Raw genomic sequence first — 56038 nt, forward strand, 5'->3', positions numbered from 1 at the left:
ACGTGATACTCTGCGATAAGCCATGGGGAGCTGAGAATAAGCTTTGATCCATGGATCTCCGAATGGGGAAACCCACCTGACAGTTTGTTATTGTTGCTTCGGCAATCAATAACGGGCTGAAACAGGTACTTTTAACCTGAATACATAGGGTTTTAAGAGCGAACCCGGGGAACTGAAACATCTAAGTACCCGGAGGAAAGGAAATCAATAGAGACTCCGCTAGTAGTGGCGAGCGAACGCGGACCAGCCGAGCCATGAGAATGACCAGAAGGATCTGGAAAGATCCGCCATAGTGGGTGACAGCCCCGTATGGGAAGTTCAATTGGACGTATTAAGTAGGGCGGGACACGTGAAATCCTGTCTGAAGATCGGGGGACCACCCCCGAAGGCTAAGTACTCCTTACTGACCGATAGCGAACCAGTACCGTGAGGGAAAGGTGAAAAGCACCCCGACGAGGGGAGTGAAACAGTTTCTGAAACCGGACGCCTACAAGCAGTCGGAGGGGCCTTGAGCCCTGACGGCGTACCTTTTGTATAATGGGTCAACGACTTGGTCTTACGAGCAAGCTTAAGCCGATAGGTGTAGGCGCAGCGAAAGCGAGTCTTAAATGGGCGAATTAGTTCGTGGGATCAGACCCGAAACCAGATGATCTAGCCATGTGCAGGATGAAGGTAAGGTAACACTTACTGGAGGTCCGAACCGACACCCGTTGAAAAGGGTCCGGATGACGTGTGGCTAGGGGTGAAAGGCCAATCAAATCTGGAGATAGCTGGTTCTCCGCGAAAGCTATTTAGGTAGCGCCTCGGACGAATACCATCGGGGGTAGAGCACTACATGGATGATGGGGGCCCACAGCCTTACTGAGTCTAAGTAAACTCCGAATACCGATGAGTACTATCCGGGAGACACACGGCGGGTGCTAACGTCCGTCGTGAAGAGGGAAACAACCCTGACCTACAGCTAAGGCCCCCAATTCGTGGCTAAGTGGGAAAGCATGTGAGACGACCAAAACAACCAGGAGGTTGGCTTAGAAGCAGCCATCCTTTAAAGATAGCGTAACAGCTCACTGGTCTAAATAAGTTGTCTTGCGGCGAAGATGTAACGGGGCTCAAGCCACGAGCCGAAGCTTAGGATGCATAGCAATATGCGTGGTAGCGGAGCGTTCTGTGATATAGCACCGTCCGATTTTAGCCTTCTCTCGGGAAGGTTCCGATCGGAAAGGTGCTTACTGTGAAGCCGGGCTGTAAGGCATCCGGTGGAGTGATCAGAAGCGAGAATGTTGACATGAGTAGCGACAAACAGGGTGAGAGACCCTGTCGCCGAAAGTCCAAGGGTTCCTGCTTAAAGCTAATCTGAGCAGGGTAAGCCGACCCCTAAGGCGAGGCCGAAAGGCGTAGTCGATGGGAACCAGGTTAATATTCCTGGGCCAGGAGGATGTGACGGATCTCGAGGGTAGTTTCTTCTTATCGGATTGAAGAGGCTGCTTAGAGGTTCCTGGAAATAGCCCTCCATTAGATCGTACCCTAAACCGACACAGGTGGACTGGTAGAGAATACCAAGGCGCTTGAGAGAACCACATTTAAGGAACTCGGCAAAATGCTCCCGTAAGTTCGCGAGAAGGGAGCCCCGTCTGTAGGCAACTATGGGCGGGGGGCACAAACCAGGGGGTGGCGACTGTTTACTTAAAACACAGGGCTGTGCGAAGCCGTAAGGCGACGTATACAGTCTGACGCCTGCCCGGTGCTGGAAGGTTAAAAGGAGGGGTGCAAGCTCCGAATTGAAGCCCCAGTAAACGGCGGCCGTAACTATAACGGTCCTAAGGTAGCGAAATTCCTTGTCGGGTAAGTTCCGACCTGCACGAATGGCGTAACGATCTCCCCGCTGTCTCAAATGTGGACTCAGCGAAATTGAACTGTGTGTCAAGATGCACACTTCCCGCGGTTAGACGGAAAGACCCCATGCACCTTTACTATAGCTTCGCACTGGCATCAGGATTGTGATGTGCAGGATAGGTGGTAGGCTTTGAAGCGGGAACGCCAGTTTCCGTGGAGCCTCCCTTGAGATACCACCCTTCGCACTCTTGATGTCTAACCGCGGCCCGTTATCCGGGTCCGGGACCCTGCGTGGTGGGTAGTTTGACTGGGGCGGTCGCCTCCTAAAGAGTAACGGAGGCGCGCGAAGGTTGGCTCAGAGCGGTCGGAAATCGCTCGTTGAGTGCAATGGCAGAAGCCAGCCTGACTGCGAGACTGACAAGTCGAGCAGAGTCGAAAGACGGCCATAGTGATCCGGTGGTCCCAAGTGGGAGGGCCATCGCTCAACGGATAAAAGGTACGCTGGGGATAACAGGCTGATGATGCCCAAGAGTCCATATCGACGGCATCGTTTGGCACCTCGATGTCGGCTCATCTCATCCTGGGGCTGGAGCAGGTCCCAAGGGTATGGCTGTTCGCCATTTAAAGAGGTACGTGAGCTGGGTTTAGAACGTCGTGAGACAGTTCGGTCCCTATCTGCCGTGGGTGTAGGATACTTGAGAGGAGTTGCCCCTAGTACGAGAGGACCGGGGTGAACGTTCCACTGGTGGACCAGTTGTCGTGCCAACGGCAGTGCTGGGTAGCTATGAACGGACAGGATAACCGCTGAAGGCATCTAAGCGGGAAGCCCCCCTCAAAACCAGGTATCCCTTGAGAGCCGTGGAAGACCACCACGTCGATAGGCCGGAGATGTAAGCGCTGTGAGGCGTTCAGTTGACCGGTACTAATTGCTCGATAGGCTTGATTTGATCCAGCAGAAGTCAGACTTCACTGGTCAAAGCGATCTTGGACAACGCGTTGATTGTTGTGCTTCTTTCTCGGTTTGGTGGTCATAGCACGAGCAAAACACCCGATCCCATCCCGAACTCGGCCGTTAAGTGCCGTTGCGCCAATGGTACTGCGTCTTAAGACGTGGGAGAGTAGGTCACCGCCAAACCTAGTAAGAAGCACAAACATATCTCTCTACGATGCGATTTCCAGAATGCCTTCAGCCGCCCGATGGGCGGTTTTTTCATTTGCACTGCAGAATTCCTGCTTGCGACCCGCGGGTGTCGTGGACCGCACAGACGCCAAAGCCAATATCGCCTGCATTGGGAGAAAGGCAGCGAGGAAACGTGCGTGTCATCCACAGCGGAAGTGAAATCCGGCGAGCCTGAGGTCTCGGTCGAACGACCCTTGGCGGGCATTCTCTATCTTCTTGGCGCCACGACGATTTTTCCGGTTCAGGATGTCATCATCAAGATGCTGAGCGGCGAATACGCCGTGCATCAGGTGGTGTTTCTGCGCAGCGCCTTCGCGCTTCCGATCGTGCTGGTGATCTCGCGGTTCGAAGGTCAGTTATGGCCACTCAAGATCGGTTCCTGGCGGTTGCAACTGTTGCGGGGCCTCTCAGCATTTGCGTCCTACATGGTTTACTACATGGCGTTGGCAACAATTGGGCTCGCAGAGACCGCCGCCATTACGTTCACGACACCGATTTTTGTAACACTTCTGGCAGTAGCGTTTCTGGGTGAACGGATCGGATTGTTCCGCTGGCTGGCGGTCGTCACAGGCCTCATAGGGGTTGCTATAATCGTTCAGCCCGGGCGCGGAGTGTTTGAACCCGCAGCGGTCCTTGCGCTTCTTGCAGCGGTTACTTACGCGGCTTCAATCATTGCCACGCGGAAGCTCGGGCACCGGACAAACGGCGGAACCATGACCGTAGTCACATTGTTGATCTACCTCGCGGCGGGTGGCGGACTGGGTTTGGCGTTTTCTTTTGTCGATATACAATCGCCGCATCCAAGCTTTGCATTCCTGTTTCGCGAATGGAAATGGCCCGACCCCGGCGATTGGTTGTTATTGCTGGCAATTGGCGTGACTTCCGCACTTGGCTTTTTTGCCCTGTCGCAAGCCTATCGTTTGGCCGAGGCGAGCGTCGTTACACCCTTTGAATACACTTACATGCTGTGGGCAGTGCTTTGGGGATGGGTGTTCTTTGGCACGCTGCCCGCATTCTCGACCTGGGCCGGGCTCTTCCTGATCGTCGGCGCCGGACTGCTCATCGTATTTCGTGAAGTCGTACGCGGCCGAAGGATCGTCCGCCGACGGGGTCTTGGCGTGTTGCGACAACGCTGAACGCTTCACCGAGGTGGGAGGAAATTTCAAAAGAATTCATCATTTTGCCATTGCGCCCGCCGCCGGTGGGAACTACATAGACCCCGAATTGGCGCGGGGTGGAGCAGCCCGGTAGCTCGTCAGGCTCATAACCTGAAGGTCGTAGGTTCAAATCCTACCCCCGCAACCAAAAATACCAGCAATAACAGCTAGTTAAGCGGCCCCTCCGAGGGGCTGTTTTGCTTTGCGGCTGCTGAAACAGCACCAAAGCAGCCGCTGCACAGCGACTCGCGGCGCTGGTCAACAAAAACCATAGACGAAGACTTCAACGACGAACGGTACAATTTCTGGGGATCGGGCCATAAGAAAACAGGACTGTGGTCGCGGCTCAATGAAAGTTCCGTGGCAGGTCAACCAGATCCGGGCAGGCGATCAGTCGCCATTCCGTCCGTCCCGTGCAGATGTCAGAAAATCATAGCCAAGCAGCACTACCGTCAGGCTAATGACCAGCGCGAGGTCGATCTCTGCCACATACCACGCAAGGATGCCGAGGAAGGCCGCGACGACGAGAAAGGCCAAAAGTGCCATTGCCTTATCCATTTCGTATTCCCTTCCTAATCCGCCACCGGATCGAGCCTGTCCATCAGCCAGGCGGCCGTCCTCAGCAACCGTCCGTCGCTTCCGCGCGGTCCGACAAGTTGTGCGCCCATTGGCATCCCGTTTCCCGCGGTGAATACCGGCACCGTCACCGCAGGCGTGCCGGTAAAGGTCCAGAGTCCGTTGAAGATCGGATCGCCCGTGGTCGTCAGGTCCGCAGGCGCGGGTCCCGGTGCAGCCGGGGTCAGAATAGCATCGGCATGCGAGAAAATCTCGGCCAGCCCGGCATATAGCACCTCGCGCCAGTCCAGAGCCGCAAGATAGTCTTTGGCCAGAGTTGAGCTGCCCTCCTGCAACGCCTCCCGCAGGACCGGAGACAGGTGATCGGGACCTGCCTTGGCAAAGCGGTGATAGTTCCGCGCCATCTCGGCGAAGTTGATACGTCGGCGCAGGTCGCCGGCGTCTGCAAAGGGCGCGGGCAGCGGCAGTTCGAAACACTGCGCCTCGCCCAAGGCAGTCGCGAGTTCTTCGAACGCTTCGCGGGTTTCGGCGTCCGCCGTGTCCCAGCCCGGCGGTTTGACCAGCGCAAAGACGGGCGGCAGCGGAGGCGCCTCTGATGCGGTGACGAAGAGCTGCGGGTGCGGCGCCGGGGCGGTCGCGGGGTCGGCCTCATCATGGCCGAAGAGAACCTCGGCCAGCAAAGCCGCATCGCGGGGCTCGCGGCCAAAGACACCGACCGTATCGAGCGTCTGTGACTGTCTCAGGACACCCGTGCGCGGGATCGCCCCGAAGGTGGGCTTGAACCCGGTCACGCCGCAGAAGGCGGCAGGCCGGATCACAGATCCGCCGGTCTGGGTGCCGATCGCCAAGGGCACCATACCCGCCGCTACCGCCGCCGCCGAGCCGGAAGATGAGCCGCCCGGCGTATGGTTGGTCCGGTGCGGATTGCGCGTGGCGGGCGGGTTCATATAGGCCAGCTCTGTCGTCACGGTCTTACCCATGATCACCGCGCCCTCGGCCTTCAGCCGCTCAACCACGAAAGCGTCCTTTTCGGGCACCCTGCCCTTGTCGATCCCGGTGCCGTTTTCCGTCGGGATGCGGGCGGTGTCGATGATGTCTTTCAGCGCAACCGGCAGCCCATGCAGCCGTCCGATGGGGCGTCCCGTCGCACGGTGCCGGTCCAGCGCCTCGGCCTGATGCATCACGAAGTCAGGATCGAGCCAGACGAAGGCGCCGATCTCTGGCTCCAGCGCCTTGGTCCGCGCCAGACAGTCGCGCGCAAGGTCTACTGCCTTCAGCGATCCGGCCGCCAGCCGGTCGCGCAGCGCCACCGCCGACAGATCGCTTGGCCGGATGCGCCCGTCAGTTGCCATAGAACAGCTCCGGCAGGACAAAGACGATATCGGGGAAGATGTACATCAGTGCCATCGCGATGAAGACGCAGAAGAGGAAGGGCATCACGCCCGAGAAGATCTGCGTCAGCCGCACTTCCGGCGGCGCGATGCCCTTCAGGTAATAGGCCGACATCGCCATCGGTGGCGTCAGGAACGAGGTTTGCAGGTTCAAGGCCACGAGAATACCGAAGAACAGGGGATCGATCCCGAAATGCGGCAGAAGCGGCAGGAAGATCGGCACGAAGATGATGATGATCTCGGACCATTCCAGCGGCCATCCCAGAAGGAAGATGATGAACTGCGCCAACAGGAGGAACATCAGCGGCGACATGTTCAGCCCGGTGACGAATTCCGAGATCACCTGCTCGCCACCCAGATAGGAAAAGACTGACGAGAAGGTGTAGGAACCGACGAAAAGCCAGCAGACCATCGCCGTTGTCCGGACCGTCAGATAGACGCTTTCCCGCATCCGTTGCCAAGTCATCGCCCTGTAGGCGAATGCCAGAAGGATGCCCCCAAGCGCACCTATCGAGGCGGCTTCCGTCGGAGTGGCAAGGCCGAAGAGGATGGAACCCAGAACCGCGAGGATCAGGAAGGCAAGCGGGAAGAACGACGTCATGATCATGACGACGAGCCGTCCGAAGGGCACGTCAGGCACCTCCTCTGCCGTCGGGCGCGGGGCGATCGAGGGCTGAAGGATCGACCGGCCGACGACATAGATCAGGTAAAGCCCGACCAGCGTGAAGCCGGGCAGCAGGGCCCCGGCATAAAGCCGGACGATCGAGACACCCGATGCGGCGGCATAGACGATCAGCATGATCGAGGGCGGAATGAGGATGCCGAGCGTGCCGCCCGCACAGATGATGCCGGACGCAAAGGCCGTATCGTACCGCGCCTTCAGCATCGCGGGCAGCGCCAGAAGCCCCATCAACGTGACGACCGCGCCAACGATCCCGGTCGCGGTGGCGAACAGGGCGCAGGTGATTAGCGCCGCGACCCCCATCGACCCGGGCACGTTCTTGGACGCGATGTTCAGCGTCGAGAAGAGCCGGTCGACGATGTTGGCGCGTTCGACGATATAGCCCATGAACAGGAACAGCGGCACCGCCGTCAGCACCTCATTCGACATCACCGTATAGGTCTGGTTGATGAACAGATCGAAGATGCGGTTGTTGAAGAGCCCCTCGATCCAGAGAGAGGTGCTGTCCCACCAGCTTGCTGTCTCATCCAGACGGTTGAAGCTGCGCCACATTCTGCCTGCGTCGAAATAGGCGTAATAGCCAAAGCCGATCCCCATCGCCATCAGCGTGAAGGCGATCGGGAAGCCCAGGAAGACGATCATGATAAACAGGCCCAGCATCATCAGGGCCACCTGCGGATCGGTCATACATGGCCCCCGGTTTCGGCTTCATGCGCCTTTTTGAGAAGGATATCCTCGGTTTCCAGCACGTCTTCTTCGGCCTGGATCCATTCATTGGTCCGGATGCAGTGAACGCAGCGGAAGACCTGCGCGATGCCCTGGATGAACAGAAGAATGCCCGCCGCGACCATCACCGTCTTGAACTGGAAGATCGGCACGCCAGCGGGGCTGTTGATCGACACCTCGCCGTATCCCCAGCTGCGCGAGGCGTATTTCCAGCCGGTGAAGATCAAGGCCAGCACGCCGGGGAAAAAGAAGATGAGGTAAAGGACAAGATCGACCTTGGCCTGTGTCCTCGGCTGCCACAGCCGGTAAAGGAAATCGCCGCGCACATGGCCGCCGCGCGACAATGTATAGGCCCCACCCATCATGAAGAGCGTGCCATACATGATGAACGACACATCGAGCGCCCACGATGTGGGATCGTTCAACACATAGCGGACGAAGACTTCATAGCCGGTCCCTACCGCCATCATTACAATCAGCCAGGCAAAGGCCTTGCCGAACCAGGCCGACAGGCTGTCGGCAATACGTATATAGGCAAGCATCTGTTGGCGGCCCGTCCTGTCCTGGTTGATAAACCCGGCGGCTCCGGCCGCCGGGTTTCGTGTCCATTGACCTCGAAACTCAGAGCGAGAGCTTGCCGGGGAAGAAATGCTCGTACGCCAGGGCGTAGTCCGGCGCATTCATCAACTCGTAGAATGCCACCTGCTCTGCCCAGGCTCTTTGGCTGTCGGTGATCCTCTTGAACATCGGATCGGTTTCCAGTTCCGGCAAGATCGCCGACCAGGCCTTGATCTGACCGTCCAGGATCTCGCTTGGCGTACGACGGACGGTGACGCCGGCCTCTTCCTGAAGCCATTTCAGGTCGGCCGAGTATCGGCGCATGGCCTTGTTCGTGTTGGCGGTCGCCGAAGCTTCGACACCATATTTCAGGATCGCCTGAAGATCCGGCTCAAGGTCGTCGTAGAAGTCCTTGTTGAAGAGGAATTCGAACTGCTCAGACGCTTGGTGGTAGGACGACAGGTAGTAATTCTTCGCCACGTCCTGCGCGCCGAAATCCTTATCTGACGAGGGATTGTTGAATTCAAACGCGTCGATAACACCGCGCTCCATGGCGGGCACGATTTCTCCGCCCGGAAGCTGCGCCACGGACATGCCCATGGATTGCAGCAGGTCGGCAGCAAGACCGACGGTGCGGTATTTGAAGCCCTGCAGATCGGCGACGGTGTTGACCTCGCCCTTGAACCAGCCGAACGGCTGGGCGAACATCGGGAAGCCGAGGAAGCCCACGACGTTGAGGCCAAGCTGATCCTGCGTCAATTCGCGGTACAGCTCGGCGCCGCCACCCTCGTAGAACCAGCCCAACATCGCCGGCGAGGATGCGCCGAAGACGGGTCCCGTGCCGAAGAGCGACGCTGCCTTGCTCTTTCCATACCAGTAGGCACAAACAGTATGCGCTGCGTCGAGCACGCCATCATGTACGGCGTCCATAACCTGGAATGCCGCCACCACCGCGCCGGCCGGCAGAACGTCAACTTTGAGCCGCCCGCCCGACATTGCCTCCACCCGGTCGGCATAGTCCTGAGCAAATTCCTGCCATATGTTCGACGCCCCCCATGAGGTCTGCATTTTCAGGACAAGCGGCGCTTGCGCCAATACAGCCGGGGCCGCAAGAACTCCGGCCGAAGCGCCCCCTGCAAGTGCCGTCTTCCTCAGAAAGGACCGGCGGTTTAACCTTTGGTCTGTCATTCTTTCCTCCCTTGATGCCCCACCTTGAATGGTCTTGTACGGTTTCCCCGGGGCCGTATTGCCCCCGCCGCGCGTCTCGTATTGGCAGGTGGCTTCAGCTTAGATTCGCGTCTCCTCATTTCAATTGTTTGTTTTTGCGGCGGCCGTGTAGCGCCCGTCTGCCTGCCGCAAGTCGCTCGAAACAAAGCAAAAGATCGGTAAATTATTTTTACCAAAATGTCCATTTTGGCGGGAAATTTGGGCTGCTTCACCGCCAATACCGGGATTCTGACAATGAAACCCGGGCCATAGGGTGATTCGCCGCGTCGCATCCCGGCCATCATCACGCATGTCGCGCTTCAAAAATCGCTTCGGATGGTCGTTCAGATTGAAGCTCAAATTCGAGCCCGCTCCCATGCAACTACACCGTTGCCCAAGAAATAGCCGAAAAGGTCCGGGCATCTTTGAACGCGCAAACTTGCAAATCCGATCAGATGCATTCGATATGATCGGGCGTGGCCTATCCCTGCCCTTCGTCTTGTCCAATGTCAGTGCTTACTGGACCGGGCAAGGAAAACCTCAATGGACGGCTGCCCAACTAACGCCACGCGAGCTTGAATTCGCTCGTTTCTATACGGTCTCTGGCTAAAATTATTGGAACGCATTCAGAAGAATGCGTTCCAACGTGCGGCATCAAGGTTTTTCGACCGGGATGTCAGAGCCCTTCGATCTTCCAGAAGAAGGTCTCGCCCGAACTGTCATCAACGCCGTCATTGTCGGTGACAACCCAGGCATCGCCCGCAGCATCAAAGGTCAGGCCTTCGATCTTGTCGGTGACGTAGCCGCCCTGTGCAGTAAGAACGGGGATGAAATCATGGACGACTTCCTTGTTCACAACGGGGAGTTCAGCTCCGAGTGGGGCCGGTTCGAGGTCTGACAGCGGGATCCGTGCGATCTTTTTGATCGCTGTCGCCGCGCCGATCTGATTATCGCGTTCGATGACGTAAACAGAGTCGCCCTTGATCGCGATTTCCGAGAGGCCGATCCAGCCGGTTTCCACGGTGTCGAGCGGGTAGTGGACGGCACCCCATTCCTTGCTCTCGATATCGTAGGAAACGAGCTTGACCATGCCTTTGGGGTCGTCGCCCCACTCGCGCTGTACTGCCATCCACAGGCGGTTGCCGATCTTGGCGATGCCTTCGAAGCCAAAACGCTGTTCCTGGGCAAGCAGTTCCGCAGGCGGAGCGATCTCTTCCTCGATCTCGCCCTCGCCGTTCACATGGTAGATTGCATGGGGGACAAGCCGGTCGGTGCGACCTTCTGAAGCCAGCCAGAAGCCGCCGTCACCATCGGCAGCGATGCCTTCCAGATCGAGTTTCTGCGCAGGCTGACCGGCACGGGTGACCGGGATTGCGCGGGTGATGCGGGCCGGGGTCTGGGTCGGGTCGACCTCGAAGATCGTCGGCTGGTAACCATAGAAGCCGTCGTTGACAGCGTAGAGCTTGCCATCTGCTTCCGTCAGGCCGGACAGCGCGCCCCAGCCGATCAGGCCATCCGACCCGGCCGATGTCAGCTGCGGATAGGCGGCAGGTGCGTCCTGATATTCGTAGATCATGACGTGGGCGCGGGCGCCGCCGTCCTCGATCAGGTCGGCCTCGTTCGCCGTAACAAGCAGGTTGCGGGCCGGGATCGCCACCACGCCTTCCGGTGCGATGCCCGAGGGCAGAAGTTGCTTCAGTTTCGGCGATGCCGGATTGGAGACATCATAGACCGCTGCGACCGAGCCACGTTCGGAAAGGATGAAGGCATAGGTCATGTCGCCGAAACGGGCGACCTCCATCCCTTCCGGTTCTGCGCCCTTGGCGTCAGAGCGCTTGTCGGGATAGTGGCCGATCTGGACGATTTCGTATTCCAGCGACGTCCCGCTTTCGTAGACGACCGTGCCGTCCTTGGCGAAGACCGTGAAACCGCGCGAGCCGCCGTCCATGTCGCCTTCATTGGCAGTGATGAAGTGATCGGCGTCGATCCAGCCGAGCCCGTCGGGTTCACGCAACCGGCCCTGCTGGGTTTCGGTGAAGATCAGCGCGCCGCGTTCGTCGGTGGCGTCGATTCCGGTCAGGTCGACGGCTCCGGCGGAGAAATGCGTGGACACGGTGCCGTCGGCGCCGACAACCACGATGTGGTTGTTCTCCTGAAGCGTCACGGCGATTTCGCCCGCAGCGTTCACATCGACGAATTCCGGTTCCGGGTCTTCCGGCGCAATTTCCGCAAGGCCGGTCATCGCGATCTTTTGCATCGCGCCGCAATCCGGCATACCGTCCACGAGTGGCATCTTCACCAGCCAGCCTTCTGGGGCCTGACCAACGCGTCCGTCACCTGCATCCTCGTCACGCTCATTCTCGATGGCAATGGCAAGGAACGAGCCGTCCGGCGCGGCGGCGGTGGAATCCGGTTGGCCGCCGAAGTCGCATTCGCCCTTGATCATGCCTGATGCAAGATCAACCGCCGCAAGCTTACCGGAGGGTGCTGTGTAGCTTTCCGATGTGTTTACCGCGACGAGCGCGTTCGAACCAACGACCGATACCGCCGTCGGCTCACCACCCATATCGACATTGCCCAAGGGCTTCGGCGCACGGGGATCGGAAATGTCGATCCGCCCGATCACACCCAGGGGGCTGTCAGTATAGACGAGCGTCATGCCGTCGCCCGACGCCGCGATGATCTCAGCCGAGCTCTCGCGGACCAGGTCCTCGCCATCGGCCATGTTGAGGACGGTGGCGAAACTGGCGATGCGGTTGAAGTTCATCTCGGCTGCGGCGGCATGCGCGGACAGCGCAAGGGCCGATGTCAGGCACAGGCGGGTCAGGATCATCTCTGGGTCTCCCGGGGTGGGTTGAAATCGTCCTTCCCGTGAGCGTCGTTTGTCGCAGCCGAATGACACCGTTACGAACAATATGTGACAATCGTTACCCCGCAGCGCCCGCGCCCGCGACTGTCATCCGGGGGTTACGGGGCCGATACACAAACTTCACAGTTCCTAAGGCTGACCGTCACAAAGCGGGTCTAAACGGCCCCCAATGGAACTGGGGGCTGCATGAAAATCGACATCGTCAATGTCAGCAAGATCTACGGCACCAAGGCCGCGGTCGACAATGTGAGCCTGTCGCTGGGCGGTTCAGGCTTTGTTGGCATTATCGGACGCTCGGGCGCTGGCAAATCCACGCTGCTGCGGATGCTCAACCGTTTGTCGGATGCGACCAAAGGTCAGATTCTTGTCGATGGCACCGATATTCTGGCGCTCAAAGGCGTAGAGAAACGTGCCTGGCAAAGCCGCTGCGCGATGGTCTTCCAGCAGTTCAATCTGGTACCGCGCATGGATGTCGCATCAAACGTGCTGCATGGGTTGCTGGGGCGCCGCTCGACGTTGACCACGCTCTTCAACCTCTGGTCCGAGGCCGATATCCGACAGGCGCTCGACATACTCGACCGGCTTGGCGTTGCCGAACAGGCGGCGAAACGGGCTGAAGCCCTGTCCGGCGGCCAGCAGCAGCGCGTTGCTATCGCGCGCGCGCTGATGCAGGACCCGGCGATCATTCTTGCCGATGAGCCCATCGCCTCGCTCGACCCGATGAACGCTCAGGTCGTCATGGATACTCTGAAACGCATCCAGACCGAGGATGGTCGGATGGTGATCGCGAACCTCCATACGCTCGACACCGCGCGGCGCTATTGCGACCGGGTGATCGGGATGCGCGATGGGCGGGTCGTCTTTGACGGCACGCCTGAAAAACTGACCACCGGCGTCGCACGCGACATCTACGGCGCGGATGGCACGTTTTCCGAGGCCGCGACATCGACAGCCATCGAAACGCTTCAACCCGACACGGATTACGCCGTCGCCATGCTCGGCGACTGAGTAGAACCGGGCCTATGCCATTCGGGCAGGCCCATCATAAGGAAGACTGCCATGAAAAATCTGCTTGCCATCCTGGCCGCCACAACCGCGCTTTCCGGCGCTGTTAACGCTCAGGACATCACCGGCTTCAACATCGGCATCCTTGGCGGCGAAAACGCGCAGGACCGCCTGAATTCGAACGAATGCCTTCGCAAGTACACCGAGGAAGAGCTTGGCGTGCCGGTCAAGCTGTTTGCCCCGGCCGACTACGACGGCGTGATCCAGGGCCTTCTCGGCGGCACGATCGACATGGCCTGGCTCGGCGCGTCGGGTTATGCCAAGACCTATCTGACCGACCCCGAAGCGGTTGAGCCGGTTCTGGTCAAGGCCAATCTCGACGGCTCCTACACCTACTATTCCATCGGCTTCGCACGCAAGGACAGCGGCATCGCCAAACTGGAAGACGTGAAGGGCAAGTCCTTCGGCTTCGGCGATCCGAACTCGACCTCTGGTTACCTGATTCCGTCCGTTGAAATCCCGATGGCTACGGGTCATTCCATGAATTCCGGCGACTATTTCGGCGAAGTGAAGTTCACCGGCGGGCACGAACAGACCATCGTCGCGGTCAACAACGGCGATATCGACGCGGGCGTGACCTGGGCCGATGGTCAGGGCAACTGGGAAGACGGCTACAATTCGGGTGCGCTGCGCAAAGCGGTCGATGCCGGTTTGGTCGACATGAACGACATGGTCGAGATCTGGCGCTCGAGGCCGATCCCGGAAGGCCCCGTGGTCCTGCGCAAGGCACTGCCGACGGATGTAAAGGAAAAGATGACCGCGCTGGTAGCGGGTCTGAAAGCGAAGGATGCCGATTGCGCCTATGGCGTGGCCGCAGGCGACACCGCGGGCTTCGTTCCGATCACGCATGACTACTACGACACCATCATCGAAGTGCGCCGCCAGAAGATCGAATCCGGGTCGTAAGCGACCCTTCGGCCGGGACTTTCGGGTCCCGGCCGTTCCAAATCCGGAATTCCCATGAGCCTTGCCCCCCATCCCGATCCCGCGGACTATCTCGCCATGGTTCGCCGAAAGCGCCTTTACGGGGGCGTTCTGCTCGTCCTGTTTGTCGTCCTTATGGTCAGCGGATTTCGCGTCGCCGATGCCCGCAATGCGGGCGGTTTTTTTGACGGATTGCACCGCGTTCTCGATTTCCCGGCCGAAATCTTCACTGAAGCCTTCGCGAACTGGCAGAACCTGCCCGGTCTGTTCGTTCAGTTCATCCCTTCGCTGATCGAAACCCTGAACATCGCTGCGGTCTCGACTATGTTTGGCGCTCTTCTGGCGATGGTTCTGGCGTTTCTGTCCACGCGGGGTCTCGCGCTTTGGCCGCGCATGACGCCGGTGTTCCGGCGGATGATGGATATCATGCGCGCGGTGCCAGAGATCGTCATCGCGCTGGTCCTGATCTTCCTTCTTGGCGGCGGGCCTGTCCCGGCGATGATCGCCATTGCCTTCCACACAACCGGCGCTCTGGGTAAACTTTTCTCCGAAGCAGCCGAAAACGCTGATCTGAAGCCGGTTGAGGGGTTGGCTTCCACCGGTGCAGGTTGGATTCAGCGTATGTGGCTTGGTATTCTGCCGCAGGTTGCACCGAACTGGTCGAGCTATGCGCTCCTGCGCTTCGAGATCAACATCCGAGCCTCCGCCATTCTTGGTTTCGTCGGTTCGGGCGGGATCGGGTATGACCTGAAGACCGCTTTGCAATGGGGTCAGGGCAAATACGATCAGGTCGTCGCGATCTTCGCGCTTCTGCTTCTGACAATCATCGTCGTCGACCACTTCTCGGACCGCGCCCGCGCGCGGCTTGTCAAAGGGGGGCTGGAGGCATGAGCCTTGCCGCGACCAATATCGACGCCGTGCGCACCGGGGTTGTGCAGCGTTTCCGGGTACGCAAGCGGCTGTCGCTGGCGGTGCCCGGGCTGATATTGCTTTATCTTGCCTATATCTTCTTCGCCTTCGACATCCCCGGTGTCGCCTCTCGCGCCAAACCGGAGAACGCGGCGATCCTTCTGGGCGATTTCTGGTCTTACAAGACTCACGTTACGCGCGACAACCGGTCCGGCGTGGTCACGACGGCCATCGAAGGTGAGCGCAAGGGCGAGTATCCGGCGGGCGCCGGGCCGGATTGGCTGACCCTAGGCGACGTGACCCGCATCGACCTGCCAGGCGGGGCCGAAGTGCGCTACATGGCCGATGGCGGGGCCGAACTTGCGATCCCCGATTTCGGTGAAATGTCCGTCGCGCTTGACGGCCGCAAGATTGCCGTGACTCTGCCAGATGACACGGATCAGCCCAACTGGATGAGCCTGTCGAAGAACCGCATCAGCCTCAACCGTGGTGACTGGCGTTTTGCCATGACGCCCGCCAAGACCGAAACCTTCCGCTATCAGGCGGGGTGGGAGCTTTTTTTCTTCACCCTCGACAGCCCGTTTCACGGCAAGTCGGTGGGCGATTTGATCGCCCTGGTAGCCAGTGGCGAGCGGGTCGTGCCGGACCGTTCCAACCTGTCCGCCATGGCCCACGACATCTGGACCAACAAGATGTGGCGGCATTCGGATGTCTTCTGGGCGATGGGCGAGACCGTGCTGATGGCATTCCTCGGCACGATGGGTGCGGGCCTGATCGCGCTGCCGCTTGCCTTTTTCGCCGCATCGAACTTTACCCCTGCGCGCTGGCTGAGGCTGGGCCTGCGCCGGGTCTTCGACCTTTTCCGGGGCATCGACGGGCTGATCTGGACGGTGATCCTGTCGCGCGCCTTCGGGCCCGGGCCGATGACGGGTGCTCTGGCGATCCTGATGACCGATACCGGGACGTTCGGAAAGACCTTCTCGGAAGCCCTGGAGAATATCGACGGCAAGCAGGTGGAAGGCGTGCAATCGACAGGCGCGAATGCGCCGCAGCGGATGCGCTTTGGCGTCATTCCCCAGATCGCGCCGGTGATCCTGTCGCAGCTGCTCTACTACCTCGAATCCAACACCCGCTCGGCCACGGTAATCGGTGCGCTGGTGGGTGGCGGCATCGGTCTCTTGCTGACGCAGGCGATCATCACGCAGAAGGACTGGGAAGAGGTCTGCTATTACATGGTGTTGATCGTCCTCACGGTTATGCTGCTCGACAGCCTCTCCGGTTGGGTCCGGCGACGGATCATCAAGGGCTGAAGGCATGGCGAGGCTACGGGCGGATGCGCCCCTGATCCATCCCGACTGCACCGTCGTGAATGCGACCTTTGGCGCCTATACCGAGGTCGGGCAGGGGTCGCGCATCCAGAACACCAACTTTGGCGACTACGCCTATTGCGACCGCTTTGCCGATATCGCAAATGCCGAGGTCGGCCGCTTTGCCAATATCGCGGCGATGACCCGAATTGGCCCGTCCGACCATCCCTGGCGGAACGCCGCACAGCATCATTTCCTCTATCGCTCGGCGTCCTATTTCGACGATGTCGAGGATGATGCGGAGTTCTTCGCCCACCGGGCATCACGGCGGACGGTGCTTGGCGCCGATTGCTGGATCGGCCATGGCGCGATCGTCAAGCCCGAGGTGACGGTCGGCATCGGGGCCGTGGTCGCTGCCGGGGCGGTTGTGACGAAGGATGTCGCTCCGTTCATGATCGTCGCCGGAATACCCGCCCGGCCTCTGCGCCAACGGTGCCCCGACGGCATCGCCGAGCGCCTTCTGGCGCTTGCCTGGTGGGATTGGGACCATGCCAGGCTGCGTTCGGCGCTTGACGACTTCCGCCGTCTGCCCGCCGAGGCATTTCTGGACGCATATGAGTGCTAGTTTTCGTCCGGTGCCACCGTCAGGGCCACCCGGTCCCCTGCGAACCAGCTAATCCCGTATTCTACCGGTTGCCCGTCGCTATCCACATTGACCGCTTCGGTCCTGAGGATCGGCGCGCCTTCGGCTACCTTCAGAAGTCCCGCCCTTGGTCCGCGCGCGATCTTCGCGGCAATCCGCGTGGATGCGCGGGTATAGTCTGCGACCCCCATTTCGGCCAAGGCGGCGGTGACCGATTTCAACCGGCCAAGCGCCTCGGGCAAGGCCGGAAACCGTTTGGCCGGAAAGACCGAACGGAAGAGGCTGAGCGGCAGCGCATCGCCAAGCGAGATGCCTTCGAAGACATGCACCTGGTCGGTTCCCAGAACACCCGCCTCCGTCTTGGTGGCAGGACGCGTTTCGATCCGGATCACCTCGCGCGAGGGGGTTCGACCGCTTGCACTCACGTTCTGCTGGAACCGCACCCTACGGCCAAGCGCATAGTCCGCAGGCGGCGCGGCAGCGACAAAGACCCCGGCGCCGCGGCGCGACACAGTCAGCCCCGCCCCGGCGAGGTCCGACAGCGCATGGCGCACCGTATGGCGGTTGACCCCGAAACGGGCGGAAAGCCCTGCCTCGGTCGGGAGTTTTGCACCCTCCGGATAAAGCCCTGCACCGATCTCGGAGCGGAGTGTTTCGGCGATCATGCGCCAGACGGGTGCGGACTTTGTCATAGAAACTTCATTTGTCTTCGCGACCGGGATCGGCAATTATTTGTCTAGTTGTATAGAAAACTAGACAAGTTCGCAAGATGTCGACACAGATGACCAAGACGAATGACAGACAGGCGCGCATGGGCCTTCTGGCCCGCGCCGAACCGGCCCGGCTGGCTGCCCTGATGCCCGACCTGCCGCCCCATGACTGGCTGCGCGCGCCCGAAACCGGCGCGGTGATGGTGCAGGGGCGGGTTGGTGCCACCGGCGGGGCCTTCAACCTCGGAGAGATGTCGGTCACGCGCTGCGCGCTCCGGCTCAAATCCGGCGCGGTGGGTCATGCCTATGTGCAGGGCCGGGACCGCGATCATGCGGCGCGCGCGGCGGCCATCGACGCGCTGATGCAGGGGCCTTCGGCCGAGCGGATCGAGGCCGATATTCTTTCACCCCTTCGGCGGGATGAAGCGGGCCACCGCCGTGTCCGGGCCGAGAAAGCCGCCGCAACCAAGGTCGAGTTTTTCACCATGGTCAGAGGGGAGGATTGACGATGCCGGAGGATTTCCTGATGGGCGCATTCGCGCAGCCTGCTGAAGAGGCCGCCTTTGCGTTCCGTGCCTGTCTTGAGGCAATGGCGCGACCCGGCCGGGTCCAGACTATCAGCGGGGCCATCCCACCCGCCCCATTGTCAGTAGCATCGGGCACGCTCCTCCTGACGCTGGCCAATGCATCGACGCCGATCTACCTCGCGCCGTCGCACGATACGGCCGCCATTCGTGACTGGATCGCCTTCCATTGCGGCGCGCCCATCGTGCCCGCCGAGCGGGCAACCTTCGCGCTGGGAACCTGGGAGGCACTGCACCCGGTCTCGCGGTTCGACATCGGCACTTCGGACTACCCCGACCGTTCCGCCACGCTGATCGTCGAGATGGATGCGCTGTCGGAGCCCAATGCCCGGCTGACCGGCCCCGGCATTGAGACCTTGCATGAGGCGCGATTGCCCGAAATCGCTGCATTCCGTGAAAATCGCGCGCGCTTCCCGCTGGGCTTCGACTGTATTTTCACCAGCGATACCAGCGTATCGGCCCTGCCGCGGTCGACCTATGTGACGGCGCTATAGGATGTATGTCGCGACAAAAGGCGGCGAGCGCGCCATTGACGCCGCACATGACTGGCTGGCCGAGGAACGACGGGGCGATCCCGCCGTTCCCGAACTCACCATCGCGCAAATCCGCGAACAGATGCGGCTCGCGGTCAACCGGGTCATGGCGGAAGGCTCGCTCTACGATCCCGACCTTGCTGCATTGGCGATCAAGCAGGCGCGGGGCGATCTGATCGAGGCGATTTTTCTCGTTCGGGCCTACCGTACCACGCTGCCGCGCTTCGGGTCGTCCCACCCGGTGGAAACCTGTGACATGGCGATCACCCGGCGCATCTCGGCCACGTTCAAGGACGTGCCGGGTGGGCAGGTTCTTGGCCCCACCTTCGACTACACGCACCGCCTGCTCGACTTCAAATTGATGGCCGACGGCGAGGCCCCAACAGCCGCCCGCAAGCCCGCCGATCCGGAGCCCGCGCCACATATCCTCGCCTTACTGGACCGTGACGGGCTGATGGAGCCGCTGGCCCACGACGGTGCCACGCCGCGCGACCTGACGCGCGAGCCGCTGGAACTGCCCGCCGACCGTCCTCTGCGCCTTCAGGCCCTGACGCGCGGCGATGAGGGGTTCCTCCTCTCGCTCGCTTATTCCACCCAGCGCGGCTATGGGCGCACGCATGCCTTCGTCGGCGAGCTGCGCATTGGCACCTGCGCGGTCGAGATGGAGATCCCAGAACTCGGCTTCGCGGTCGAGATCGGCGAGATCGAACTGACAGAATGCGAGACGGTGAACCAGTTCACCGGATCAAAGACCGAGCCGCCGCAATTCACGCGCGGCTACGGCCTTGTCATGGGGCAATCCGAGCGCAAGGCGATTTCCATGAGCCTCGTCGAGCGTGCATTGCGGTGGGAGGAACTGGGCGAGGAAAATACCGGCGCGCCTGCGCAGGATACGGAGTTTGTCCTCTACCACTCCGACAACATCCAGGCGACCGGGTTCCTCGAACATATCAAGCTGCCCCACTACGTCGATTTCCAGTCGGAACTGGAGCTTATCCGCAAACTGCGTCGCGCCGTCGCTCCTGAAAGACTGGAGGCCGCGGAATGACCGAACACGCCTACAACTTCGCCTATCTTGATGAGGCGACCAAACAGATGATCCGCCGCGCAATCCTGAAGGGGCTTGCCATTCCCGGATATCAGGTTCCCTTCGCCAGCCGCGAAATGCCGATGCCTTACGGCTGGGGTACAGGCGGCGTTCAGGTAACGGCCGCCTGCCTTACGCCCTCCGATACGCTGAAGGTCATCGATCAGGGGGCGGATGACGCCACGAATGCTGTGTCGATCCGCAAGTTCTTCGAACGCACTGCCCGTGTCGCAACCACGACCGCGACGGCGGAGGCGAGCGTCATTCAGACCCGGCACCGCATACCCGAGGAAAGGCTCAGTGAAGGCCAGATCCTCGTCTATCAGGTGCCGATCCCCGAACCGCTACGTTTTCTCGAACCGCGCGAAAGCGAGACCCGGCGCATGCATGCGCTGGAGGAATACGGGCTGATGCATGTGAAACTTTACGAAGATATCGCGCGGCATGGCGAGATCGCGACTTCTTACGCCTATCCGGTGAAGGTCGAGGAGCGATATGTCATGGACCCTTCCCCGATCCCGAAATTCGACAATCCGAAACTGTCGGGCATGGCCGCGATCCAGTTGTTCGGCGCAGGACGCGAACAGCGCATCTATGCTCTGCCGCCCTATACCGAGGTGGTGAGTCTCGATTTCGAGGACCACCCGTTCGAACCGATGAAGGCCGATCACGACTGCGACCTTTGCGGTGCGGGGGAGAGTTACCTTGACGAGCTCATCACCGACGATGCGGGCGGGCGGATGTTTGTCTGCTCCGACACCGATTTTTGCGCCGCCCGCCGGGCCGGGGGTCATCGCGGGCGTCTGGTCCCGGAAGGAGACGCCGCATGACTGCGCATGATCCCCACATCGGCGCGATGACTGCCGCAATCGATATGCCATTGTTGAGCGTCGGCGGACTGACCAAGACTTACGGCTCCGGGCGCGGCTGCGCCAATGTCAGCTTCGACCTGTGGCCCGGTGAAGTACTGGGAATCGTCGGCGAAAGCGGTTCGGGCAAGTCAACGCTGCTTGGCTGCCTTGCCGGGCACATACGACCCGATGCGGGCCGCGTGGTTTACGACCTTGATGGTCACGCCCGTGACACTGTCTCGATGGCGGAACCGGATCGACGGCGGCTGTCGCGCACAGAATGGACGTTTGTACACCAGAACCCCCGGGACGGGCTGCGCATGGGGGTTTCGGCGGGCGGCAATGTCGGCGAAAGGCTGATGGCCGTAGGTGCCCGGAATTACGGCGCGATCCGCGAGACAGCGACCGATTGGCTGGAACGGGTGGAGATCGCGGCCGACCGCATCGATGACCGTCCGCGCGCCTTTTCCGGCGGCATGCAGCAGCGCCTCCAGATCGCGCGCAATCTGGTGACCGGCCCCCGGCTGGTCTTCATGGACGAACCCACGGGCGGGCTCGATGTCAGCGTGCAGGCCCGGCTTCTCGACCTTCTGCGCGGCCTTGTCCGCGATATGGGCCTGTCGGTGATCATCGTCACCCATGACCTTGCCGTCGTCCGGCTTCTGGCCGACCGGCTAATGGTGATGAAGGACGGCCGCGTGATCGAAGAGGGGCTGACCGATCAGGTCCTCGACGATCCGCAGGCCGCCTATACCCAGCTCCTCGTCTCCTCCGTCCTGCAGGTGTGACCCATGATCGAGATCGAGAACCTGTCGAAGCATTTCACCCTGCACAATCAGGGCGGTGCAGTCATACCGGTAATGGCGGGGGCGGAACTCCAGGTCAGCCCTGGCGAATGTGTTGCGCTGACCGGCCAGTCGGGGGCGGGCAAGTCTACACTGATGCGGATGATCTATGGCAACTACCTTTCCGCGGGCGGGACGATCCGGGTGAACGGGACCGACATCACCCGCGCCACTCCACGCGAGATCATCCGGCTCAGGCGCGAGGCGCTCGGCTATGTCAGCCAGTTCCTGCGCGTCGTGCCCCGCGTACCGACCCGCGCGGTGGTGGCTGAGCCCCTGCTGGCCCTCGGAACTGATACCGCTACAGCCTATGCCCGCGCCGAGGAATTGCTAGCGATGCTCAACATCCCCGAACCACTCTGGTCGCTCTCACCCACGACCTTTTCGGGCGGCGAGCAGCAGCGCGTGAACATCGCCCGTGGCTTTGCCCATCAATACCCGGCGATGCTGCTGGATGAACCCACTGCTTCGCTCGACGTGAATAACCGTGAGGTCGTGCTGACGCTTATCCAAAAGGCAAAGGCGCAGGGTGCCGCGATCATCGGCATCTTTCATGACGAAGCCGCGCGGGCGCGGGTCTGCGACCGCGAGGTCGATGTGACCCGCTTCACCCCCGCGCAGGCTGCGTGAGATGGCGCGCTTTGGTCAGCTTGTCGCTCTTGTCGGTCCCTCGGGCTCAGGCAAGGATACGTTGCTGGCCGGTCTCGCCCGCGCCTGCCCCGACCTCCATGTCGCCCGCCGCACCATCTCGCGCCCGGCCTCGGCGGAAACCGAGCCCTATGAGAGTGTCATCCCCGAACAATTCGCAGCCCTCCGCGCGGACGGGGCCTTTGCGCTCCACTGGCAGGCGCATGGGCTTTTCTACGGAATCCGCCACCGGGAACTCGTCCCGCTTCAGGATGGACGGGTCGTCATTTTCAATGGCTCGCGCAGAGCGCTTCCCGGAATCATCGCCTATCAACCCGACGTCCGGGTCATCACGGTAACCGTGCCGCCCGACCTTCTCGCGGCCCGCCTTGCCGCGCGCGGGCGCGAGGATGCCGACGAGATCGCCGCGCGGCTGAAACGCACGGACCTTGCACTGGCGGGCCATCTCACCTCGGGCGTGGTGTGGAATGACGGCACGCCGGAGGAAGGCATCGCCCGGCTGGTCGAATTGCTTCAGCCGGTCAACGCGTGACGGGACATCAGATGGAACTGCCCCGCCTCATCCTCACCGAAAAGGCAGATATCCTCAATCCGGAAAGGCCCGGACAGATGAGGGCCGAACCAGGCGCGCGCGGTGGATTCGATTTCCGCCAAATCTCCGGTGACGGGTCCGGTCAGTGTCAGATGAAAGCGAAATTCTTCCAGCACGTAGGGATAGCCATAGGTGTCGAGCAGGGCCCGTTGCCGTGTCGTCAGGCTGTCCGGGCAGCGGCGTGCATACTCGGCCGCAGTCAGGGGGGCGCGGAAGGGCTCGAAGGCATCGATGATCCGGGCGGCCAGCGCAGCGATACCTTCGACAGGCTCGTCCGGAACCAGCGCAAGAAACCGGCCGATCCGGGCGACCGACAGCCCGCCCGCCGTGACCGGCGCGAGGGTCGCGGCGAGATCCGAAACTGCGGTGTTGAGTGCATCCGCGTCCGCCCCCTTCAACCGGAACGGTGGCTTCAGCGTGCCGTGAAATCCGTAACGGCGCGGCTCTGCAGTCAGCGCAGGCAAGTCGAGGCCGACGAAAGCCGGTTGCGCCGCGGCCCGGTCTTGCAAAGCGTCCCGGCCCAGCCAGGAAGCCGCCGCATCGGCAAAGGCGCCGTCCCTGGGCGCATAGTAGATCGCATAGCGTGTCATCACTCTCATTCAGCTCCAGTCGCACAGACATGTCACCGCCATGTGACATTCTCCTGCCACAGAAACGCTGACCAGACCGAACGGAGCCAGCAGTGACCGAAACCGTCCTTGCCAATGCCAAGATCGTCCTTCCGACGGAGGTCATCTCCGGTTCGCTTGCCCTGCGGGACGGGGTGATCACCGACATCGCCCAAGGCGCAACGGTCCTGCCCGGCGCGATCGATTGCGAAGGCGATCTGGTGATGCCCGGTCTGATCGAACTGCATACCGATAACCTGGAACGCCACATCCAACCCCGGCCGGGCGTTGACTGGCCGCATGCCACGGCAATCCTTGCCCACGATGCCGAGCTTTGCTCGGTTGGCATCACGACGGTCTTTGACGCGCTTCGCGTGGGTTCTGTCTTTTCCAACGACCGGTCGCATTATGGGGAATATGCCCGGCAGGTCGCCAGTGAACTTTTGGACCTGCGCGACCGCGAGGCGCTGAGGATCAGCCACTTCATCCATCTGCGCGCTGAGGTCTGTTCCGAAACGCTGATTGACGAGCTGGAAAAGTTTGGCCCGGATGACCGGGTTGGTATCGTCAGTCTCATGGACCATACGCCGGGCGAGCGCCAGTTCCGAGATGTGGAAAAACTGCGCGACTATATCTGCGGCAAACACGGGCTGTCGGCGGATGAGTTCTCGGCCCACGTCGCCAGCCAGATCGCTTTGAAGGAAGAGGTTGGCGCACGTCACGAAGCGGCTGCTGTCGCGGCTGCGCGCCGTTACGGCGCTGTACTCGCGTCACACGACGACACGACCTCCGATCAGGTTGCCTGTTCGGCCGCGCATGGCGTTCATTTTGCCGAATTCCCGACCACGGTCGAGGCAGCGGACGCCTGCCGCCAACAGGGTATCGCAGTGATGATGGGCGCGCCCAACCTGATCCGGGGCGGTTCGCATTCCGGCAATGTCGCAGCGCATGTCCTGGCAGAGGCGAACCTGCTCGACATCGTCTCATCCGACTACGTTCCCTCGTCGCTTCTGGGCTCGGCTTTGTTCCTGGGTGACCTCTGGGGCGACGTAGCGCGCGGCATCCGTACCGTTACCGCCCATCCGGCCGAGGCCGTCGGCCTGAGTGACCGTGGGCGACTGGAACCCGGTGCGCGCGCCGATTTGATCCGGGTGCGGCGCACAGCCGGATCTGGCGCGGTACATGGCGTCTGGGTGTGGGGTGTACGAGTCGGGTAAACCGGGCGGACCTCAGAACTGAGCCCCGATTTCGCGCCGCCGCATAAGAACCCCTGACTGGGCATAACCGCGATAGAGACTTTCTGTTTGTGCCGTGCTGCCGGTTTCGTCGGCGACGCAGGTCAATACGCTGCCAAAATCATCTCGCGGCGTGACGTGGAACTTGCGTAACCAGGCCCGAAGGCCGGTGCGGAACCAGTTGGGCAGGCCAGACTGTGTGCCAAAATCGACAATGTGCAACTCCCCTCCTGACGCAAGATGCCGCGCCGCCTCAGCCAGTGCGCCGTGCCAGTCAGGTATCATCGACAGGCTGTAGGACAGGACGATGCGGTCGAAACCTGCGACACCGAACAGCCGCGCTGAATCGAACCGGCAGGCATCTGCTTGCGCCAGAGCCGCCGTGCCATCGAGCTTCGTTCGCGCCGAGCGTAGCATCTCCTCCGAGATGTCGAGCCCGTAAAGTCGGCATTCGGGATAGGTCCGGCCGATCCGGTCGAGGTTGCGCCCGGTACCGCAGGCAATCTCCAGTATCCGCGATCCGGGTGGTGGCGCGAGACGGGCAATGAGGCGGTCGCGGCCCAGAAGGTAGTAGCGGCGCGTCAGATCATAAAACAGCCTCTGGTGCCGGTAGGTGGCATCCATTAGCGCTGCGTGGGCAAGCGAGTTCTCCATTCCGTTCATGCCTTCAGCCGGTAGAGGTGAACGCCGCCATAGATCGCCGACCGGTCGGTCGCCAGCGCCGCCTTCGACCGTTCAACGTCGTAGTCCCAGCGGGCAAGGGTCGCTGCTGAAACCCGGCCGGGCAGGATGTCGGCCGCTCCTCCAGTCCTGAACAGGACCCGCGCACCTGGCGCGGCTGTCCGGGTGATCTGTTCCCAAAGTGCGTTCAACTGGGCGTCCGTCATCCAGTCCTGCGCATCGAGCAGGACATAGCAATCCCGTGAGGCCGCCTTTTCCGCGGCCAACAGATCGGTCAGCGAGCGGTTCGTTACCCGCACCCGAGAGGCAGCGTCGCGAAGTCCCGCGAAGTTCTCAGGCGAGAGATAGGGAGGGACGGCGCGGTTTTCGGCCTCGGCATAGCCGCGGTGGAAGGCCTGCCAGGCGAAGTAGTTGTCCGAGATCGGAAAATCGCAGATGAGCTTGCGGGTGCGTTCGCGCAGGACGGGTATCACATCGCCCCCGGCATCGGCGGCAAGTTTTTCGTACTGCGCTGGAGGGATGCCGAGGCCAAAGAGCGACGCCCGGCGGCGGGCGAGGAAACGGATGAGCGGCTTGTCGTACAAAGGTGCGATGCGGGTATCGAAAAAGGTTCGCTGCTCGTCCAGCGTCCGCGCGGACAAGAGCGGTCGGAAATCGACACCGCCAAGACGCGCGATCAGATGCACCGCCGCGATGAACCGGCCCAGCAGGCCGAAACGATAAAAGCCGCGTTCGAACATCGCGATGCGGCGGCGCCCATAGGGGCGCGCCTCCCAATAGCGCCGGGTTTCGGCATCGAGTGCGGGCGCAATCAGGCGGTCATAGACGGCGGCGTTGCCCTTGCAGTCGGCCCGACCAAAGAATGCATAGAAACTGGAATGGTCGGGCAGTGTGAAGGCAGCCGCGATCTTGAGCTTCAGGAGCGCGACATGGGCGGGCGAGAGATCGACGGCGGTGATAGAACGGGGATGCGCAGTCAGATAAGACATCACGTTGCAGCCGCCCGACGCGATGCAGACCATGCGGTCTTCCGGGCAAAGATCCAGCGCGACCATATCGGCGACCGGGTCTTCCCATATCTGGGGATAGACGAGGCCCTCGAATAGCCGCGCAAAGATCCGCTCCAGCAAACCGGTCGTGCTCAGCGCGGAATTCTGGTGAACGGCCGAACCGATCTGGTCGGTGAATGCCGGGGAATAACTAATCTCGCTCATGCGGCCTCGCGTTTTTTCCGGCGCTGCGCGCGCCGATTGACGAATGATGGATTGAGGATGTTCCGGGGGGCGAACTGTGTACCAGCACGCGTCTCGGAGGCCCAGTCGATCAGGTGCAGTGTCCCGTCGTCCCGCTCGACGACGGCAGTGCAGCTTTCGACCCAATCGCCCGTATTGACATAGTCCAGATCGCCGATCCGGCGCATATTTGCGCTGTGGATATGCCCGCATATGATGCCGTCATAGCCACCCCGGCGGGCCTCGTCCGTCAGGACCTGTTCATACTCGCTGATGTAGTTGACCGCGCGCTTGACCTGCTGCTTGGCCCAGTTCGACAATGACCAGTATTGCCCACCCCAAAGCCGCCGCGCCCGATTGAACCAGATATTCAGCCACAGAGCGAATTCATAGGCGCGGTCACCCACATGCGCGAGCCATCTGGCGTTCACGACGATCGAGTCGAACTGGTCCCCGTGTGTTACGAGGAAACGCCGACCATCGGCCGTGACGTGTTCGGCCTCTGCCACAACCTCCACCCCGCCGAAGTGCGTACCGAGATAAGATCGCATGACCTCGTCGTGATTGCCCGGAATGAAGATGATCGAGGCACCGTCATGCGCTCTGGCCAAAAGAGATTGTACCACGTCGTTGTGTGACTGTGGCCAGTGCCAACCACGGCGCAATTGCCAGCCATCGACGATGTCACCGACAAGGTAGTAGGCTTCGGCTTCATTCTGTTTCAGGAAGTCGAAAAGAAGCTCCGCCTGGCAGCCCCGCGTGCCTAGATGCGTGTCAGAAATAAATATGGTACGGAATTTCATATTCACCCCAACCTGTGGCGTTGTTGCGCCAAGATATGCTGGCGGCGCTACAGGATTGTGACGGACGCAGAACAGCGTGCACTAATTCCACCATGTTAAGTTTGTGGAACAAGCCCCCGGCGGTTCAAGTGGCCATGCTTCATCCACTGTGGGACCCGTTATCCGGCTCGGACGCTTGGATTGATGCTTTAAATCGGCGCGTCTATCAAAGGCCACAGTTCCTCGATCATATCCGCGAGATGCTTGGCGTGTGAGATGTCGGAGTCCTGAGACGTCACTGACAGCCTCAGGACGGTCCGCCCCTTCCACTCAGCCGTTTTGACGAACTGGGACTGCTGGGCGTTCAATCGTTCGGCAATCCCGAGGATTTTCCGGTGCTCGTTCTTTCGGTCGTGGCAACCGATAACGATTTGATTGAGTTCGACCTTGTTCAGGATCGAAAGTCCTTCGACCCGAATGATGCGTTCGGCCAGGTATGCGGCTGCATCACAATGACGATCGACCAGCGCGGCAACACCTTTGCGCCCAAGGCTTCGTATCACTGCCCAAACCGCAAATCCCATTGCTCGGCGCGACAAACCTGGCGTGTAGTCAGAAGGGTTGCGTCCGTCCTCATCATCCACGTTCAAGTAGCCTGCAGTTTTCTGCATCGCTCCTCGGTGGGTGTTCTGGTTCCGGACAATAGCGAAACCGGACCCATACGGAACCTGAAGCCATTTGTGTCCGTCCACGGACCAGCTGTCGGCAAGCTCTGCCCCTACCGTCAACCCCTTCTTGCTTTCAGTGGCCCTGGCCCAAAGACCAAATGCTCCGTCGACGTGCATCCATGCATCGTGCATACGAGCGATGGCCGCAATCCGTTCCAGGGGCTCGAATCCGCCCGAGTTTATGTGCCCGGCCTGCGCTACGATGATCTTCGGACCTTCGTACCGGGCAACAGCGTCTGCCAGATCCTCCGGTCGCATCAGCCCGTCGTCGTTTGACGGCAACCTGTGGATATTGGTGTCTCCAAAACCGAGCTGGCGTAGCGCCATGAAGTTTGTCACATGCGCGTCATCGCTGAGGAAGATGTGCACGACCGGCGCGCCCTGAAGTCCCAGTGCCGCGAAATCATGACCGCAACGCCGGAGTACCTCGCCACGTGCAGCGGCGAGACCGACGAATGCGGCCGTGGTTGCGCCACTGACAAAGCCGACCGAACTGTCGCGCGGCAGGTCGAGCAATTCCAGCAGCCACGCTTCAACCGCTTCCTCTGCAATCGCAGCGGCAGGTGAGGATTGGTAGATCGCCGCATTCTGCCCCCAGGCGGCGGTGATCCAGTCGGCGGCAACACCGACCAGGTTCGACCCGCCCATGACCCAGGCATAGAAGTTTGGGTCAGTATTGCCGACCAGACCCGGCTCCGCCGCCGCGATCAGTTCGTCGATCACCCGGGCGCCGGGATACCCGTCATCGGCGAGGGGCAGGCAGAAGCGTTCCCTGAGTGCGGTTGCTGACGCGGAGGCGCTGATCGGGTGGATTTCGTTCCGATAGTCCCGCGCGTAAGTCGCCGCGCGGATCAGAACATCGGCCGGGATAAGATGGGCAAGTGCCTGTGCCATGTCGGTCTCCGATCTACCGGGGATGCATCCATCCGGGCAGAAACCCGTAGGGATTAGCCGTCTTGCTGTCGTCGAAACTGAGGCCGATAGCGTTCAGCCTTTTAGCCATAGAGCCATCCTTGAACCCGTCGAAGGTTTCCTTCGCCCCGCCGACATGCGTACCGCCCACAAAAATTTGCGGAATGGTTGGTACGCCGGTCCTGACCCCCAGCGCGGCCCTGAGATCGCCGCCCAAGTTGTCCGTCTGCATCGCGGCGGCATCGAGTTCTACTGCGTGATAGGGCACACCCGCTGCTGCAAAGAGCTTGCGCACCGACCAGCTGAATTCACACCATTCCAGGACGAACATCACGACAGGATGCTGCGCGACGATCTCGTCAACCATCTCTGCGGCCTCAGGCTTGCAGGTCGGTGCGGCCGCAGAGGCCACGGGCGCGGAGGCTGCGTTGTCGAACCGGGCGCCGGGTGTGGACCGCGACAGCGCAATCTCATCGTCGCTCATTTCCTCCTCGATGCCATCGAACAGGACCGTGGACATGTAGCGTTCGCCGGTATCGGGCAGCATCGCAACGATGCGTGCGCCTTTGGGGGCGGTCTTCGCCACCTCCAGCGCGGCGGCGAAGGTTGCACCGGCGCTGATGCCGCAGAAGATGCCCTCCTGCGCTGCAAGATCGCGTGCCGCTTGCAGCGCGGCATTGCCGGCGACCGGCTGGAATGCGTCAATCGCGCCCGCGCTGACGGCGTCTTCGGCGAGTTTGGCGATGAAGTCCGGCGACCAGCCCTGCATAAGGTGGGGGCGAAACATCGGGTGACTGGCCGGGCGGCCGTCTGCATCCCGCTCCTGCGCGATTCCGCTCTGTATCAGCGGGACGTTGTCCGGCTCTGCCACGACGATCCGCGTCTTTGGGCATTCGGCGCGCAGGACCCGAGAGACGCCTTTCAGGGTGCCGCCGGTCCCGAAGCCCGTCACCCAGTAATCCGGGCCCTGCCCGCCAAAGGCGTCGACGATTTCCCGCGCGGTGGTGCGGGAATGCATGTCGGCATTGGCCTCGTTCTCGAATTGCCTTGCAAGGAACCAGCCGTGTTCGCGGGCCAGTTCTTCGGCCTTGGCGAGCATGCCCGTGCCCTTCTGCGCGGCGGGCGTCAACACGACCTTCGCGCCAAGAAACCGCATCAGCTTGCGCCGCTCGACGCTGAAGCTTTCTGCCATTGTGACGACCAGCGGATAGCCCTTGGCTGCGCAGACCAGCGCAAGGCCAATGCCGGTATTTCCCGACGTCGCTTCGACCACAGTTTGGCCGGGTTTCAATGCGCCCGATGCCTCTGCCGCCTCGATGGCCGCCAAAGCGAAGCGGTCCTTCACCGATCCGCCGGGATTGAAAGCCTCGACCTTGACGTAAAGCTCCACACCTTCGGGTGCGAGCCGGTTGATCCGGACGATCGGCGTATTCCCGATCGTGTCGAGGATGGAGCCGTAAAGCGCCGGGGCGGTTTGGAGAACGGGTTTCATCTGCATCTCTCTTATCCTTTTGATATAGCGTGTTCGGTCATGCAGCCGGGGCCGCACCCGCATCCGCGGCCATGTGGATTTCGTGGTGAACGACCTGCGCGTCGCGGAGCGCGAGGTACCAGGGGTCTACTGACAAGGCACGGTCAACGAGGTTCTGGACCGTGGCGCGGTCCTCGTCGGTGTCGATTTCGATCCGTATCCGAGATTCCAGCGGTGCAGCGGTGCGCGGGCTCAGCCCCATCAGCGCGGCATCGTCGAAATCGCATTCGATCGTTACATCGACCGACCGGAAGACGAGCCCTTCGCGCGCGGCCATCATCTTCACGCCGATAGCGACGCAACCGACGACACCGGCACGGGCAAAAAATCCCGGGCTTGGCCCGGCAGCGTCGCCACCCATGGCCCGCCCCATATCCATGGTCGCGTGATACTTGCCCTGCGCGGCGTGGCAGGTCAGGCCATCTTCGACCCGCCCACGTGTCACGATGGTATTGCAGGCGGCATCGAGGTCTTTGCGCATCCGGTCGATCACGACGGTCTGCGCCTGCCGGATCACCTCATCCCGCGCGGGCATCAGTGTCGTATCGTTATCGGGGTTCATCATGGTCATAGGTATCTCCTTTCAGGCCGCAGAGCGGCCGCGTGTGCAAAGAATGTGATCGGCAAGGGCGGTCGCATCGGCGCCGACGCCATCGATGAGGGCAGAGTTGCGCTGTCGCATGAACGGCAGGCCGAGGACGTAGAGTCCCGGAGCGACCAACCCTTCCCGGTGCATCAGCGCGCCCTTGCGGTCAAAGACCGGCAGGTGCAGCCAGCTGTAGTCAGGCCGGAACCCGGTCGCCCAAAGAATTGTGCGGATGTGGCCCCTGCCGAGATAAAGCGAAAGGCGCGATGAGGCGGGGCAGGGCGTTGCGGCAAAGCGTTCGACGGGGCCGACACCACTGAGGCCGGTGTCCTCGGCCCAGGCATCCAGCGTGTCGAGCAACCGGTTCATCTTCAGATCCGAGAGCGCGCAGTGATTGTGCAGCGCACCGGAAAAGAGCGCAGTGCCGTCGCGGACAGCGCTGAGACGACCGACGATCTCGACGCCTTGCGCTGCGAGGCTGCTCAGATCGCAAAAGCGCTGGGCATGAGAGCCGATGAGTTGCAAGGATGGCACCCGGCGGGCCCGGTCGATGTCATCGACCTCGTCGACCTGCATGGTTTGAATGCCTGCGCGATCCATCCACCACTGGATGTCCCGTCCGCGATAGTGGCGCGGCATGCGGATATGTTCACCGGCGGAAAGAATGACCTCATGTCCGGCGGCGCGGATTTCGGCGGCAAGCTGGACACCGGTTGCCGAGGCACCGACCACCAGAACGCCACCCGGCGCGAGTTGGTCGGGGTTGCGGTAGTCGAGCGCGGTGATCTGGTCGACCCGCGACGGGATATCCGCCGCCAGTGCAGGCACCGAAGCCACGTTGCAGGCCCCGGTGGCCAATATGAGCGTGCCACAGTTCCAGTCGCCCCGGTCGGTCGCAACACGGTAGCCGTTGTCGAGCCGCGTGACCGAGAGCACACGGGTGCGGTCCTCGACCGTTGCCCGGCTTGCGGTGGCGTAGTCGTTCAGGAAACGAGTAACCTCAGGCATCGACATGAAGCCGTCCGGGTCGTCGCCCTGATAGGCGAAGCCGGGCAGGCGGCTTTGCCAGTTGGGGGTCAAGAGCCGCAGGCTATCCCACCGCTCATGCCGCCATGAATTCGCGATCTCGCCACGCTCCAAGACGACATGGGGAATGTTGCGGTCCGACAGGCAGCGGCTCATCGCGAGGCCGGCCTGACCGGCGCCGATGATGAGGGTTCCAATGCGTTTCATGGGTCTTGCTCCTGTCGGACCGGCGGGGTCAGGCTACCGTCACGTTGACGGAAGTCGGGTTGGTGATGAGGTCGAAGACGGCCGAGCGCTTCTGCGATTGGGCAACGAGTGCGCGGATTTCATCGGCAGTCGCATCGGCGTCGATCTCAAAGCTGACGCGGATCGCGGAAAAGCCGTTGCGGATGTCCGGGTCCATGCCGAGGATGCCGCGCACGTCGATGTCGCCCTCGACGATCGCCCGCATGTGGTGCAGCTGGATGCCACGATGCTGGGCAACGGCGGCAACGCCACCCGACAGGCAGCTCGCCAGCGCGGCCAGAACGATCTCCGGTGGGGTCGGAGCTCGGTCTGCAGCGGCAAAGACTTCCGGATGGTCGCTGTCGATGCGAAAGGTTTCCTTGCGCTCATGGTTCTGGCCGAGGCCGAAGTAACCGTTGATCGCGTTGGTGCTGTGGGTGCCGTCCTTCCAGTCGCAGGTGCTGCGGAAAGTGAAAGCGGCGGCCTCGGGCATTTCGGCGAACGCGCCGCGCGCGCCGAGCAGGGCTTCGGTGTTGACGCCGTTCGATACGGGCTTGGTCATCGTGGAGGTTTGCATTTTCGTTCCTTTCGGGGGTCTTGTGTCTGTTCTTCTTAGGTTGAGGGGATGGCCGGATGCTCCGGCCGGAGATGGCGGGCCTTCTGGCCCGACGCATTCAGTGATGCCGTCCACCCAGTCGGGGCTTAGCAAATTGCTGGCTGCGTTCTGCGTACCAGCGGCGGGATGTGTCGTTCGGGATCAATCCCGAAAGCCCGTCAAAGCCGCTGCCATAGCCGGGCCTGCGGTCTTTCTTCATCATGTCGTCCATTTCACTTTCCTTCGTCGTTCCGTGCCCTTCCGGGCTGATGGGAAAGTAATACAGGCAGCTTTTGCTTGTGGTCTTGAGCAGGGGGTGGGTAATTTGTGGGGAAAGTCTGAGTTTCGGTGGGGAAGGTTTTGTGCACTACGCGTTCGACGGCTTCGCGCTAGACCTGAACCGTGGCGATCTTCGCCGTGGCGATGAGGTTCAGCCGGTCGAACCGATGGCCTATGCGGTGCTGAGCCATCTGGTGCAGAACGCCGAACGTCTGGTTGCAAAGGACGAATTGGTCGAAAAGGTCTGGGACGGGCGATTCATCTCGGACGCGGCCGTCTCGACAGTGATCAAGTCGCTGCGCCGGGTTCTTGGGGACGATGGCAAGCAGCAACGATACATCCGTACAGTGCATGGCCGGGGATTCCGCTTTGTCGCGGATGTCCGGATCGTTGCGCCTGTGGCCGTCGCCGAGCCGCAACCGCAAGAAACTGCGCAACCGTTCGAGACGGTTCCGGCGGAGCAAAAACCCTCGATCGCGGTCTTGCCCTTCACTCTGATCGGCAGTTCCGAGGTCTATTCTGCCATCGCCGACGCAATCCCGGGCGAACTGATCTCCACCCTCTCCCGCCTGCGCTGGCTAAAAGTCGTCGCGCGCGGGTCGAGCTTCCGGTTTCGCCCACCCTTGCAGGACTATGACGCGATCCGCTCCGCGCTCGGCGTGACTTATGTCTTGTCGGGTGAGGTGGAGATCCTTGGACCCGCGCTGGGCATCGCGGTCGAGCTTGTCGATGCGCGAACCTCGCAGGTCGTCTGGGGCGAGCGGCTTTCAGGTAAAATCCACGATGTACATGACATGCGCGAACAGATCGTTGCGCTGATCATTTCGGCAATGGAACTGCACATCCCGCAACACGAGGCGCAGCTTGCACGGCTCAGGGCACCATCGGGACTCGATGCATGGTCGCTCTATCACATCGGCCTTCAGCACGCTTTCCGGTTCAACCGGGGGGACAATGCCCGTGCCGCTGACTATTTCCAGCGCGCGAACGAACTCGATCCACACTTCGCACGCGCCCATGCGGCCCAGTCCTTCGTCAGCTTCCAGGCTGCATTCCTGCGTTACTCGGCGGACCATGCCGCGGCAATCGACGATGCCAGGCGCCATGCGGAGCGGGCCGTAGAACTTGATCCCATGGACCCGTTTGCGAATTTCAACTTCGGTCGCGCCCACTGGCTCAGGGGCGATCCGGCGGCGGGGCAATCCTGGCTGGAACGGTCCTGCAGTCTTAGCCCGAGCTTTGCGCAGGGATATTATGCGCATGGCTGGGCCGATATCATGGCGGGCGACGGCCATGCTGCGCTTGAAAATCTCGAAAAGTCGATCAGCCTCAGCCCGCTCGACCCGTTCCGCTATGCAATGCTTTCGGCAAAGGGTATGGCGCACTTTCATATGGATGAGATGGACGAAGCGGCCCGTTGGGCGGATCAGGGCGCCCGAACCCCGGGGGCACATTACCTGATCAATGCATTCGCCGCTGTGATCAATGAGGCCACCGGTCGTCACGATCAGGCACGGTACTGGGCGCAGGAGGCGAAGGCGCGCCGCAAGGATGTGTCTGTCGAGGCATTCTTTACGGCGTTTCCCTTCAGGCACGCGGCCAAGCGAAAGGAATTGTCAGACGCTCTGGCCGCACTGAAATTTCCCGAAAGGTAGCCGATTCGGAAAAACGTCGCCGATGTGATGGCGTCATAATGCACAGTTGCTTTGGATGAGTTGGGTGCTGGACTTCGTGCAGCCCAAACACGTCAAGAGCCATTGTTTTCCCGACCAGTGCCCAATCGACGCGGCTTCATCGCACAAGTTCCTACGGCCGACCCTGAGCAATCGCTGTGCAGCGGTCTTCAGCGCGGTGGGTGTGCACCAAGCGCGAGTGTGGTTTCCCTGAGCCAGGCCAGCAGGCCGCGTGTGTCACTGGCGCGCGACTTCAGCTCTTCCGGAGTGATAGGCTGGCCAATGACCGGCGTTTGCGGCTTGTACAGCGCCTTGCGGATTTCGTGCAGCAGAAGTCCCTGACGGACGGTCGCCGAGATCTTGTCGGCCGCGTGGTAGAGCCGCGTATTGCGGCCCGGAAAGAAGATAGGCAGCACCGTCGCGCCCGAACGCAATACCATCTTCGCGGTGAAGGGGTTCCACTCAGGCTCTATCACTGGGCCGAACATGGTCTTGCTGGTCGCCACCTTACCCGCCGGGAAGAGGATGATAACGCCACCGTTTTTCAGATGCGCCATGCAGGTGTTCCGCATTTCAAGGCTCTGCTCGCGGGCGTTTTCCTCATGCGGGAACGGCACCGGTAGCATGAAATCCTCGATCTCGGGAATGCCGGTTAAAAGCGAGCGGGTCAGGATCTTGTAGTCCGTCCGTACCCTGCCGACGAGTTCGCCCATGATCAGCCCGTCAACCAGCCCGTGGGGGTGGTTTGCGACAACGACCAGCGGCCCCTCTTTGGGGATTAGCGCGACCTGTTCTTCGGGGGTCAGAACATCGATCCCCATGGCCTGCATCGCCTTGGTGAAGAAGGGCTGACCGAATGGTACGCCGGATCGCTCAAATTCCCGGATCTTGCGGATCAGGTGCAGTTTGCCCGTCATCCACTCTATCACGCGGATGGCACCCGCCTTGTACGGGTTGGTGAACGTGCCCGCATAGGAAAGACGCCGCATCTCATAGGGCTTCGAGGCGGCTTCGCGGCGTTCGTGCTGGGGCGTTTTGTGCAGTATTCCGGGGTCCTCCGATTGCGGGCCCGGTTGGCTCAGTAATCTTCCCCGAAGCGGTTGGCAACCAGCGCTTCCAGCGCCTCGGCGAGTTCCGCCGCGTCATTGCCGCTTGTCCGGACTTCGATCACCGTGCCCCTTGAAGCTGCCAACATCAAGAGCCCCATGATCGAATCGCCCGAAACGCTCATCCCGTCCTTGCTGACCTCGGCGCTGGCATCATGCGCTTCAACAACCTCAACGAACTTGGCCGAGGCGCGGGCATGCAGGCCCTTTTCGTTGACGATCTTCAGATTTCTCGCCGTCGCAGTGCCTGTTGTCATTGGCTGGCCTGTCCCGAACCCACATAGCAGTTGATGTACTTGCGCCCGGCATCCAGTGCCGAGGCGGCCGCCTGCGGCACTGTCAGGTGGCGCGACTTTGCAAGCTTGATCAGCATTGGCAGGTTAGCGCCATAAAGAATCTGGCGGTCATCACTGACGCAGGCGCAGAGGCTGAGATTGGAGGGTGAGCCGCCGAACATGTCGGTAACGACAACAACCCCCTCGCCGGTATCAACGGCGTCGGCGGCGGAACAGATCTCTGCCTGTTTGGCGGCGCGGTCATGATCTTCCTCGATCGAGATCGCGCGGATGCCCTGCTGCTTGCCCACGACATGCTCAACCGCGGAAAGATATTCCCGCGCCAAGCCGCCATGTGCGACGATCACGATCCCGATCACGCCTTCTCACCTTGTACAGAATCCGGAGCCCCACCGCCCCGCCGTTCCAATTCACGGTGCCTCTTAGACACCCGCCAACCAGCCTCCGCAAGCGCTTTGGCCATTTTTTCCGCAACGGCAACCGACCTGTGTTGCCCTCCGGTACATCCAAAACCGACCGCAAGGTGGCTTTTGCCCTCATCGACCTGCGCCGGCAGGAGCAGCAGGAGCAGGTCACGGACCTGATCGAAAAAGGCCGAAAAGCGTTGATCCGATTCGACGTAGTGCACAACGGCTGGATCACGACCGTCCAGTGAGCGCAATGCGCCTTCCCAATGCGGGTTCTTCAGAAACCGGCAGTCGAACATCATGTCGAGCCCGCGCGGCACGCCGCGCTTGTACGAAAAGGAATGAACAGAGACAGCGATCTGGCTTGTCTGCCCCTTCCCGAAGATCCGGGCGATCTCGGCCTTAAGGTCGTGGGGTGATTGATCGGTTGTGTCGATCAGAATCTCGGCCCGTGCCCGGATCGGAACCAATAGGTCGATCTCACGCGCCACCCCTGCGGCGGGAGTTTCGGCGTCAGCTAACGGATGGCGACGCCGGGTTTCGCCGTAACGGCGGACGAGTTCATCGGGCTGACAGTCGAGATAGAGAACCTCCGGCGCGGCATCGGGCAACCGGGTCAGCCGGTCGATCAACTCGATCAAAGCGGTTGCCGAAAAATCGCGGTTGCGAACGTCAATGCCCAGCGCGACTGGCCGTCCGAGCGGCGGGCCGTCCATGAGGCGGGGAATGAGGCTGAAAGGAAGGTTATCGATCACCTCGTAGCCCAGATCCTCCAACGCGTGAATCGCGGTCGAACGACCGGCCCCCGAAGGACCCGTGACCAGCACGATCCGCTGACCACCATTTGCACCCGTACCGTCCGTCAATCCCGCCATCTCTGTCATGCTGCGCGCCCTGCCTTAAGATATTGCAGGATTGCGGCGGGAAAATGGGGGCTCTCGACCCTGTGAAGTAGGGGCAGCTCGACACCAAGCACGGAATGGGTGCGCAACGGCGGCAGACGTTCACTCTCCAGATGGGCAAGATCGACGGTAAGGGCGAGCCGGGCCACGGCAAGTGTTTCGGCTCGCAATAGACCGACACCGCGTGCCTCGATCTTTCCGCGGATCACCTCGGGCGCGGTTGCGACGGCGACGCCGTCGCGCGTTGCGACCGCAGTCCGGTCATCCGCCACGAGTTCGCAGCCCAGAGCCATCAGTTGAAGTGCAAGACCTGACTTCCCGCTGCCCGAAGGGCCAAAAATCAGCACGCCACGCCCGGCCAGGGCAACGCAGCTTGCATGCAGGATCATCGCCCGGGTCTCTTTGTCGCTCACACCGGAAGGCCCACGACGAAACGGGCGCCTAGCGGTTCAGAGGTGATATCGGCGTCCGTGGGCCGGATATTCTCAGCCCAGATCACCCCGCCATGCGCCTCGACGATCTGTTTGGAGATAGCAAGGCCAAGCCCGGAATGTTCTCCGAACTGACCCGGCGGACGTTCCGAATAGAACCGCTTGAAGATTTTGGTCAGCGCCTGATCGGGGATACCGGGGCCGGTATCCTCGACGACAATCAGCACCCGGTTCTCCCGTTTGCGGGTCCAGACGCGCACCGCGTCCCCTTCCTGACAGAAGGAAATCGCGTTCGAGATAAGATTGACGAAGACCTGCGCAAGACGACCTTCAAGCCCGGTGATCATGATGGGCTTGCTTGGCAGGTCCGAAATAAAGTCCACACCTTTTTCGTGGGCCTCATTCCCAAGGTAGTCGGTGATGCTGCCCAGCATCTTGAGGAGGTTGAATTCTTCCTCTTCTTCCTTGACCAGTTCACTGTCGAGCCGCGACGCGTTGGAAATATCGCTGACAAGACGGTCGAGCCGACGGATATCGTGGTCGATCACGTCGAGAAGTTTGCCGCGCTGATCCTCGCGCTTGGCGACACGCATCGTTCCAACGGCCGAGCGGAGCGAGGCGAGTGGGTTCTTGATCTCGTGCGCAACGTCGGCGGCGAACTGTTCATTTGATTCAATGCGCTCGTAAAGCGCGGTCACCATCCCGCGCATTGCCCCGGACAAGCGTCCAATCTCGTCCGGCCGGGCCGTCAGGTCGGGGATGCGGACGCGCGACGGCGACATTTTTCGGGCGTTCTTGTCGCGGCCAATCTCGGCGGCGGCTGCCAGGTCGGACAGGGGGTTGGCGATGGTCGAGGCAAGCACCAGACTAAGGCCGATAGAAACGATGATCGCGATGACGAACATCTGCAGCACCTGCTCGCGCTCCACCCGGACAAGTTGGTCGATCTCGCCCGCGACGGACGTGATGGCGACGACACCGACGATCTTGCCGTCATGACGGATCGGGGTGGCGGCGGTAAAGATTGCCTCGCCTGCCTTGTCGCGACCGGTACGAATCTGGGTCTGCCCCGCGAGGGCAGCCGGTACCAGTTCCCTCGCCAACTCTTCGCCGCCCCGAATCGGATCAAGCTCATGCTTGGGGGCGAGAATGCCGGCAATGCCTTCCCAGATCGAATTGAGGATATCTGTAATCAGCGTCGAACGGTGATCGCGGCGCAATCCTTCCACGATCTCGGCGTCGGGTCGCTCCATTCCTACCGAGGTTACGACCAGATGCTCCAGCGGATCGAAGACGAACAGTTCCGCACCATCCGACAATTCAATTCTGCGAACGGTGCGCAGAGGGTCGATGCCGGCCCCGGCCGAAAGGCTTACTTCCCCTCGATCCGGAAGCTGGGCTTCAAACACATTCGCGATAAGCTGCGCCTCGGCCACGAGCCCGCTTTCGCGCTGCAACACCAGACTGTCGCGAAACGGGTTGAGATAGAGGACGCCCGCCACCAGAACGATCATCGCCATCAGGTTGAAGGTGATGATCTTGCGTGCCAGCGGTGAGCGGTTGAGCGAGATAAAACCGCGCCGCTCCCTGCCTTCGCGGAGTTCGGATTCGACAATCCCGTCGGGCGCGGTCCAGTCCTCTCCAAGGACGACATCCGCGCGACGTGACTCAGGTTGATCGCGCAAGCCGATCCTCGACATCCGGGTCATTCTTCGTTGTAGCGATACCCGATTCCGTAGAGCGTTTCGATGGCGCTGAAATCGTCATCCACGGTGCGCATCTTTTTTCTGAGCCGCTTGATATGGCTGTCGATCGTGCGGTCATCGACATAGACCTGATCGTCGTAGGCCACATCCATCAACTGGTCGCGGCTTTTCACAAAGCCGGGCCGCTGGGCCAAAGCCTGCAGCAACAGGAACTCAGTCACGGTCAACGCCACATCACGGCCCTTCCAGGTCACCGAATGGCGCAGCGGGTCCATCGTCAGGGCCCCGCGCGTCATGATCTTGGTTTCCTCGGTCGTCGCGACTTCGCCCGACTCGATGGCTTCCTGACGGCGCAGAAGCGCACGGATGCGTTCGACCAGAAGGCGCTGCGAGAACGGTTTTTTCACATAGTCATCCGCGCCCATGCGCAGACCCAGAACCTCGTCGATCTCATCGTCCTTTGAGGTCAGGAAGATGACCGGCATCGACGTCTTTTGCCGGAGCCGTTGCAGCAGATCCATGCCGTCCATGCGGGGCATCTTGATGTCCAGAACGGCCATATCCGGCAGACGCTTGTTGAACGCGTCTAGCGCAGATTGACCATCGTTGTAGGTTTCAACCTCGAAACCTTCGGCTTCGAGTGTCATGGCGACCGATGTCAGGATGTTCCTGTCATCGTCGACCAGCGCGATCCTCGACATGTCCATATCCTTGTACTGCTCACGAATGTCTTTGTTTTCCTGTCATATTCCATCTTACGCATCGCAGAAGCAACCGATATGTGCGAATCGGGCCCCTGCATCGAATCAGGCCCACCGAAAAAACTGCGACGTTGACCAATTTGCCGCACTTTCGGGCATCGTTGCCATTTCGCCGCCGATCCGCCGGGCATGATTGCGCTAAACTCCGAATGATGGCGCTAACCGGAACAAAGCCTTCTGTTCCATACTTTTTCGGGCATGATATAGGGGCTCTGTCGGCGCCGGTCCGGGGGCTGACCGGCGCCCCTGGCAGGCTGGGGTGTCAGTACTTTGACCCATGAACCGCCGCGCAACGGCATCGGGAGCATGCATATGACAAATGGACGGGTGAACCCCTCGCAACGCTTGGAAGATCAGGGCATCGCGGGGATCGGCAACGTCTATTACAACTTCCTCGAGCCGGCATTGATCGAGGCCGCGCTGAATCGCGGGGAAGGCACACTGGGCAAAGGCGGGGCCCTTCTCGCCACAACCGGCAAGCATACGGGCCGCTCGCCCAAGGACAAATTCGTCGTCCGTACGCCCTCGGTCGAGGATTCGATCTGGTGGGAAAACAACAAACCGATGGCGCCCGAAGCCTTCGACCGGCTCCACGCCGACATGCTGGCCCACATGAAGGGCCGCGACTATTTCGTGCAGGACCTCTATGCCGGCGCCGACCCCGAACACCGGCTGGATGTGCGCGTGGTGACTGAACTGGCCTGGCATGGCCTCTTCATCCGCCACTTGCTGCGCCGCCCCGAACGGCCGGAACTGGATGATTTCATTCCGGAATTCACCATCATCAATTGCCCGTCCTTCAAGGCGGACCCGGCCAAGCATGGCTGCCGCTCTGAAACCGTGATCGCGATGAACTTCGACAAGAAGCTGATCCTGATCGGCAATACCGCCTATGCGGGCGAGAATAAGAAGTCGGTCTTCACGCTTCTGAACTACATCCTGCCGGGCAAGGGCATCATGGCGATGCATTGCTCTGCGAACCACGCGATCGGCGATCCGGACGACACCGCCGTCTTCTTCGGCCTTTCCGGGACCGGCAAGACCACGCTTTCGGCCGATCCTTCGCGCACGCTCATCGGCGACGACGAACATGGCTGGTCGGATACCGGCACGTTCAACTTCGAAGGTGGCTGTTATGCCAAGACCATCAACCTGAGCGCCGAGGCGGAGCCGGAGATCTTTGCCACCACGTCGCGCTTCGGCACGGTCGTCGAGAACATGGTCTTCGACCCCGAGACTTTCGAACTCGACTTTGAGGATAATTCGATCACCGACAACATGCGCTGCGCCTATCCGCTAGAGGCAATCTCCAACGCCTCGGCAACCTCGCGGGGCGGACAGCCGAAGAACGTGATCATGCTGACCTGCGACGCCTACGGCGTGCTGCCGCCCATCGCGCGGCTGACACCGGCGCAGGCGATGTATCACTTCCTGTCGGGCTTCACGTCCAAGACGCCGGGCACCGAGGTCGGCGTGACCGAGCCGATCCCGACCTTCTCCACCTGCTTCGGCGCGCCTTTCATGCCGCGCAGACCCGAGGTCTACGGCAAGCTCCTGCAGGAAAAGATCGCCGGGACCGGTGCCACTTGCTGGCTGGTGAATACCGGCTGGACCGGTGGCGCCTATGGCACCGGCAAGCGGATGCCGATCAAGGCCACACGCGCGCTTCTTACCGCCGCGCTCGACGGGTCGCTGAACGATGCGCAGTTCCGCAAGGATCCGAATTTCGGCTTTGAGGTTCCGGTCAGTGTTCCCGGCGTGGACGCCCAACTGCTCGACCCGCGCCAGACCTGGGCGGATGGCGCAGCCTATGATGCGCAGGCCAAGAAGCTCGTCGACATGTTCGCCGACAACTTCGCGCAATACGTGCCCTATATCGACGCGGAAGTGAAAGCTGCGGCGATCGGCTGAAATCTGGTATGAGTGGGGGCGCTGCCCGTCGCTATTGGTCTATTGGACTAAGACTAATGGCGCGACCAATAGCGACCCCCCGGAGCATTCTCGCACAGAAGAGGATCAGAGCGCCAGCGCCCGCCGGACGAGATTCAGTCCGGTGATGGCCAGCACAACCAGCGTCCAACGCCGGAAACGCCGCTGGTCAAGCCGGTCCTGTATTACGAATCCTGCATAGAGTCCGGCCATAGCCGGAACTGTGAGCGCAGCCGATAGGGGCAGCGTTGCGCCGTTGACAACACCCGAGCCGAGATGCGCGACCAACAGCATCGCGGAGCCGATCATGTAAACGACGCCCTGCACGCGCACGTTTTCGCGTTTCTCGACATCGAGTGAGAGAAGAAGTGCAATCGTTGGTGGGCCCCAGACCCCGGAAATGCCGCCAAAGAAGCCGCCGACAACACCGGTCGTGATTTCGGCGCGTCCCCGGTTCTTCGCGTGAAAACGCAATTGCCAACCTGCAAGCTGGGTCAGGGCGAAGGCCACTATGGGTAAACCCAGAGTCATCAACATCACCGCCTGGGGCATCACCGGCACGAGTTGCGCGGCAAGAGCAATGGTGACGCAAAGCGTGATCAGGAGCCGCCAGTATTCGCGCGTCGTCGCCAACGCCGCCCGCCAGCCCTGCCGCAGTGCCTGAGCAAGATTGGTCGCGAATGTCGGCAGGATCAGTGCGGCCAGCGCCTGCTCCGCCGGAAGGAATGACGCGAGGCCGGAGATCATGATCATCGGCATGGCAAAGCCGACCGCGCCCTTGACGATGCTGGCAAAGACGGTCACCCCCACCGCCATCAGGAAAATCGTCAGGTCCAGTCCAAACATCGATACGGGGGCCTCCTGCACTCGCTATACCGGGAACAGCGGATCGGCGCACCGCAATTCGGACGCGACACTTTCGTGCAGTCCGGGCGCTACATATGAATTAATATTGCGCTGCAGTTGCAAAATCGGTAGGACGATGCAGTCGCAGAAAAGGAGCCGCCCCATGGCACATGACGGAGCTGACATGCCGAACGCCATCTTGCCCGACCTTCTTGATCTGACCGAAGCCGCTTTGCCGCCGGTCGAGGCGCTTCTGGCAGGAGCAACGAAGGGTCTGCGGGAGCGCGTCAGCCGTGACGGCAAAGTGTCAGGCGCGGCGCTGGAGGAACATCAGTTCGCTGCGCATGCCCTGTCTTGGCTTGCCACCTACGTCGAATCGCTTCGGCAGATGCGGGCCTGGGCGGGCCGGATTTCCGAGGCGGGCGCGCTTGGCGAAATGGAGGCACTGATCCTTCAAATCGGCTTTGGCGAATACCTCGCCCAAATCGCGGGCGGCATCCCGATGAGCCAGGGCGAGGTGGCGCGGCTCTCCGACCTTGGCCTTGGCTGGGCGCCGGAGGGTGCTGCGGCCACGCTGATCGCGGGTGGCAACACATCTGCCGTGCGGGCGCGGCTGGTCGCGCTCATGCGCGACAATCATGGCCGCGCGACTGTCGGCGCGACGGGTCTGGACGAAGACCTTGAAATGATCCGCGACCAGTTCCGTCGCTATGCCGAGGAACGCGTGGTGCCGAACGCGCATGATTGGCATCTGCGCGACGAGTTGATCCCCATGGGGATCATCGAGGAGCTGGCCGAACTGGGTGTCTTCGGCCTGACGATCCCCGAGGAATTCGGCGGGCTGGGCCTGTCCAAAGCCTCCATGGTTGTGGTCAGCGAAGAACTCTCGCGCGGCTATATTGGCGTGGGCTCTCTCGGGACGCGGTCCGAAATCGCCGCCGAACTCATTCTCTGCGGCGGCACGCCTGAGCAAAAAGAGCAGTGGCTGCCGAAACTGGCCTCTGGTGAGATCCTGCCGACCGCCGTCTTTACTGAACCCAATACCGGCTCTGACCTCGGCAGCTTGCGCACCCGCGCAGTGAAGGATGGTGACGACTGGGCCGTCACCGGCAACAAGACCTGGATCACCCATGCCGCCCGCACCCATGTGATGACTCTGCTGGCGCGGACCGATCCCGAGACGACCGACTATCGCGGCCTGTCCATGTTCCTCGCCGAAAAGACGCCGGGCACCGATGCCGAACCCTTCCCGACGCCCGGCATGACCGGCGGCGAGATCGAGGTTCTGGGCTACCGCGGCATGAAGGAATACGAGCTTGGGTTCGACGGCTTCAAGGTGAAGGGCGAGAATCTGCTGGGCGGCGTGCCCGGTCAGGGCTTCAAGCAGCTTATGCAGACCTTCGAAAGTGCCCGCATCCAGACCGCCGCCCGCGCCATCGGCGTGGCGCAATCGGCGCTGGAAGTCGGCATGAAATATGCCGAGGACCGTAAGCAGTTCGGCAAGTCGCTGATTGATTTCCCTCGTGTCTCCGGCAAGCTTGCCATGATGGCGGTGGAGATCATGATCGCGCGGCAGCTGACCTATCATTCGGCCTGGCAGAAGGACCACGACAAGCGCTGCGACCTTGAGGCGGGGATGGCCAAGCTCCTGGGTGCCCGCGTCGCATGGGCATGCGCCGACAACGCGCTGCAGATCCACGGCGGCAACGGCTTTGCGCTGGAATACCAGATTAGCCGCATCCTTTGCGACGCCCGCATCCTCAACATCTTCGAGGGTGCTGCCGAGATTCAGGCACAGGTCATCGCGCGCAGGTTGCTCGACTGATCCTTTTAAACCGTGGCCTCGCGACTGTGCGGGGCCAAAAGGCCCCAAAGTCAAAAGCTTGCTCAGGTCGCTTCGGACGCGGCTTGACGCGGTTCGCCCAGCCGGGGGTGAAGTCGCCCAGCGACCAGAACCATCGTCGCAAGCCCCGCCGCACCCGCGGCAAATACCCCTGTGATGGGTGCAACCAGTAGAACCAGCCAGGCAGCTGCGGGTGACAGGATGCCCGATACGTCGCGGAAGCTAGAATAAACCGCCGACATCTCGGTGCGTTCGGCCGGCCTCACCGCCATCAGGAAGGGCAGTCCGCCGAACGTGTCGAGCATGACCAGAAAGAGCGACCCGGCAAATAGCGCAGCGACTGCAATCGGCGGCCAGACCTGTCCGAAAGCGGCCATGAAGAAACAGGCGGCACAGGCGGCAAATGTAGCGCGGATTGCCCGCCTCAGCCCGCGTCTTTGCATCCAGCGCAGCATGAAGGGTGAAAGGAACAGCATCAGGTTCGAAAGCGAGAAGGCTATGCTCGCCACCTTGTCGCCAAGCCCGGTTTCGATACAGAAGATCGGCAGATAGACGACATAGATCCACCATCCGGTGGATCTCAACACAGCGAAAAGCCAGCCTGCGATCAGGCGCGGCTGACGGAAGAAGCGGCCAAGATAGGCCAGCGGGTTAGGGGCGGGCCCACGGGCGCGGGTGATCAGCTTTCCGTTGCCGAGACGCATGAACCAGAAGGTGGACAGAAGCGCGACTGCAAAGCCCATCGCCATGAAGAACGGCAGGGGCGCCCAGACATTCCACAGGAATACCCCGAGCATCGGTCCGAGGAACCACGACGCCGCGCTGAACAGCATCTTCAGCGTCTCACCGCGGCCCAGTTCGTGCCGTGCGATGTAGTCCATCACATAGGCGTTGGTGCAGATGAATACTGTCACGGTGGCGAGATTTGAAACGACGAGCGCAAGCGGCGTCAGAACTGGTCCGCCGATAATCGCGCATGTGCCGCCGACAAGGTAGAAACCGACCCCTCCGGTATAGACCCAGCGGCGGGGGATGACCCGGCTGATACCCGGTACCAGCAGCCCCCAGACGAGTGCGGCAATACCGGCGGCAAGATAGATCAGGCTGACAGCCGCGGCATCCTCGGCCATCGCGCGGTACAGCACCAATGGCCAGATGGAGATCAAGAGCCCGCGCAACGAAGCCTCGATGCCCGTCAGCACGGCAAAACCCTTCACGCCCGGCACAGGGGCGTGACGCAGGTTTTCGGGGATGTAGCGACTGATCATCGGGCCTCCGTGATCCAGAAGCCTGCAAATCCATACCGCGTCTCGACATTTTGCGACTCAGACCTGTCGGATTGAAGCCGTTCCAGTACGGACTTGCGGTCGCGGGCAGGATTGTGCCTGATAGCAACATGCGCCTGATCTTCATCCTTCCTCTTCTTATTGCCACTGCTTGTCAGGGCAATGAAACCGTTGCGGCCTATGGTGCAGGCAATGGCATCTGGCAGCTTACCGAGATTGACGGCGTTGCCTTCGCTTCGCACGCCACGCTCAGCTTTCCCGAACCGGGACGGATTGCGGGAGAGGCGCCCTGCAACACCTATATGGGCCGTATGGACGCGCCTTATCCGTGGTTCGAGGCAAAGGACCTCGCCGTCACCCGTCGCGCCTGCCCCGATCTTGCGGCAGAAACCGCTTTCTTCGACGGGCTTGCGGCGATGACTCTGTCAGAGACCTCGGGCGACACGCTGATCCTGTCCAACCCTGACGGGCGCGAAATGATCTTTGCGAAAGCTCAGCCCTGACGGGACAGCATCTCGATGAAACGGCGGCGCGCCTCGGGCAGCTTCCGGTGCAGATCATGGGCGAGGCGGTGTTCAAGAAAGTGGCCGGTCATCGACAGCCCGGCGGTTACCTCGCCCGGCGTGGCCGGACCCTGACCGAGCAGGCAGGCAGGGAGTGGCAGCAGCCGGTCAGCCCAGTCCCCCGCCGCATCACGCGCCACGGCGCGGCCGGTTTTAGGACTGACATAGGCAAGATCCTCGCGCCCGCCAGTTACCGCGCAACGGGTCAGATCCAGACCGTAACCCAGTTCCTCCAGAAGCATGAGTTCCCACCGCAGATAATCGAGAACCCAATCTTGCTTCGCTCCCAGACCATCCAGCAGATCGACAGTTGTTGCGTAAAGATCCGGATGCGACTCGCGCTCGGGCAGGGCGAAATGCAAAAGCGCGCAAATCGAGTTCAGGCCGGCGAGCGCGAGCCTGTCGGACATCAGCCCGGCCCGTGACCTGAGCGGTTCCACCGTGAAGGTGCCGATATGCTCCTCCAGCCGCCCGCGCCATGTAACATCGAGCTGGGCGCCCGGTTGCAGAACCGGCGCGACCTTGCGCGATGTGCCGCCGCGAACGACACCGGCATGACGACCGTGACTGGTGGTAAAGACCTCGATGATCGCCGCCGACTCGCCATGGCGGCGGACGGAGATCAGCGCACCCTCGTCCCGCCAGTCCATGAAGCCTCCGCCAAATCCTTCACGACTATCTCTTTGGCCTGCGCGAAAGTCCATCGGCTCGGAGCGCCCTCCGCAAGTCGGATGAGCGCGTTTGAAAACCCTCAGCGTCACCGAAATCGACGAAATCGGGATAGCGTTCATGCGACCCCTTCAGGCGCGTCGCGTGCTTGATTGGGCACCAATACTGCTCCGTGCGCGCCGCAATCTCACGGATGTAGGAGATCAGACCATTGCAATAGCTGCAGTAGAGGCAGTTCAGTTTTTGCAACGCATTCAGATAGGCCAAGTGCCTGTGATCGAAAGCGATGTAGTCACCACGGCGTACCTTGTCGATCCGGTAGACCGGAAAACAGAGCGTCTGATAAACCGTCACGCAAAGATCGAGCAGCAGGAACGGAACGACAAGCCCATATATCACCGGCGCGGTCAAAATGACCATCGGCCGGGCCGCCTTCAGGAATGTGCCCAGCCGCACCCGCGCCGCCAGGTGCCGGGCGCGCACTTCTCGTTGAAAGACGACTTTGCGGCGCTTGACCTCATAGCGGAATGCCCTTGCCTGCTCGGCAATTGCGCGGTCGAGCTCCTGATCAAGTTCTACGAGCGTCTGCTTCAGCCGATCTGCAAGTGCTGACATCGTATCGCTCCTCGCCCTGTTCCGCGCATTTTTCACCCTACCACCGATCGGCACATGCGCGGGTTGACACAACGCAAGTCAGCCAACTGCCCTCAAAAAGGCTGCATTTGCGTTTTAGCGGTCAACCATCCGATTGCTGCCTGTGGGTATTGGTGCATTCTTGGGCTTTAGGTTTTTTGCCCTTTTGTGCCGACACATTGGTATTCCTTGTTGGCGGCTAGACCTCTGGGTCCAGATCGGAAATCGCCGGGTTCGATCCACAAAACGTCGGGCTCGGCTTGGTCGCGATCTGCGCAGCAGCCTGTTTCATGTTGCCGCCTACCGTATCGCGGGGCATTCCGAGGCCCGATCTCGGCCTATCCCGCAATCGTGTCGCGTGGCGATCTATGGAAGATGTCCAGAAAGCCAGGAAGCCTTTTTTTGCGCTGATGGTGCCAGGGGTCTGCCTGGCGCCGATGGTCACAACCTGCGCGCTGTCTGGTCTGACAAGGGACACAGCCCCGGCGGTTTCGGAGTTCCTCTGGACGTTTACCGTCGCCAACGCCGCGCTCAATTTCCTCAAAACCCTGCCTTTCAGGCTCCTAGATGCCGGTTGGTGCCTTCAGGTGAGCAGTCAGAGTTCTTTGCCCGGCTCCACCGGTCCACTGATGGAGCGACGGCTGCGGCGATGACCGTTGCCGCGATCTGGTTGCAATCGCTGCTGCTTTTCTCCTTCACGTTTGTAGACGCGCAAAGCCTGAACGCGCCGTAGAACGAGCTTCAGGTCCAGTGCCCGATAAGGTCCCCGCGTGGACTTCTTGCAGCAGCGGCCAATGTCTTGACGGCGCTGGACCATCTGATCGGCGGAGTATCGATGTTCCTGCACGCTCTCTGGCAATTGTAAGGGGAACATTTCCACCCTTGCCCCTGAGGTCCGCCCGCGCCAGTCTGGCCCGAAGGGGGCCTGACATGACCATTACCGTCTGCATCTTCGACGCCTACGGAACCCTGTTCGACGTGGCCGCCGCCGCCCGGCAGGCAGCGACCGAAAAGGGGCGCGAGGAGCTTGCTGCGATTTGGCCGAAGCTGGCCGAAGACTGGCGGCGCAAGCAGCTGGAATACACATGGCTCAGGGCCGTCATGCGCCAGCACACCGACTTCTGGACTGTTACGCAGGACGGGCTCGACTGGGCGCTGGAGAAGGCTGGATTGGACGATCCCGACCTGCGCGAACGCCTGCTCGCGCTTTATTGGGAACTGGAAGCCTATCCCGAAGTGCCCGTAATGCTGGGGCGGCTGAAAGAGGCCGGGTTGCAAACCGCGATCCTGTCCAATGGCGCACCCGATATGCTGGAGGGTGCGGTCCGCTCCGCTGGGATCGGCGAATTGCTGGACGACACGCTGTCGGTGGAAAGCACCGGTATCTTCAAACCCGATGCCAGCGTCTATCGCCTTGTGACCGAACGTTTTGCCTGCACACCTGACCGGGTGCTCTTCACTTCGTCGAACGGCTGGGACGCAGCGGCTGCCTCAGGCTTCGGCTTCCTGACGGCATGGGTCAACCGAGCGGGCCAACCGATGGACCGGCTGCCCGCCCGTCCCCAACATGTGCTTTCCGATCTTTCAACCATCCCGGACATCGCCACCCAATGACCCTGCCACACTTCACCGCGACTGACGGCGCCCGCATCGCTTATCGGGACGAGGGGAACGGCAAACCGCTTCTTTGCCTCGCCGGGCTCACCCGGGCCGGGACGGATTTCGATTTCGTCGCCCCGCATCTGGCGCCACTCAGGCTCATCCGCATGGATTATCGCGGACGCGGCGGGTCGGAATGGACCGGCGCCGCGACCTATACCGTGGATAGGGAGGCACGGGACGCGCTGGAGCTTCTTGATCATCTCGGGATCGGTCGCGCGGCCATTCTCGGCACCTCGCGTGGCGGGTTGATCGGGATGGCGCTGGCGGCGGTCGCGAAGGACCGGCTGACGGGTCTTTGCCTCAACGATATCGGTCCGGTGATCGCGCGTGAGGGGCTGGAGAAGATCAAGGACTATGTAGGTCGCAATCCGGCGGCGAAGACAATGGACGACCTTGTCACCCGGCTGCCGCGCAACATGCCCGGCTTTGACAATATCCCGACGGAGCGCTGGCGTGCCTTCTCTGAGCGCCTCTATGCCGAGACAGCGGAGGGGTTGCATATCCGCTACGATCCCGAATTGCGAACGAGTTTCCTGAAGGCATTCGAAGGCCCGCCCGCCGATCTCTGGCCGCTCTTCGATGCCTGCGCTGACCTGCCGCTGGCGCTGATCCGCGGAGCCAATTCCGATCTTCTGTCGCAAGAGACGGCGGCAGAGATGTGCCGCCGACGGCCCGACATGATCTTTGCCGATGTGCCCGACCGCGCGCATGTTCCCTTTCTCGATGAACCGGAGGCGCTCGCCGCTCTCGAAGTCTGGCTGGAGAAACTATGAATATCGACATGATCGAAGCTGCCGCCGGGCGGCTGAAGGGCGTCGCGCTTAGAACCCCGCTTTTGTCGTCGCCGTTCCTTGACGAAATCGCCGGGCGGCGGGTCTTTGTGAAACCCGAATGCCTGCAACATACCGGGTCGTTCAAGTTCCGCGGCGGATGGTCCGCCGTATCGGCGCTGTCGCCGGAGGCGCGCGCGCAAGGTGTCATCGCCTTTTCCTCGGGCAACCACGCGCAGGGCGTGGCGTTGGCTGCACGGCGGCATGGCGCGCCCTGCGTGATCCTGATGCCCGCCGATGCCCCACGCGTGAAGATTGACAATACCCGCGCGCTGGGCGCGGAGGTGGTGCTCTACGACCGCGCCACCGGCGACCGCGACGCAATCGGCGCGGCTTTGGCTGAGGATCGCGGGCTGACACTGATCAAACCCTTCGACGAACCGCAGGTCATCGCCGGACAGGGCACGACGGGGCTGGAGATCGCCGAACAGGCCGCCGAGGCAGGTGTGACCGAAGCCGATGTCCTTGTTTGCTGCGGCGGCGGGGGGCTCACCTCGGGTATCGCTCTGGCACTGGAGGAGAAGGCGCCGGGCCTGCGCGCCCGGCCGGTGGAGCCAGAGGAATTCGATGACGTGCGCCGTTCGCTGATATCAGGCGGGATCGAGCGGAACAACCGCACCTCCGGCTCTCTTTGCGATGCCATCGTCACGCCCTCGCCGGGGCAGATTACCTTCCCGATCATGGCGCGGCTTTGCGGCCCAGGCATCGCGGTGACTGAGGACGAGGCGCTGGCCGCGATGGCCCAGGCGTTCAGCAGGTTGCATGTCGTGCTGGAACCCGGCGGCGCGGTGGCGCTCGCTGCCGCCCTCTTCCATCCCGGAGCGGTCGAAGGCGATGCCGCCATCGCGGTTGCCTCGGGCGGCAATGTAGACCGGGAGGTGTTTTGCATGGCCCTCGACCGTTTCGGCACCGCCTGACGTCAGAGCGTTTCTGGATTCCCCAGAGATGATAAGCATTAGATTTCGAAAGAAAAGTTCGAAATCTGATTCAATGAAACCCCAAAACGCTATCGGGTAAGGTTTTCCGGCCTTGGCCTGCACAGATGCGTCGGGGCATCATCATGGCGTTCAATCAAGTTCAATTTCTATTGGAGCCGCGCCATACGGCGCGGGCCGACGATGACGTATCTACTCTCGAAACCGATCTTTCTGATCTTCACCGCAGCGCTTGCCTATGCCATCGCGACAGCAGGCATCAAGATGGCCTCGAACGTAATATCTCCGTCTGCGCTGGTTCTGATCGCCATTGGCTTCACGATCGCCACGCTGGCCGAAGTCGTGCTGTTGCGTCAGGCCAGCCTCGGGGTGATCTACATCGCGATCATCACGGCCGAAACGCTGATGGTCCTGACCCTTGCGGCGATGCTGGGCGAGGGGCTGACCACAAAGCAATTGTTCGGTGCAGTCTTCGTCCTGGCTGGCATCTTCATTGTCGGCGAGTGACCAGAAGGATTCTGGAACAAAGTTCTTCCTGCGGAAGATCTTGGATCAAGATTTTTCCACCCCACGCTTGCCCTTCGGACAGTGCGCGCACAGGATGCGCGGACGGAGGCGCAGGTATGAACATTCTCGACATCGGCGACATAAATCTGCACTGGCGAGAGGATGGTGACCCCTCGGGCGCGCCGGTGGTCTTCGCGAATTCACTCGGCACAGATTTCAGGATGTGGGACCGGCTTGTGCCGCTTCTGCCGCAGGGGCTGAGACTGATCCGCTACGACAAGCGCGGGCATGGGCTGTCCTCCTGCCCGCAGGGACCCTATGCGATGGGCGCGCTGGTCCGTGATGCCGAACGGCTTTGCGACGCACTGAACGTAAAGGACTGTGTCTTTGTAGGGCTCTCGGTCGGTGGGCTGATTGCGCAGGGATTGGCTGTAAAACGTCTCGACATTGTCCGCGCCATGGTTCTGTCGAACACAGCCGCCAAGATCGGTACCGCGCAGATGTGGACCGATCGGACCGCAGCGATCCGCGAGGGCGGGCTTGAGTCTATCGCAGACGCGATGATGGAACGGTGGTTTTCCAAGCCGTTCCGCCAGACGGAGGAGATGCAGGGCTGGCGCGCAATGCTGACCCGCCAGCCGGTCGAGGGCTATTGCGGAGTCGCCGCCGCCATCGCAGGCACCGATTTCATCACGCCGACCTCGGGACTGACCCTGCCAACACTTGTCATTGCCGGGTCCGAAGATGGCGCGACGCCGCCCGACCTCGTGCGCGAAACCTCCGACCTCATACGGGGTGCGCGGTTCAATCTGATCCGGGGGGCGGGTCACTTGCCGCCGGTCGAGAAACCCGAGGAATATGCGCGCGTTCTGACAGAGTTCCTGACCTCCATCGGCCATGTCTGACATGGGCCGGTTCCTTCTGGTCCACGGATCTTGTCACGGCGCCTGGTGCTGGCGCGACGTGATTCCGGCACTGATCGCATTGGGGCATGAGGCAAGGGCCATCGACCTGCCCGCCCATGGCGACGATGGGACCCCGGCAGCGGAGGCGACGCTGGACCTTTACGTCAGGGCGATCCTTACAGCCATCGACCGGCCGGTCACGCTGGTGGGTCATTCGGCGGCCGGCTATCCGATCACGCTCGCGGCTGAACGGGCGCCGGAGAAGATCGCGCGGCTGGTCTATCTCTGCGCTTATGTGCCTGCACCCGGCCTGTCGATGATCGACATGCGGCGGGCCGGGCCAAGGCAGACGCTGACTGGCGCCGTTCATGCCGATGCGGAAGGCGTGACCTACAATATCGACCCGGACCGAGCGCACGATTGTTTTTACCACGATTGCCCGGACGATGCGGTCGCTTATGCAATGCCCCGCCTCTGCCCCGAACCGATCCGGCCGCAATCGACCCCGCTGGCGCCACTTGTCGCCTGGCACGATGTCGAACGACACTACCTTATCTGCGAAGATGACCGCACGATCCCGCCCGAATACCAAAGAACGATGAGCGCGTCCTTTCCATCCGGTGCGGTCACCACCCTTCCAACCGGGCATTCACCCTTCTTCGCCGACCCAGAACTGTTGGCCCGGCGGCTCTCGGAGATGTCTTCGGGATGACCCCCTCAGTCACCACAACGCTGCGCGTTTTCAAACCTCTTTGAACTGCTTGCATAGCGCGAGCCGCCCAATCTCGACCGCGATCCGCACGAATTCAGATTCTATCCCGCCCCAAAACCCCTTAACGTTCCGTGACTGACCGGAAGCACGAATGCAAAACCGCCTTGCCCTGATCTTCGTACTAATGACCGTGGTGATCGATGCCATCGGCATCGGCATCATCTTTCCGGTCATGCCCGATCTGATCGGTGAGGTGACCGGAGGCGATCTTTCCGATGCCGCGCTTTGGGGCGGGGTTCTGGCGACCTCCTTCGCCGTGATGCAGTTCCTTTGCGGCCCCATCGTCGGCAACCTTTCGGATCGCTTCGGACGGCGGCCGGTGATGCTGACGGCGCTCGGCGTCATGGCGATCGATTACACGATCATGGCTTTGGCCAGCACGATCTGGCTTCTGGTCGCGGGCCGCATCGTCGCTGGGATTACGGCAGCGACTTATACGACCGCGATGGCCTATATGGCCGATATTTCCGCCAAGGAAGATCGGGCCAAACGGTTCGGCCTGATCGGCGCAGCCTTCGGGCTCGGATTCATTGCGGGACCTTTCCTCGGCAGCCTGCTCTCCACCCTTGGTATCCGAGCGCCCTTCTGGGGGGCCGCTGCGATCTCGGCCGCCAACCTCATCTTCGGCTTCCTGATCTTGCCTGAATCCGTGACCGACGCCATCCGCCGGCCGTTCTCATGGGCGCGCGCCAATCCTCTCGCCGCCTTCCGGGCGATCGGGCACCTGCCGGGGCTTGGGCGGTTACTTACGCTTTATCTCGTCTATAACGTGGCGCTGCATGTCTACGAGGCGGTCTGGGCATTTTACGGCAAAGCGCAGTTCGGCTGGGATCCATTCATGATCGGCGTTTCGCTTGCAACCTACGGACTGTTCTTCACACTCACGCAGGCCTTCGCCATCGGGCCGATCATCAAGGCGGTCGGCGAATACCGGGCGGCGTTCTGGGGGCTCGCCATCGAATTCGTGGCCTGCGTGATCTTTGGCTTTCTCACCTCGGGCACGGCCGCCATTGCCTTCACAGCCTTCGCCGCCCTCGGCTCCATCGCCGGTCCAGCCATGCAGGGGTTGATGTCGAACGGCACGCCCGATGATCAGCAGGGAGAGTTGCAGGGCGTCGTCGCCTCGATCACCGCTATCGGTATGATCTTGTCGCCGATGGTGATGACCGGCACGTTTTCGGCCTTCACCCGGCCCGATGCCCCGATCCACGCGCCCGGCGCGCCCTTCCTGCTCGCCGCCATCCTGTTGGTCGCTTGTGTCGCAATCCTTGTCGCCCGACCGCGCGAATCCGCCCCGTCAGGGCCGCTAGCCTGACCATGAGAGGAGAAGCCGTTGACGAAGATCCGCGCCGCCATCTGCCATGAATTCGGCAAACCCCTTGCCATCGAAACGGTCGACATGCGCGCGCCCGGGCCGGACGAGGTCGAGGTCACCATTGACGCCTGCGCCATCTGCTTTTCAGACATCTCCTTCATGGATGGCGGCTGGGGCGGCGATCTGCCGGCGGTCTATGGCCATGAGGCGGCGGGCCGGGTCAGCGCTGTCGGTCCTAGCGCGCGGTACCGGGTGGGCGACAAGGTTCTGGTCACGCTCATCCGCTCCTGTGGAACCTGCCCGACCTGCGCCTCGGGCCGCCCCACGCTCTGCCCGGCCCAGCCGCAGCCTGGCAGCCCGCTCACGCTCAATGGCGGCCCAGTCACCCACGGGCTTGATTGCGGCGCCTTTGCCGAACGGGTCGTGGTGCATGACAGTCAGCTTGCCCCCTTGCCCGATGGTATCCCGATGGAGGCGGCGGCGCTCATCTCCTGCGGCGTGATCACCGGGCTGGGGGCAGCGGTCAACACCGCCCGCATCCGGCCGGGCGAGGTCGTCGTGGTGATCGGCGCGGGCGGCGTCGGGCTCAACGCCATTCAGGGCGCACGGCTCTCCGGCGCTGCCCGGATCATTGCGGTCGATACGAACCCGGCCAAACTCGACGTTGCCAAGGAGTTCGGTGCGACCGACGGCGTACTGGCGACGGCGGAAAAACCCTGGGCCGAGGTCAAGCGCCTTGCCGGTCGCGGCGCCGATGCCGTCCTC

At 61.6% G+C, this 56038-nt stretch carries 56 protein-coding genes, 1 tRNA gene, 2 rRNA genes and 1 pseudogene (2 of these 60 running past the window's edge); 29 read left to right on the forward strand and 31 right to left on the reverse strand.

All coding sequences use genetic code 11. The features are described 5' to 3' along the window. The 4 genes from QKW60_RS15715 to QKW60_RS15730 form a co-directional block, all read left to right on the forward strand. Window positions 1–2780, forward strand: a 23S ribosomal RNA gene (locus tag QKW60_RS15715) (it extends 56 nt beyond the left edge of the window). Between the two features lie 73 nt (window positions 2781–2853). After that, a 5S ribosomal RNA gene (rrf, locus tag QKW60_RS15720) occupies window positions 2854–2968 on the forward strand. A gap of 62 nt (window positions 2969–3030) precedes the next feature. Then, window positions 3031–4149, forward strand: coding sequence for a DMT family transporter (locus tag QKW60_RS15725; RefSeq protein WP_282370082.1), 1119 nt, complete (start codon window positions 3031–3033; stop codon window positions 4147–4149). A gap of 92 nt (window positions 4150–4241) precedes the next feature. Continuing rightward, window positions 4242–4318 (forward strand) — tRNA-Met (locus tag QKW60_RS15730). A gap of 242 nt (window positions 4319–4560) precedes the next feature. Here QKW60_RS15730 and QKW60_RS15735 read toward each other — a convergent pair. The 7 genes from QKW60_RS15735 to QKW60_RS15765 form a co-directional block, all read right to left on the reverse strand. Next, on the reverse strand, window positions 4561–4728 hold the full coding sequence (locus QKW60_RS15735) for a hypothetical protein (protein ID WP_282370083.1): 168 nt from the start codon (window positions 4726–4728) through the stop codon (window positions 4561–4563). 14 nt (window positions 4729–4742) lie between these two features. After that, window positions 4743–6098: an amidase gene (locus QKW60_RS15740; protein WP_282370085.1), complete on the reverse strand. Its 1356-nt coding sequence runs from the start codon at window positions 6096–6098 to the stop codon at window positions 4743–4745. Continuing rightward, on the reverse strand, window positions 6088–7506 hold the full coding sequence (locus QKW60_RS15745; protein WP_282370086.1) for a TRAP transporter large permease: 1419 nt from the start codon (window positions 7504–7506) through the stop codon (window positions 6088–6090). The genes QKW60_RS15740 and QKW60_RS15745 overlap by 11 nt, the downstream gene beginning before the upstream one ends. Next, on the reverse strand, window positions 7503–8087 hold the full coding sequence (locus QKW60_RS15750; RefSeq protein ID WP_282370087.1) for a TRAP transporter small permease subunit: 585 nt from the start codon (window positions 8085–8087) through the stop codon (window positions 7503–7505). Before QKW60_RS15750 ends, QKW60_RS15745 begins: the two co-directional genes overlap by 4 nt. A gap of 79 nt (window positions 8088–8166) precedes the next feature. Continuing rightward, window positions 8167–9291, reverse strand: a complete 1125-nt coding sequence (locus QKW60_RS15755; RefSeq protein ID WP_282370089.1) for a TRAP transporter substrate-binding protein — start codon at window positions 9289–9291, stop codon at window positions 8167–8169. Window positions 9292–9411: 120 nt separating this feature from the next. Next, window positions 9412–9669: a hypothetical protein gene (locus QKW60_RS15760; protein ID WP_282370090.1), complete on the reverse strand. Its 258-nt coding sequence runs from the start codon at window positions 9667–9669 to the stop codon at window positions 9412–9414. 316 nt (window positions 9670–9985) lie between these two features. After that, window positions 9986–12142, reverse strand: a complete 2157-nt coding sequence (locus QKW60_RS15765; protein ID WP_282370091.1) for an esterase-like activity of phytase family protein — start codon at window positions 12140–12142, stop codon at window positions 9986–9988. A gap of 222 nt (window positions 12143–12364) precedes the next feature. On the opposite strand from QKW60_RS15765, the gene phnC reads away from it, so the two are divergent. The 5 genes from phnC to QKW60_RS15790 are packed head-to-tail and all read left to right on the forward strand — an operon-like array spanning window position 12365 to window position 17008. Then, window positions 12365–13186, forward strand: coding sequence for a phosphonate ABC transporter ATP-binding protein (phnC, locus tag QKW60_RS15770; protein ID WP_282370092.1), 822 nt, complete (start codon window positions 12365–12367; stop codon window positions 13184–13186). 51 nt (window positions 13187–13237) lie between these two features. Beyond that, window positions 13238–14149, forward strand: coding sequence for a phosphonate ABC transporter substrate-binding protein (gene phnD / locus QKW60_RS15775; RefSeq protein WP_282370093.1), 912 nt, complete (start codon window positions 13238–13240; stop codon window positions 14147–14149). A gap of 54 nt (window positions 14150–14203) precedes the next feature. Next, window positions 14204–15058, forward strand: coding sequence for a phosphonate ABC transporter, permease protein PhnE (gene phnE, locus QKW60_RS15780; RefSeq protein ID WP_282370094.1), 855 nt, complete (start codon window positions 14204–14206; stop codon window positions 15056–15058). Continuing rightward, window positions 15055–16386 carry a phosphonate ABC transporter, permease protein PhnE gene (gene phnE, locus QKW60_RS15785; RefSeq protein ID WP_282370095.1) on the forward strand — a complete coding sequence of 444 codons (1332 nt, stop codon included), beginning with the start codon at window positions 15055–15057 and terminating at the stop codon, window positions 16384–16386. The genes phnE (QKW60_RS15780) and phnE (QKW60_RS15785) overlap by 4 nt, the downstream gene beginning before the upstream one ends. Window positions 16387–16390: 4 nt before the next feature. Next, window positions 16391–17008: an LbetaH domain-containing protein gene (locus QKW60_RS15790; RefSeq protein WP_282370097.1), complete on the forward strand. Its 618-nt coding sequence runs from the start codon at window positions 16391–16393 to the stop codon at window positions 17006–17008. Here QKW60_RS15790 and phnF read toward each other — a convergent pair. Beyond that, window positions 17005–17718: a phosphonate metabolism transcriptional regulator PhnF gene (gene phnF, locus QKW60_RS15795; RefSeq protein WP_282370098.1), complete on the reverse strand. Its 714-nt coding sequence runs from the start codon at window positions 17716–17718 to the stop codon at window positions 17005–17007. The genes QKW60_RS15790 and phnF overlap by 4 nt on opposite strands. Window positions 17719–17807: 89 nt before the next feature. Here phnF and phnG point away from each other — a divergent pair, with 89 nt between their 5' ends. From phnG to phnN, 7 genes are read left to right on the forward strand one after another with little or no spacing between them, the layout of a single operon-like run. Further along, window positions 17808–18242 (forward strand): phosphonate C-P lyase system protein PhnG, encoded by a 435-nt coding sequence (phnG, locus tag QKW60_RS15800; protein ID WP_282370099.1) that lies wholly within the window; start codon window positions 17808–17810, stop codon window positions 18240–18242. A gap of 2 nt (window positions 18243–18244) precedes the next feature. Then, window positions 18245–18814 carry a phosphonate C-P lyase system protein PhnH gene (phnH, locus tag QKW60_RS15805; RefSeq protein WP_282370100.1) on the forward strand — a complete coding sequence of 190 codons (570 nt, stop codon included), beginning with the start codon at window positions 18245–18247 and terminating at the stop codon, window positions 18812–18814. Between the two features lies 1 nt (window position 18815). Then, window positions 18816–19901 (forward strand): carbon-phosphorus lyase complex subunit, encoded by a 1086-nt coding sequence (locus tag QKW60_RS15810; RefSeq protein WP_282370101.1) that lies wholly within the window; start codon window positions 18816–18818, stop codon window positions 19899–19901. Further along, window positions 19898–20770 carry an alpha-D-ribose 1-methylphosphonate 5-phosphate C-P-lyase PhnJ gene (locus QKW60_RS15815; protein ID WP_282370102.1) on the forward strand — a complete coding sequence of 291 codons (873 nt, stop codon included), beginning with the start codon at window positions 19898–19900 and terminating at the stop codon, window positions 20768–20770. Before QKW60_RS15810 ends, QKW60_RS15815 begins: the two co-directional genes overlap by 4 nt. A gap of 44 nt (window positions 20771–20814) precedes the next feature. Next, on the forward strand, window positions 20815–21579 hold the full coding sequence (phnK, locus tag QKW60_RS15820; protein ID WP_282370200.1) for a phosphonate C-P lyase system protein PhnK: 765 nt from the start codon (window positions 20815–20817) through the stop codon (window positions 21577–21579). Window positions 21580–21582: 3 nt separating this feature from the next. Then, complete coding sequence (gene phnL, locus QKW60_RS15825) at window positions 21583–22266, forward strand: phosphonate C-P lyase system protein PhnL (RefSeq protein ID WP_282370103.1); 684 nt, start codon at window positions 21583–21585, stop codon at window positions 22264–22266. Window position 22267: 1 nt separating this feature from the next. Next, window positions 22268–22816 carry a phosphonate metabolism protein/1,5-bisphosphokinase (PRPP-forming) PhnN gene (gene phnN, locus QKW60_RS15830; protein ID WP_282370105.1) on the forward strand — a complete coding sequence of 183 codons (549 nt, stop codon included), beginning with the start codon at window positions 22268–22270 and terminating at the stop codon, window positions 22814–22816. On the opposite strand, the gene QKW60_RS15835 is transcribed toward phnN, so the two are convergent. Continuing rightward, window positions 22798–23466: a DUF1045 domain-containing protein gene (locus QKW60_RS15835; protein WP_336619170.1), complete on the reverse strand. Its 669-nt coding sequence runs from the start codon at window positions 23464–23466 to the stop codon at window positions 22798–22800. The genes phnN and QKW60_RS15835 overlap by 19 nt on opposite strands. Window positions 23467–23558: 92 nt before the next feature. Between QKW60_RS15835 and QKW60_RS15840 the strand changes: the two genes are divergently transcribed. Beyond that, complete coding sequence (locus QKW60_RS15840; protein WP_282370109.1) at window positions 23559–24701, forward strand: alpha-D-ribose 1-methylphosphonate 5-triphosphate diphosphatase; 1143 nt, start codon at window positions 23559–23561, stop codon at window positions 24699–24701. 12 nt (window positions 24702–24713) lie between these two features. Here QKW60_RS15840 and QKW60_RS15845 read toward each other — a convergent pair whose 3' ends face one another. From QKW60_RS15845 to QKW60_RS15890, 10 genes and pseudogenes are all read right to left on the reverse strand, one after another. After that, window positions 24714–25382: a class I SAM-dependent methyltransferase gene (locus tag QKW60_RS15845; protein ID WP_282370111.1), complete on the reverse strand. Its 669-nt coding sequence runs from the start codon at window positions 25380–25382 to the stop codon at window positions 24714–24716. Continuing rightward, window positions 25379–26614 carry a BtaA family protein gene (locus QKW60_RS15850; RefSeq protein WP_282370112.1) on the reverse strand — a complete coding sequence of 412 codons (1236 nt, stop codon included), beginning with the start codon at window positions 26612–26614 and terminating at the stop codon, window positions 25379–25381. The genes QKW60_RS15845 and QKW60_RS15850 overlap by 4 nt, the downstream gene beginning before the upstream one ends. Beyond that, window positions 26611–27435, reverse strand: a complete 825-nt coding sequence (locus tag QKW60_RS15855; RefSeq protein ID WP_282370114.1) for a UDP-2,3-diacylglucosamine diphosphatase — start codon at window positions 27433–27435, stop codon at window positions 26611–26613. The genes QKW60_RS15850 and QKW60_RS15855 overlap by 4 nt, the downstream gene beginning before the upstream one ends. A gap of 188 nt (window positions 27436–27623) precedes the next feature. After that, entirely contained in the window at window positions 27624–29036 is a 1413-nt protein-coding gene (locus QKW60_RS15860) for a pyridoxal phosphate-dependent decarboxylase family protein (RefSeq protein ID WP_282370115.1), read from the reverse strand. Window positions 29037–29049: 13 nt separating this feature from the next. After that, window positions 29050–29421 carry a glutaredoxin domain-containing protein gene (locus tag QKW60_RS15865; protein ID WP_336619173.1) on the reverse strand — a complete coding sequence of 124 codons (372 nt, stop codon included), beginning with the start codon at window positions 29419–29421 and terminating at the stop codon, window positions 29050–29052. 78 nt (window positions 29422–29499) lie between these two features. Continuing rightward, window positions 29500–30552, reverse strand: a pseudogene (locus tag QKW60_RS15870) (PLP-dependent cysteine synthase family protein); the annotation flags it as partial. Between the two features lie 31 nt (window positions 30553–30583). Next, window positions 30584–31156, reverse strand: a complete 573-nt coding sequence (locus QKW60_RS15875) for an OsmC family protein (RefSeq protein ID WP_282370117.1) — start codon at window positions 31154–31156, stop codon at window positions 30584–30586. A gap of 12 nt (window positions 31157–31168) precedes the next feature. Continuing rightward, on the reverse strand, window positions 31169–32404 hold the full coding sequence (locus QKW60_RS15880) for an NAD(P)-binding domain-containing protein (protein WP_282370118.1): 1236 nt from the start codon (window positions 32402–32404) through the stop codon (window positions 31169–31171). Window positions 32405–32432: 28 nt separating this feature from the next. Then, window positions 32433–32999 carry an OsmC family protein gene (locus QKW60_RS15885; protein ID WP_282370120.1) on the reverse strand — a complete coding sequence of 189 codons (567 nt, stop codon included), beginning with the start codon at window positions 32997–32999 and terminating at the stop codon, window positions 32433–32435. A 97-nt stretch (window positions 33000–33096) separates the two neighbouring features. Further along, complete coding sequence (locus QKW60_RS15890) at window positions 33097–33249, reverse strand: hypothetical protein (protein WP_282370122.1); 153 nt, start codon at window positions 33247–33249, stop codon at window positions 33097–33099. A 130-nt stretch (window positions 33250–33379) separates the two neighbouring features. Between QKW60_RS15890 and QKW60_RS15895 the strand changes: the two genes are divergently transcribed. Then, a complete protein-coding gene (locus QKW60_RS15895) occupies window positions 33380–34951 on the forward strand; it encodes a winged helix-turn-helix domain-containing protein (RefSeq protein WP_282370123.1) in 1572 nt (523 codons plus the stop codon). A gap of 188 nt (window positions 34952–35139) precedes the next feature. On the opposite strand, the gene QKW60_RS15900 is transcribed toward QKW60_RS15895, so the two are convergent. From QKW60_RS15900 to QKW60_RS15930, 7 genes are all read right to left on the reverse strand, one after another. Next, a complete protein-coding gene (locus tag QKW60_RS15900) occupies window positions 35140–35958 on the reverse strand; it encodes a lysophospholipid acyltransferase family protein (RefSeq protein ID WP_282370126.1) in 819 nt (272 codons plus the stop codon). A gap of 89 nt (window positions 35959–36047) precedes the next feature. Beyond that, entirely contained in the window at window positions 36048–36332 is a 285-nt protein-coding gene (locus tag QKW60_RS15905; RefSeq protein WP_263739448.1) for an HPr family phosphocarrier protein, read from the reverse strand. Beyond that, window positions 36329–36730, reverse strand: coding sequence for a PTS sugar transporter subunit IIA (locus QKW60_RS15910; protein WP_282370127.1), 402 nt, complete (start codon window positions 36728–36730; stop codon window positions 36329–36331). Before QKW60_RS15910 ends, QKW60_RS15905 begins: the two co-directional genes overlap by 4 nt. Then, window positions 36727–37653 (reverse strand): RNase adapter RapZ, encoded by a 927-nt coding sequence (rapZ, locus tag QKW60_RS15915; RefSeq protein ID WP_282370202.1) that lies wholly within the window; start codon window positions 37651–37653, stop codon window positions 36727–36729. The genes QKW60_RS15910 and rapZ overlap by 4 nt, the downstream gene beginning before the upstream one ends. Before the next feature lie 5 nt (window positions 37654–37658). Next, on the reverse strand, window positions 37659–38093 hold the full coding sequence (locus tag QKW60_RS15920; RefSeq protein ID WP_336619171.1) for an HPr kinase/phosphorylase: 435 nt from the start codon (window positions 38091–38093) through the stop codon (window positions 37659–37661). Beyond that, window positions 38090–39820, reverse strand: a complete 1731-nt coding sequence (locus QKW60_RS15925; protein WP_282370128.1) for a sensor histidine kinase — start codon at window positions 39818–39820, stop codon at window positions 38090–38092. The genes QKW60_RS15920 and QKW60_RS15925 overlap by 4 nt, the downstream gene beginning before the upstream one ends. Further along, window positions 39817–40518 (reverse strand): response regulator transcription factor, encoded by a 702-nt coding sequence (locus QKW60_RS15930; protein WP_263739987.1) that lies wholly within the window; start codon window positions 40516–40518, stop codon window positions 39817–39819. The genes QKW60_RS15925 and QKW60_RS15930 overlap by 4 nt, the downstream gene beginning before the upstream one ends. 372 nt (window positions 40519–40890) lie before the next feature. Between QKW60_RS15930 and QKW60_RS15935 the strand changes: the two genes are divergently transcribed. Further along, entirely contained in the window at window positions 40891–42489 is a 1599-nt protein-coding gene (locus QKW60_RS15935; RefSeq protein ID WP_282370130.1) for a phosphoenolpyruvate carboxykinase, read from the forward strand. A 105-nt stretch (window positions 42490–42594) separates the two neighbouring features. On the opposite strand, the gene QKW60_RS15940 is transcribed toward QKW60_RS15935, so the two are convergent. Then, entirely contained in the window at window positions 42595–43353 is a 759-nt protein-coding gene (locus QKW60_RS15940) for a sulfite exporter TauE/SafE family protein (protein WP_282370131.1), read from the reverse strand. Between the two features lie 163 nt (window positions 43354–43516). On the opposite strand from QKW60_RS15940, the gene QKW60_RS15945 reads away from it, so the two are divergent. Beyond that, complete coding sequence (locus QKW60_RS15945) at window positions 43517–45178, forward strand: acyl-CoA dehydrogenase family protein (protein ID WP_282370132.1); 1662 nt, start codon at window positions 43517–43519, stop codon at window positions 45176–45178. A 62-nt stretch (window positions 45179–45240) separates the two neighbouring features. On the opposite strand, the gene QKW60_RS15950 is transcribed toward QKW60_RS15945, so the two are convergent. Beyond that, window positions 45241–46464: an MFS transporter gene (locus tag QKW60_RS15950; protein ID WP_282370133.1), complete on the reverse strand. Its 1224-nt coding sequence runs from the start codon at window positions 46462–46464 to the stop codon at window positions 45241–45243. A 128-nt stretch (window positions 46465–46592) separates the two neighbouring features. On the opposite strand from QKW60_RS15950, the gene QKW60_RS15955 reads away from it, so the two are divergent. After that, window positions 46593–46985: an META domain-containing protein gene (locus QKW60_RS15955; RefSeq protein WP_282370134.1), complete on the forward strand. Its 393-nt coding sequence runs from the start codon at window positions 46593–46595 to the stop codon at window positions 46983–46985. Here QKW60_RS15955 and recO read toward each other — a convergent pair. The 3 genes from recO to QKW60_RS15970 form a co-directional block, all read right to left on the reverse strand. Then, a complete protein-coding gene (gene recO, locus QKW60_RS15960) occupies window positions 46976–47695 on the reverse strand; it encodes a DNA repair protein RecO (RefSeq protein WP_282370135.1) in 720 nt (239 codons plus the stop codon). The two genes, QKW60_RS15955 and recO, sit on opposite strands and share 10 nt — an antisense overlap. Window positions 47696–47720: 25 nt before the next feature. Further along, entirely contained in the window at window positions 47721–48329 is a 609-nt protein-coding gene (locus tag QKW60_RS15965) for a hypothetical protein (RefSeq protein WP_282370136.1), read from the reverse strand. Between the two features lie 613 nt (window positions 48330–48942). Then, on the reverse strand, window positions 48943–49227 hold the full coding sequence (locus QKW60_RS15970; protein ID WP_282370137.1) for a hypothetical protein: 285 nt from the start codon (window positions 49225–49227) through the stop codon (window positions 48943–48945). A 50-nt stretch (window positions 49228–49277) separates the two neighbouring features. Between QKW60_RS15970 and QKW60_RS15975 the strand changes: the two genes are divergently transcribed. From QKW60_RS15975 to QKW60_RS16010, 8 genes are all read left to right on the forward strand, one after another. Further along, entirely contained in the window at window positions 49278–49961 is a 684-nt protein-coding gene (locus QKW60_RS15975; protein ID WP_282370139.1) for a haloacid dehalogenase type II, read from the forward strand. Then, window positions 49958–50782 (forward strand): alpha/beta fold hydrolase, encoded by an 825-nt coding sequence (locus tag QKW60_RS15980; protein WP_282370141.1) that lies wholly within the window; start codon window positions 49958–49960, stop codon window positions 50780–50782. Before QKW60_RS15975 ends, QKW60_RS15980 begins: the two co-directional genes overlap by 4 nt. Then, window positions 50779–51756 (forward strand): threonine ammonia-lyase, encoded by a 978-nt coding sequence (locus tag QKW60_RS15985; RefSeq protein WP_282370142.1) that lies wholly within the window; start codon window positions 50779–50781, stop codon window positions 51754–51756. Before QKW60_RS15980 ends, QKW60_RS15985 begins: the two co-directional genes overlap by 4 nt. A gap of 201 nt (window positions 51757–51957) precedes the next feature. Next, a complete protein-coding gene (locus QKW60_RS15990; protein ID WP_282370144.1) occupies window positions 51958–52281 on the forward strand; it encodes a 5-aminolevulinate synthase in 324 nt (107 codons plus the stop codon). A gap of 116 nt (window positions 52282–52397) precedes the next feature. Beyond that, entirely contained in the window at window positions 52398–53186 is a 789-nt protein-coding gene (gene pcaD, locus QKW60_RS15995) for a 3-oxoadipate enol-lactonase (RefSeq protein WP_282370146.1), read from the forward strand. Continuing rightward, entirely contained in the window at window positions 53179–53898 is a 720-nt protein-coding gene (locus tag QKW60_RS16000; RefSeq protein WP_336619172.1) for an alpha/beta fold hydrolase, read from the forward strand. The genes pcaD and QKW60_RS16000 overlap by 8 nt, the downstream gene beginning before the upstream one ends. 151 nt (window positions 53899–54049) lie before the next feature. After that, entirely contained in the window at window positions 54050–55273 is a 1224-nt protein-coding gene (locus QKW60_RS16005; protein ID WP_282370148.1) for a TCR/Tet family MFS transporter, read from the forward strand. A gap of 18 nt (window positions 55274–55291) precedes the next feature. Next, window positions 55292–56038: the 5' portion of a zinc-binding dehydrogenase gene (locus QKW60_RS16010; protein WP_282370150.1), read on the forward strand. 327 nt of this gene lie beyond the right edge of the window; the window shows 747 of its 1074 coding nt (coding positions 1–747); it begins with the start codon at window positions 55292–55294; its stop codon lies beyond the right edge, outside the window.

Source organism: Albidovulum aestuarii, assembly GCF_029961185.1.
GTDB classification, from domain to species: domain Bacteria; phylum Pseudomonadota; class Alphaproteobacteria; order Rhodobacterales; family Rhodobacteraceae; genus Albidovulum; species Albidovulum aestuarii.

What these genes read in the sequence shown, in the direction of transcription:
- QKW60_RS15725 (WP_282370082.1), top strand. Translation starts at nt 3,031, where the DNA reads ATGGGCGGTTTTTTCATTTGCACTGCAGAATTCCTGCTTGCGACCCGC.
- QKW60_RS15735 (WP_282370083.1), bottom strand. Translation starts at nt 4,728, where the DNA reads ATGGATAAGGCAATGGCACTTTTGGCCTTTCTCGTCGTCGCGGCCTTC.
- QKW60_RS15740 (WP_282370085.1), bottom strand. Translation starts at nt 6,098, where the DNA reads ATGGCAACTGACGGGCGCATCCGGCCAAGCGATCTGTCGGCGGTGGCG.
- QKW60_RS15745 (WP_282370086.1), bottom strand. Translation starts at nt 7,506, where the DNA reads ATGACCGATCCGCAGGTGGCCCTGATGATGCTGGGCCTGTTTATCATG.
- QKW60_RS15750 (WP_282370087.1), bottom strand. Translation starts at nt 8,087, where the DNA reads ATGCTTGCCTATATACGTATTGCCGACAGCCTGTCGGCCTGGTTCGGC.
- QKW60_RS15755 (WP_282370089.1), bottom strand. Translation starts at nt 9,291, where the DNA reads ATGACAGACCAAAGGTTAAACCGCCGGTCCTTTCTGAGGAAGACGGCA.
- QKW60_RS15765 (WP_282370091.1), bottom strand. Translation starts at nt 12,142, where the DNA reads ATGATCCTGACCCGCCTGTGCCTGACATCGGCCCTTGCGCTGTCCGCG.
- phnC (WP_282370092.1), top strand. Translation starts at nt 12,365, where the DNA reads ATGAAAATCGACATCGTCAATGTCAGCAAGATCTACGGCACCAAGGCC.
- phnD (WP_282370093.1), top strand. Translation starts at nt 13,238, where the DNA reads ATGAAAAATCTGCTTGCCATCCTGGCCGCCACAACCGCGCTTTCCGGC.
- phnE (WP_282370094.1), top strand. Translation starts at nt 14,204, where the DNA reads ATGAGCCTTGCCCCCCATCCCGATCCCGCGGACTATCTCGCCATGGTT.
- phnE (WP_282370095.1), top strand. Translation starts at nt 15,055, where the DNA reads ATGAGCCTTGCCGCGACCAATATCGACGCCGTGCGCACCGGGGTTGTG.
- QKW60_RS15790 (WP_282370097.1), top strand. Translation starts at nt 16,391, where the DNA reads ATGGCGAGGCTACGGGCGGATGCGCCCCTGATCCATCCCGACTGCACC.
- phnF (WP_282370098.1), bottom strand. Translation starts at nt 17,718, where the DNA reads ATGACAAAGTCCGCACCCGTCTGGCGCATGATCGCCGAAACACTCCGC.
- phnG (WP_282370099.1), top strand. Translation starts at nt 17,808, where the DNA reads ATGACCAAGACGAATGACAGACAGGCGCGCATGGGCCTTCTGGCCCGC.
- phnH (WP_282370100.1), top strand. Translation starts at nt 18,245, where the DNA reads ATGCCGGAGGATTTCCTGATGGGCGCATTCGCGCAGCCTGCTGAAGAG.
- QKW60_RS15810 (WP_282370101.1), top strand. Translation starts at nt 18,816, where the DNA reads ATGTATGTCGCGACAAAAGGCGGCGAGCGCGCCATTGACGCCGCACAT.
- QKW60_RS15815 (WP_282370102.1), top strand. Translation starts at nt 19,898, where the DNA reads ATGACCGAACACGCCTACAACTTCGCCTATCTTGATGAGGCGACCAAA.
- phnK (WP_282370200.1), top strand. Translation starts at nt 20,815, where the DNA reads ATGCCATTGTTGAGCGTCGGCGGACTGACCAAGACTTACGGCTCCGGG.
- phnL (WP_282370103.1), top strand. Translation starts at nt 21,583, where the DNA reads ATGATCGAGATCGAGAACCTGTCGAAGCATTTCACCCTGCACAATCAG.
- phnN (WP_282370105.1), top strand. Translation starts at nt 22,268, where the DNA reads ATGGCGCGCTTTGGTCAGCTTGTCGCTCTTGTCGGTCCCTCGGGCTCA.
- QKW60_RS15835 (WP_336619170.1), bottom strand. Translation starts at nt 23,466, where the DNA reads ATGACACGCTATGCGATCTACTATGCGCCCAGGGACGGCGCCTTTGCC.
- QKW60_RS15845 (WP_282370111.1), bottom strand. Translation starts at nt 25,382, where the DNA reads ATGAACGGAATGGAGAACTCGCTTGCCCACGCAGCGCTAATGGATGCC.
- QKW60_RS15850 (WP_282370112.1), bottom strand. Translation starts at nt 26,614, where the DNA reads ATGAGCGAGATTAGTTATTCCCCGGCATTCACCGACCAGATCGGTTCG.
- QKW60_RS15855 (WP_282370114.1), bottom strand. Translation starts at nt 27,435, where the DNA reads ATGAAATTCCGTACCATATTTATTTCTGACACGCATCTAGGCACGCGG.
- QKW60_RS15860 (WP_282370115.1), bottom strand. Translation starts at nt 29,036, where the DNA reads ATGGCACAGGCACTTGCCCATCTTATCCCGGCCGATGTTCTGATCCGC.
- QKW60_RS15865 (WP_336619173.1), bottom strand. Translation starts at nt 29,421, where the DNA reads ATGGTTGACGAGATCGTCGCGCAGCATCCTGTCGTGATGTTCGTCCTG.
- QKW60_RS15875 (WP_282370117.1), bottom strand. Translation starts at nt 31,156, where the DNA reads ATGACCATGATGAACCCCGATAACGATACGACACTGATGCCCGCGCGG.
- QKW60_RS15880 (WP_282370118.1), bottom strand. Translation starts at nt 32,404, where the DNA reads ATGAAACGCATTGGAACCCTCATCATCGGCGCCGGTCAGGCCGGCCTC.
- QKW60_RS15885 (WP_282370120.1), bottom strand. Translation starts at nt 32,999, where the DNA reads ATGCAAACCTCCACGATGACCAAGCCCGTATCGAACGGCGTCAACACC.
- QKW60_RS15890 (WP_282370122.1), bottom strand. Translation starts at nt 33,249, where the DNA reads ATGGACGACATGATGAAGAAAGACCGCAGGCCCGGCTATGGCAGCGGC.
- QKW60_RS15900 (WP_282370126.1), bottom strand. Translation starts at nt 35,958, where the DNA reads ATGCGGCGTCTTTCCTATGCGGGCACGTTCACCAACCCGTACAAGGCG.
- QKW60_RS15905 (WP_263739448.1), bottom strand. Translation starts at nt 36,332, where the DNA reads ATGACAACAGGCACTGCGACGGCGAGAAATCTGAAGATCGTCAACGAA.
- rapZ (WP_282370202.1), bottom strand. Translation starts at nt 37,653, where the DNA reads ATGGCGGGATTGACGGACGGTACGGGTGCAAATGGTGGTCAGCGGATC.
- QKW60_RS15925 (WP_282370128.1), bottom strand. Translation starts at nt 39,820, where the DNA reads ATGACCCGGATGTCGAGGATCGGCTTGCGCGATCAACCTGAGTCACGT.
- QKW60_RS15930 (WP_263739987.1), bottom strand. Translation starts at nt 40,518, where the DNA reads ATGTCGAGGATCGCGCTGGTCGACGATGACAGGAACATCCTGACATCG.
- QKW60_RS15935 (WP_282370130.1), top strand. Translation starts at nt 40,891, where the DNA reads ATGACAAATGGACGGGTGAACCCCTCGCAACGCTTGGAAGATCAGGGC.
- QKW60_RS15940 (WP_282370131.1), bottom strand. Translation starts at nt 43,353, where the DNA reads ATGTTTGGACTGGACCTGACGATTTTCCTGATGGCGGTGGGGGTGACC.
- QKW60_RS15945 (WP_282370132.1), top strand. Translation starts at nt 43,517, where the DNA reads ATGGCACATGACGGAGCTGACATGCCGAACGCCATCTTGCCCGACCTT.
- QKW60_RS15950 (WP_282370133.1), bottom strand. Translation starts at nt 46,464, where the DNA reads ATGATCAGTCGCTACATCCCCGAAAACCTGCGTCACGCCCCTGTGCCG.
- QKW60_RS15955 (WP_282370134.1), top strand. Translation starts at nt 46,593, where the DNA reads ATGCGCCTGATCTTCATCCTTCCTCTTCTTATTGCCACTGCTTGTCAG.
- recO (WP_282370135.1), bottom strand. Translation starts at nt 47,695, where the DNA reads ATGGACTGGCGGGACGAGGGTGCGCTGATCTCCGTCCGCCGCCATGGC.
- QKW60_RS15965 (WP_282370136.1), bottom strand. Translation starts at nt 48,329, where the DNA reads ATGTCAGCACTTGCAGATCGGCTGAAGCAGACGCTCGTAGAACTTGAT.
- QKW60_RS15975 (WP_282370139.1), top strand. Translation starts at nt 49,278, where the DNA reads ATGACCATTACCGTCTGCATCTTCGACGCCTACGGAACCCTGTTCGAC.
- QKW60_RS15980 (WP_282370141.1), top strand. Translation starts at nt 49,958, where the DNA reads ATGACCCTGCCACACTTCACCGCGACTGACGGCGCCCGCATCGCTTAT.
- QKW60_RS15985 (WP_282370142.1), top strand. Translation starts at nt 50,779, where the DNA reads ATGAATATCGACATGATCGAAGCTGCCGCCGGGCGGCTGAAGGGCGTC.
- QKW60_RS15990 (WP_282370144.1), top strand. Translation starts at nt 51,958, where the DNA reads ATGACGTATCTACTCTCGAAACCGATCTTTCTGATCTTCACCGCAGCG.
- pcaD (WP_282370146.1), top strand. Translation starts at nt 52,398, where the DNA reads ATGAACATTCTCGACATCGGCGACATAAATCTGCACTGGCGAGAGGAT.
- QKW60_RS16000 (WP_336619172.1), top strand. Translation starts at nt 53,179, where the DNA reads ATGTCTGACATGGGCCGGTTCCTTCTGGTCCACGGATCTTGTCACGGC.
- QKW60_RS16005 (WP_282370148.1), top strand. Translation starts at nt 54,050, where the DNA reads ATGCAAAACCGCCTTGCCCTGATCTTCGTACTAATGACCGTGGTGATC.